Here is a 56,277-nt window from a genome sequence, read left to right as displayed (position 1 = left end):
CCTTGCCATCGACGAAGATGAAGTCTGGGGTAATGCCGGTCACCAGCATGGCCTTGGCAATGCCCATGAACTCCCACGGGTGGCCCAGGCAGAACTTGAAGCCCACCGGCTTGCCGCCGGACAGCTCGCGCAGGTGGCCAATGAAGTGCAGCAACTCCACGGGCGTGCGGAAGGCACTGTGGGCTGCCGGCGAGATGCAGTCCTCGCCCAGCTTGACGCCACGGGTGGCGGCGATTTCCGCGCTGACCTTGTGCCCCGGCAGAATGCCACCGTGGCCCGGCTTGGCGCCTTGGCTGAGCTTGAGTTCGATCATCTTCACCTGGGGGCTGCGCGCCTGTTCGGCAAAGCGCTGCGGGTCGAAGCGGCCATCCTCGGTGCGGCAACCGAAGTAGCCGCTGCCAATTTCCCAGATCAGGTCGCCGCCGTGCTCGCGGTGGTAGGGGCTGATGCTGCCTTCACCGGTGTCGTGGGCGAAGCGGCCCTGGCGCGCGCCCTGGTTGAGCGCGGCAATCGCATTGGCGCTGAGGGCGCCGAAGCTCATGGCCGATATGTTGAAGATCGAGGCCGAGTAGGGCAGCCGGCACTGCGGCCCGCCGATGGCGATGCGAAACGAGGCCGGATCGGGGGTGGCTACCGGCAGCATCGAATGGCTGATGAACTCGAAGCCCGGCTTGTAGGCGTCGTTGAGCGTGCCAAAGGCCTTTTCGGCGCTCTCGTTCTTGGCCCGGGCATACACCAGCGAGCGCTGCGAGCGGGAGAACGGCAGCTTGTCGTCGTCGCCTTCGATCAGGTACTGGCGAATTTCCGGGCGGATGGTTTCGATCAGGTAACGGATATTGCCCAGAATCGGGTAGTTACGGCGCACCGCATGGTGGCTCTGGCGCAGGTCGTTGAGGCCAACCAGGCTGAGCAGGGCGGTGACCAGGGTCAGTGGCCACAGCCAGCCGTGCTGGGTGAGCAGGGGTAGGCTGATGAGGGTGAACAGCAGGCACAAGGCCAGGCAGGCGTAACGGCTGGGCAGGGAATGTTTCATGGGTCCATCGCAGGCAGGATGACCGGCCTAGGATAGGCAAACCCCAGGTTGGGAAAACCTGGGGTTTTGGTAAAAGACTGTTACCCGATCAAGGGGGGCTGGCCCCTCGTGGCATCAGTACACTCACGCGCAACCCACCCCCTTCACGGTTGCAGAGCATCAGTTCACCGCCGTGGCTGCTGGCGATGCGCTGGGCGATGCTCAAGCCCAGGCCATAGCCGCCCGAGGCCTGGTTGCGTGAGCCTTCGCCGCGCACGAACGGGTCGGTGATGGTCGCCAGCAAGGCCGGGGCGATGCCTGGGCCGCGGTCGTCGATATGGATGTACACGCCGGTCAGCGCGGTTTCCAGGGTCACCGACACCTCCTTGGCGTAACGCAGGGCATTGGTCAGCAGGTTTTGCAGGCAGCGCTGCAGCAGCAAGGCATCGACCCACAAAGTGCCGCCCTTGCCCTGTACCGGCAACGGTTCGGCCGGGGTGGCCAGGTCGGCGCACAGGCGTGCCACCAGGCGGTCGAGGTCAACCTGCTGCAGGTTCTGCTGCTCGCCGGCACGCAGGTAGTCGAGCACCTGGCCGATCATGCCGTCCATCTGCGTGATGTTCTGGCGCAAGCGCTCGCGCTGCTCATCGTCGGGCAGGCGTTCCAGGCGCAGGCGCATGCGCGTCAGCGGTGTACGCAGGTCGTGGGACACGGCGGCGAGGAAGTAGGCCTTGTCGTTGAGCATGGCGATCAGGCGTTGTTGCATGGCATTGAACGCCTGCGCGGCCTGGCGTACTTCCTCGGGGCCGTCGAGGGCCAGTGGCGCCTGCTCCAGGTTGCTGCCCAGGCCCCGCGCCGCATCGGCCAGGCGCCGCAACGGGCGCAGGCACAGGCGCACGGCAACCAGGCAGACCAGCAGCACGGCGACAATACGCAGGGCGTACACCCGTAGCAGGTAATCGCTGATCAAGACCCAGGCCGACTCACCGCTCCAGCCTTGCAGTTCCTGGCCGTCGATGGTCAACCAGTGGCCGTCGGCCAGGGGCACGGCGAATTCGATATGGGCCTGGGCGGTGCGCAGGCCGAACAGGCTGCGCCAGACGATCGGCTGGCCCAACTCGTCGGTCAGTTGCACCTTCAACAGGCGAACGTCCTGGGCGTGGCCCAGTTCGTACTTCAGCGCCTGGTGCAGCAGCAGTTCGACCCGGCGCCGCCCTCGGCGCTGGTCGTCTTCGCTGGCGGGCAGTTGCTCGGCGCAGCGCAGATGGTAATGGGCCGGCACCTTCACGCGGCCTGCGTGGCAGTTGGCCTGGGCAATCAGCGGCGCGCTGCGCGCTGCAATCAGCCGCACGGGCGCCTCCAGCACCTGGGCGAAGCGCACGTCGAACCAGATGCTGCTGGACATCAGCTGGATCACCAAGGTGCCGCTGACCATGATCAGCAGCAACTGGCCGAACAACGTGCGCGGCCACAGGCGGCGGAGCCAGCGCATTTCAGCCGTGCGCCTCGGCGCGGGCGATGCTCAGCAGGTAGCCTTCGTTGCGGATGGTGAGGATCTGCGCCGCACCGTTGGGCGCGTGCCGCAGTTGCTGGCGCAGGCGGCTGATGCACATGTCCACCGAACGGTCGTCGGGGTGGTGCTCGCGGCCGAATGCGCTGCGCGTGAGCTGGTCGCGCGACACCACACGGCCCTTGGCTTCGAGCAGTTCATGCAGAACCCGGTAGTCGGAACGGGGCAGGGTCAGGGCTTCGCCGTCAGGGCGGATCAGCAGGCGCTTGACCGCATCCAGGCTGAAACCGCTGAAGTGCCGGGCCTCGGCGGCAGGCTCGGCATCTTTATCCAGGCGCTGCGGGCGGCGCAGCACGGCCTTGATGCGGGCGATCAGTTCACGCGGCTCGAAGGGTTTGGCCAGGTAGTCGTCGGCACCCACTTCCAGGCCGATGATGCGGTCCAGGGTGCTGCCCTTGGCCGACAGCATGATTACCGCGAGCCCCGGCGTGGCCTGCAGTTGCCGGCACAGGCTCAGGCCATCCTCGCCAGGCAGCATCAGGTCGAGCACCACCAACTCGACCTTGGCGTTGGCCAATTGCTCGCGCATCTGCTCGCCATCGGCCGCCGCCAACACTGTGTAGCCCGCATCGGCCAGGTAATCGCAGAGAAGTTCGCGGATCTCGTCGTCATCATCGACGACAAGCAGGGTCGTGCTCATCGGGAATACACCTGTAGGGGAGGGCGGCTGGCGCTGGTTACGTTCTATTACATGCCCGTACATGCCGGCCATGGAGCCTGGTGGGCGGATGCCTAGAATCCTAACAAAAAATCATCTGCGAATACGAAGCCTTCCCAAATGAATCATAAACGCATCATCAACGACGTCTCTGGTACTACTCGCGGCGGCAGCCGCCTGCACCCCCTGGCCTTCTGCGTTGCCGTGGCCGTCAGTGGCGCGGCGGTTGCCGCCGACAGCAAGCCCCTGGAGCTGGACGCCACGCAGATCGAGGACAGCGCGCTGGTATCGGCAGATGAAACCGGCCAGCTCGGCTATACGGTGGAAAGCACCCGCAGCTCGACAGGCCTCAAGCTTACGCCGCGGCAAACCCCGCAGTCGGTGACCACCATCACCCGCCAGCAGATGGACGACCGCGCTGTGCATTCCATCGAGCAGGCCCTGGACACCACGCCAGGGGTGAGTTCCAGCAAGTCCGAAGTGGGTGGGCGCACCGACTTCCGCGCCCGCGGTTATTCGATCAGCAACTGGAAGGTCGATGGCCTGCAATTCCAGGGCGGCTCGGACTTCAATGGCGGCGGCAATGCCCTGAACATGGACCTGTACGAGCGCATCGACATCGTGCGTGGCGCCAACGGCCTGCTCGGCGGCACCGGCGACCCGTCGGCCACCGTCAACCTGATTCGCAAGGCGCCCACTAAAACCTTTGGCGGCAGCGCCTATGCCACCTACGGCAGCTGGGACAAGCGCCGCCTGGGCGCCGACCTGAACCTGCCGTTGTCCGAAGATGGCCGCCTGCGCTCGCGCTTCGTGATGACCCAGGGCGACGCCAACTCGTTCCGCGACAACCAGTCCGAGCGCTCGCGCGCGGCCCTGGCCAACTTCGAATTCGACATCGACGATGCCACCACCCTCGGTGCGGGTTACCAGTACGAGTACAACAAGGTGGTTGGCGGTGGCTGGGGCGCCAACATCCCCATCTGGTACCGCGATGGCAGCAAGACCGACCTGCCGCGCAGCACCAACGTGGTGCCGAGCTGGAGCTTTGGCGAGTACACCACCCGCACCGCGTTTGGCTCGCTGCAGCACCGCTTCGACAATGACTGGAGCCTGGACCTGAAAGCGGCCCAGAGCACGTCGGATGTGCTCAACCACCGGGGCCTGGCCAAGGTCAACTCGGCTGGCCGTGGCAGCTATGGCGGCTACTGGGACCAGGATGGCGGCGGCGCGGTGCTCAACGGCTTGCACAGCTCCAGCGACACCACCCAGCAATCGGCCCAGATCGACCTGTCTGGCCCGTTCCAGTTGTTCGGCCGTACTCACCAGGCCATGGTGGGTTACAACGACAGCCGCACCGTGGCCTGGTCGCCGCAGTACACCTGCACCATGGTCGGTGACGGCCAGGCCAGCGCACCGTCGCTGGGCTGCCAGTTCCGCGCCAACAACGGCTTGCCGATCAGCGACTGGCGCAATGGCGTGGACAGCGACTACGACATGATCGCCTCGCGCACCGGCCTGCACAGCAAGACCACCACCCGCCTGCAAGGCATGTACGCCGCTACCCGCCTGAGCATCACCGACCCGCTGTCGGTGATCGTCGGCGTGCGCACCACCGATTACTCGGCAACCACCCGCAGCGTGGCCGGCGTGCGCAGCAACCAGCAGAACAACGGTATCGTCACGCCTTACCTGGGCGCGGTGTACGACCTCAACGACACCTATTCGCTGTACGCCAGCTACACCGACATCTTCAACCCGCAAACCGCCGAAACCGAAAGCGGTACCAAGGTTGAGCCGATTCGTGGGCAAAGCTACGAAACCGGCATCAAGGGCGCCTGGCTGGACGGCCGCCTGAACGCCTCGGCGGCTTATTTCCGCACCAAGCAGGAAAACAAGGCCGTGCTCGACGATGGCCTGACCACGCCAACCGGCGGCGATGCCTACAAAGCCGGCACCGGCCAGGAAACCGACGGTATCGACCTGGAAATCGCCGGCGCCCTGACGCCGAACTGGAACGTATATGCCGGCTACACCTACCTGCACTTCCGCCGTGTCGACAGCGATGGCCGCAGCGACCCATCGCACCTGTTCAAGGCTTCGACCACCTATCGCCTGTCGGGCCCGCTCGATCGCCTGACCTTGGGCGCCGGGGTCAAGGCCCAGAGCAACATCCGCGCGATTTCCAGCCCGGCGGGACAGCCGGTGAACGGTGTGAGTGCGGGCGCGTCGGACGTGAACTGGTCGGGGTATGCCATCTGGAACGCCATGGCCAAGTACCAGGTGACCGACGACACGGCGGTGAGCCTCAATGTGGATAACCTGTTCGACAAGCATTACTACACCCAGTACGGGTTCTATGCCGGGGCGATCTACGGGGACCCACGCAACATGTCGCTGACGGTCAGCACGGCGTTCTGACCTGATGGGCGCAGGCTGGGGTTAGCGCAGGTTTTCCAAGGCCCAGACGGCTGCGACTACCCGCGAGCGCAGCCCCAGCTTGTGCAGCAGGTGCTTCACATGCACCTTCACCGTGCCTTCGGTAATCCCCAGCTTGTTGCCGATCATCTTGTTGCTAAGGCCGGCGGCAATCATCTTCAGCACCTGCCGTTCGCGCTCGGTCAGCTCCTGTGAACTGGCCGGGCTCGGCGGGCGCAGCGCCTGGGCCAGCACGCTGGCAAGCGACGGGCTGACGACCAGCCCTCCCGCCAGTACCTCACGCAGTTGCCCGATCAGCAGTGCAGGCTCCATGTCCTTGAGCAGGTAGCCATTGGCGCCGTAGCGCAGGGCGTCACGCACGTCTTGCTGGGCATCGGACATGGTGAACAGCAGGATAGGCCCGGCATAGCCGTTTTCGCGCAGGCGCTTGAGCGCCGCCACGCCATTGAGTTGCGGCATGTTGTTGTCGAGCACCAACAAGTCCGGCAGCAGTTGCTCGGCCATGGCGCAGGCCTCCAGGCCATTGCCGGCTTCGCCGACCACCACCAGGTCGCTCTCCAGTTCAATCAGCTGACGCACGGCGCGGCGCATCATGGGGTGGTCGTCGGCCAGCAACAGGGTGTAAGGGGCAGCAGCGGTCATGGTGAGGCCTAGGCGTGAGGGTGGCGCTGAAAACCGGGCGAGATGCTGCTCGCGCACGGGCGTCGGCCATTATTCAGCTGCGCACGCAGTGCGTCGCTGGCCGGCTGGAGAGTTGGGAATTTTCCCTGCTCTGCATCAGGTTTTGCAGACAACTTATTTGTCGTTTCAGGGCGGGAAGATGGTTTTCAGCCCGTTTCACGGGCGCCTACCTACAAAGAAGTCGACGGCCGCGAATGCAGCGTCAAAGGATCATGGGATACGCATGCAACTCATTGGTTTACCTGGGTAAACCGGTTTCTCCCTGACCTACCTCCTTGGGGGTAGATGCCTGCTGGGTGCGCCAGGCGAGGGGTGGCACACCTTGATGCAGGTCAATCGTTCGCGCGCATCAGCCTCCTAGCCTGCTGCTGGCACGGTGAGGCTGAGAGGAGTCGAACATGGCCGCCGCCTGATCCTTGCTGATACAGGGGCCATGAACTGCTGCGGCCTGGGCAACCTGCTCATGCTCTGCGGATGCCTCGACCCCGCCGGCTTGCCATTGACCTAGACCAACATCGCCCAACCGTGGGGAAAATGAACATGCGAATTCTCAAGGTAATTGCCCTGCTGCTCGACTACCCCGACAAGGCGTTGGTCGAGGGCTGCCAGGCGCTTTCGACGGCGATCGACAGCGCCGTTGAGATCAACCCGGCGCAGCGCGCCGCCCTGCGCGGCCTGCTGGACGATCTGGCCGGCAACGACAGCCCGGCTGTCGTGCAGGCGCGTCATGACCGCCTGTTCAAGGATGGCAGCGGCTTGTCGCTGCTGTTGTTCGAACAGGTGCCGGGCAGCTCACGCGACCGCGCGCATGCCATGGCTGAACTGAAGGCGCGGTACCAGCAAGCCGGCCTGGTAATCGCCGTCGGTGAGCAACCCGACTATATCCCGCTGTACCTGGAGTACCTGTCCACCTGCGATGGCCACACCGCCCAAGAATGCCTGGCCGATGTGGCGCACCTGCTGGCACTGCTGGCGGCCCGCCTGGAAGAGCGCGACAGCCGCTATGCCGCCTGCCTGCGGGCGTTGCTGCAGATTGCCGGGGTCAGCCCGCAACAGGTGATGGAAGCCGCCCGCGAGCGCGTGCTGCAAGAGTTGTGCGATGTGGGCGGGCTACAGGTGGCAGGCGCAGGTTTGCCGGGCCACCCACCGCAAGCCTGAATCAGAAGGTTCCTCTCAAGGTCAGCATGTAATTGCGCGGGTCGCCGTAGAAGTTGCCGTTCGCGGCACTGGAGACGGTTTGGTAATAGGACTTGTCGAACAGGTTGTTGGCATTGAGCGATACGGTCCAGTGGTCATCCACGCGGTATTTCAACAGCGCGTTCCACACGGCGTAGCCACTTTGCTTGTAGTCGAAGGGGATATCCTTCTGGAGGATGTTGCCACTGCCATCCACCCGCACTGTGGTGCCGCTGACATACGTCGCGCTTTGCAGGTCGACCCCGCCGCCCACGGTCCAGTCTGAGAATTCCCCAGGCAGCTGGTAGGTGGTCCATACCTTGAACTGATGCTTGGGCGTGATGGTGCTCAGCGCCGTGCTGTCGGTCTGGTTCTTGTTGTAGTTGTAGACATAGCTGGCCATCAGGTTCCAGTCCTTGCGGATTTCACCCGAGGCTTCCAGCTCGATCCCCTTGCTGATGACTTTGCCCTGGTTCAGGTAGCAGCAACTGCCGCCATACAGCACCGACGTCCTCGGGTAGTTGGTGTCTTCCACGGCGCCGTCTTCGCGCTTGGTGTAGAACAGCGCGAGGCTGGTGTTCAGGCGGCCATCGAACAATTCACCCTTGATACCCACTTCGGAGGTTTTGCCCGTCAAGGGTTCCAGCACGGCGTTACTGCCCACCGGCCCGAGCATGTAGCTTTGCTGGGGCTTGAAGATCTTCGAGTAGCTGCCGTACAGCGACCACTGCTCATCGAGGTCGTAGATGGCGCCGAAGTAAGGCACGAAGCGCGTGGGTTCGCGCATGTCGATGTCGCTTTGCACCACGCCTGCGTTGGTATACACCTGTTGGAAGTGGTAGCGGGCTGCCCGGCCACCCAGAATGACCTTGAGCGGGTCGGCGACCTGCAGCGTCAAGCGCCCGTACAGGCCATATTGCTCCTGGGTGTTGGGGCTGTAGTCACGCGGGGTTTCCAACGAAATGGTGGTGGGTTTCCAGTAGCCAGGGTCGAAGACGTCGATGGGCACACCGGTGCCGGTGAACACGCCTGCGCCCTGCCAGCGGCTGGTGACGCGCTGGTAGTCGGCACCCAGCACGAACTGGTGCTCGCGGCCGAAGGCATCGAAGCTGCCCGACAGGTTGCTGTCGATCAGGTCCTGGCTGGTGGAGTAGACGTTGTAGCTGGCGCGCCACACAGGGCCTGCCAAGGTCGACGGGTTGACGGCATTGCCCGATACCGCTGCCAGCGCCTTGCCCGCATCACGGGAGTTGGTGTACGAGACGTTCAGCTTCCAGTCGTTGTCGAAGTAGTGGTCGAGCTTGGTGAAAATCTCCTGGGAGATGTTGTCCATGTACGACCAGTTCTGCCCCAGGTTGGTGTGCCGCGCCAGCCCAATGTCCTTGCCATTGCTGTAGCGCGGCAGGCCCAGTGCAGAATTGGAGTGGGTGCTTTCGTACATGCCGCCCAGGGTGAGGATGGTCTGTGGGCCGAGGTCTACTTCGAACACGCCGTAGATGGTGGGCTTTTGCGTGGCCAGTTTGTCGGTGAAGTATTGCCGGTCGGTATAGGCCGTCACCAGGCGGCCGCGCACATTGCCGCTCTCGGTCAGCGGGCCGGTCACGTCGATTTGCGAGCGGTAGTTGTCCCAGGAGCCGGCGGCGGCTTCGAACTTCAACTGGAAGTCCGACAGCGGGCGTTTGCGTACCAGGTTGATCACCCCACCGGGGTCACCCACGCCGCCGAACAGTGCGCCCGAGCCGCGCAGCACTTCCACGTGGTCGAATTCGACGAGGTTGTACAGCCGGCGCGAGTAGAAGCTGGTGGCCACCGACGACAGCGCCATGGGCGCGGCCCCGTCGATCTGGATGCTGTCGATGTTGAAGCCGCGGGAATAGAACTCATAGGTATCGCTGGTGGTTTTCTGCACCGTGACCCCGGGGGCCATTTTCAGTGCGTCCTGCAGGCTGGTAACACTGCGGTCTTCGATCAGCTGGCTGGACAACACCGATACCGATTGCGGCGTGTTGCGCAGGCTAGTGGGGCTTTTCGAGCCCACGCTGACCGCCCCTGTGGTATAGGAGCCACTGTTCTCGGTCATCTCCCCCATGCCCTGGCCACTGACCAAGGTGCTGCCCAACTCCAGCGCCGTGCCACTCTGGGTGGCAACCGGGCCCAGCACCCAGTTGCCATGGGCCGCCTCGCTGGCACCCAGGCCCGAGCCCTGAAGCAGCACGCCCAGGCCCTGCTGGACGGTATAGTCGCCTTTCAGCGCAAGGGCGTGCTTGCCCTGGGCCAATGCCGGGTCGAACGACAGGTTGATGGCGGCAACCTGGGCAAAGGCATTGAGCGACTGCTCCAGGGTGGCGGCGGGCAGGTCGTAGTGGCGTGCTTGCGCCTGCTGTGCCTGCACGGTGCAAACCGGCAGCGCCACGCTCGCCGCGCTGGCTAGAAGCACGCCACGCAGTGCCAGGGCCAGGCGGGTGATGGGGACGGGGCGGGGTGAGAACGCGGATGACATGTGAATCGAGCTCCATTCGTTTGGCAGGGTCTTTTCCCTGTTTGCCGAAGTGCTCGGAAAAACCCGCAGCCTGGTGTTCATTTTTTCTTGCGAAGGTTGCTCAACCCGCAACGACCCGGCGCCAGAACCGGGTAGCCCGCTCGATCTTCACTGGCATCGAGCCTGCCAGTGCATCCAATGCATGGTCGATGTCCTCCAGCTGAAAGACCCCGGACACCTTCAACTCGGCCACCTGGGGAGCACACAGGATCCAGCCGCGCTGATAGCGGGCCAGCTCGGCAACCAGCGCCTGCATTGGCATGCTGCGAACGACCAATTGGCCCCGGGTCCAGGCGCTGGCATCCATCTCGCCCACGGGCAGCCTGGAGCAGCCGTCGAGGCTGATCGCGTACTGTTCACCCGCATTCACCAACTGCTGGCGTATACCTTGGTGAATGACTACCTGGCTTTGCTCGACCGCAAGCCTGGTGTGGCTATCGCCTTGGCGCACAGCGAAAGCAGTGCCCAGTGCCTCCAGGCGCGCCTGGGCCGTGTGCACCCAGAAGCTGCGCCGCCCGGTGGGCGAGCCGCTGTCAGGCCCTGTCTCGATGAAAATCTCGCCTTGCACAAGCGTGACCAGGCGCTGGCTGTGGGTGAAGGCCACGTTCACTGCGCTGTCGGTATTGAGGTGCAGGCGGGAGCCGTCAGCGAGCATCACCGCCCGCCGTTCACCCACGGCAGTGCTGTAGTCCGCCCCCCAGCGCCGAACAAGCCCCTGGCTCTGCCAGCCCATACCGCCAATGAGCACGCCGGTGCCCAGCCACTGCAGCAGCCGACGCCGGTCCAACGGGTGGTGCTGCATACGCTCCAGGGTCGCATGGGCGACACCGCCGGGCATGCCCGACAGGCTGCTGAACGTCGCTTCATTGGCCTGCAATGCTTGCCAGGCCGCTTCGTGCAGCGGATGACGCTGGCGCCATTGCAGGCAGCCCTGGACAACCTGCTCGTCGGCATACCCCGACTGCAGGCGAACCAGCCACATGATCGCCTGATCGAGCACGTCGTCTGGTAATTCGGGGCGGGTAGCGGCGCTCATAGGGTGGCGAGATAGCAATGGCGTATCGCCTTTGCCATGTAGCTTTCCACCGACCGCAGGCTGACGCCCAACTGCTCGGCAATGTCCTTGTAGCCCAGCCCATCCAGCCGCGACAGCAGGAAGGCCTTGCGCACCTTGGGCGGCAAGCCATCGAGCAAGGCGTCTACCTTGGCCAGGGTTTCCAGCAGGATCATCTGCGCTTCGGGCGAGGGCACCAGGGGTTCTGGCAGGTGGGCGATGGCATCCAGGTAAGCCCGTTCCACACGGTCACGGCGCGTGCGGTCGATGACCAATGCCTTGGCGATGGTGCTCAGCCAGGCCCGAGGCTGGTTGATGTCCTTCAGGCGCTCGGGTTTGCCGAGGACTTTGACGAAGGTGTCCTGGGCGAGGTCCGCGGCATTGTCCCCTTGGCGCAGGCGTTTGCGTAGCCAGTCGACAAGCCAGGCGTGGTGCTCGGTGTAGAGGGCTTGGATGTCGGCTGGGGCTGAAGGCGGGGCGGTTGGTGAGAACACGGCGGGCCTTGGGGTTGGATGCGGATGAGAATTTTTCGCAATGCTATATGGAGGGGTGTGGGGATGACAAGCGGGGAGGGATACGGGTTGATACTCGTTTGATACCTTGGACACATGCGAATTCGTAGACAGCACTACGGTATCGCCAAATTGGCTATATTGCTTGTCCATGTCTACAGAACAAGGGAGAGCATCTGCCGAGGTGCTGGGCCCTAGTGTGTATTGCGGCTAATCAGGCCGGTCAGTTGAAGGATTGGATGAAATGGCATCGATGAAACGTCCTCGTCTGCGGGGTGTTCAGCCTCGTTCGGGCAGCAGCCTTGAGCTGACCTTTACCAATGGTCAGCGTTACACCCTGGAGATGAGCGACGCGCTCAAAAACCATCCGGGTTTGGCTCCACTGGCCAAGCGCAAGGCGTTCGAGGGCGTTGTTTTGGGTGACGGGGGATGGTCGGTTGAATGGCCGGATCTGGATATCCAGATCGGTGCCGACACGCTCTTGCTGGACGCGCTTGCCCAAGCTGCCCCTGACGAAAACACAAGAATATTCATTCAGTGGCGCTTGCGGCATCGGATGACGCTGGAGCAGGCGGCCGATGCATTGGGGGTGAGCGCGCGTAGCATTAGCCGGTATAGCAGTGGGCGGGAGGTGGTTCCGCGTACGTTGGCGCTGGCGTGTTTGGGGTGGGAGAGCTTGGGGCAGAGGGCTGCGTGAGGGAAAGCCTTCGCAGGCGCGTGACCACCCACCAGATTGGCGAGCCTCCCGCGAAACGTGCCTCTCGTGGTTCGCTTCCAGAAACCGGCTTCAGCAAGTCATGCTCAATCTGCTACTGATCGCTGAGCGAAGCATGGTTTTCCCCAAAAATTTTTGTGCTCAAGCTCGTGCCGTCAGCGAAAGCAACAGGATGTTGCCAGGCATAAATCGAGAAACATTTCCGCCCCCATCAACTGCTACCGACTGCGCTAAATTCCCCACCCTCCGGCGCTCCTGACGTGCCCGAGCACCTAATTTCCTTACGAGTAGCGTGTTGTGAAAGTGGGAATACTGCGGGCCTTGGGGGTGGACGGAGGTGGCCATCTCATATCCAGATATCTGTTTGACAGATATCTGGATATGAGATAAATTTCACGAGGTAGAAAGCTGGAAGAGTGCTTATGCGGGTAATTACAAAAAGAGCAGTCACAGATGCCATGACGTCCCACGCACAGTGGAAAGAAGCACTGAGCCTTTGGCTGGCGACGTTCGACCGGGCCAGCCTCCGCTTTGAATCCTACCAGCAGCTAAAGGCGGTCTGGGAAACAGCATCGGGTTGGAACGTTGACCGTGTACCCTCGTCAAAGCTGAGGTCAGCCAGCCAGAAGGGGCCGCTTGATATTTATGTGTTTGATATCAAAGGGACTGAATGTCGAATTATTACCTGGATCAATACCAGGGCCGGCACGATCTTCATTAAGTCAATCTTGTCACATGCGGAATATGACAGATGGTGCAGGAATGATGTTAGATAGTCGCCAGCTTATGAGGCCAAGATGCAAATGAATTTAGAGGTGAAGAAAATGAAACGTGATAAAGTCGAAACATTAGGATTAGATTCATTCATTGCTAATATTTCACCATTACTTGACTGCTTGAGTGATCAAGTAGTCACGATGACTTCGCTGCTATCGGCCTGTAGCGATCCGATCAAGGATGATGATGAGTTGCAGGTGCGGATGGCCTTGATCGACGAGCTGTATTCCCATGCTGATAGCGAAGGGCATGTGGCTGCGAAATTTGCCGAGATGGTGGCGGATCGGGTTTATGAGTATGAGAGAGAAACAGTGCTTGTGCCCATGGCCAGCCAGTCGGAGGCATTGAGGTTTCTCATGGAGTTACGAGAGGTCAAGCAACGGGATCTTTCCAATATTGCATCGCAGAGTGCGATATCTGAGATATTAAATGGAAAAAGGAAGATGACTGTTGTACAGATAAAGGGATTTTCGGAGTTTTTTAAGGTGCCTGTCGAGTATTTTATGCATGGAATCGATTGAGGCAGTAGTGCGAGTTTTGGATGTAGGGCGACACAGATTTTCCGATGTTTGCAGAGCGAGGGTGGGGGCTGGAAAGAGAAATGGCCCACTTTTCGGTGAGCCTTTTAAAGGCATTAGGAGTCGAAAAGTAATATAAGTATATGTGTTTTAATACTATTATTCTCTGCGCAAAGTGGCTCTATCTCTAAGTCTGTCCTTAAGTGAGTCGGCCAATTACTTACGGATATGAAAAGTGCAAAAAATACCTTAATTCCGAGTCGGGTAGGCTTAGGGTGGCGCCATGAAAGTACCTAGTCCTAGTAAAAATGCCCGCTGCACCAAACAACTCGGAGCGGTAGTGACGAGCGGTTGAAGCAATTTTTTCAACAAGCATTCATCGGATCTTGTTGGGTGATATCATTTCGCTTGCATTAAGTTTTCGGCATGTGTTAAAAGTATTTTTTAGGTTGAATGAATTCCAGCGTTGGAATATAAATTTAATAAGGAGTATTTGTGTTTTCTTCTGATGTCGACGGTGGAGAAATAAGGGAAAGAATTCGAGATTTTCGAACCCAAGCAGAAGTTGGCATTAGCGATGAAAAATGCATAAGCGCCATTTCTTCAATTTTTGGAAACACTTTTTCCTTTGGTGTGGAGACTAGATCATACGAACAAGGAACTACTTTCTTCCGAGTGCGGCCGATTCCTTCAGATGACACCGTCCTTCCACTAAGAACAATTCGGACAGTAGACGATGCTTGGGAACCACCCTCGAGATTTGTACGTATGCAAGGGCGACTCAATGGTGTTGGTCAGAGTACTTTGTATTGCTGTCCAAATGACTTTGAATTAGCAATTGACGAAGCGAGAGCAAGAGATAGCAAATATATTGCGGTTATGGTGTACAAGTCAGTCCGGCAGGTTAAAGTCGCAGTGCTAGGCGACTACGAGGGATCATCGTTGTCAAAAGATGAGGGGTCTAGAATGTTTTATTCATTTTTAGATGAAGAGTTTTCGCGGCTAGTGGCTTCGGGAGAAGAAGGACGTTACTCGATAACCCGTGCAATCGCAGATACATATTTTAACTACCCAGAACAAGATGCATGGTGCTATCGCTCAGTTCAATCGCCTGAAAAGTTTAACGTGGCTTTTTTACCAGGAAAGTCAAAGGTTAATTTGGACTTGATTGGGGTAATGATATGTGAGCCCAGCAAAGCTGGCGCCAGCTCTCTTGGCGTTAAGATTGTGGTTGACTTCGATCCTGAAACTGGGGAAGCTCTTTATCATGCTATTGGTTCGGATGCGCAGAAAAAAATATTCCCAGAAATTTTAACCAAGTAAGGCTTGGGAGCGAAGTTTTGCGAAACGGACCAACCAAGTGGTTACTTCTTGCAGGCGGCATCTGCTGTAAAAATCAGCCGCGATCTACTGCGGGGATACACTATTCAGCAGTTTGTCGCTTTCTGCTTTAAGGTTGGTCCACAAGTCTAATGCCCATTCGAGGAGCTGGGCCAGCAGAAACGTCACCTCTGATGTTTTACTAAAAATACATAGCCTGTGATAGCCGTCAGTACAAAGGAAAGCACCGTGAGCGACCAAGCCATTTTTAAGTTCAGATCGCAATCGGCTTTCAAACTTCCGAAAATGGTAGAAACTTCTGCGAAAAGCTTCGGCAACTCTTGACGAAAGCGCTTTTCCTTCTGAAATATTTCATGCCTAATCGCTTTAATAGCGATCATCTGACTTTTGATAAGTAACTAAATTATCGTCAGGAAGAATAATGACGAAACCATCACTGTGCAGTTAATGGTGAGATGGCTTTCGTCTGTTGCGTCTTTTAACTGCGTCCTCGCTAAAATAGTAGATACTGGTATCGCCAAAAGCTTTCCTTAGATGCCAATGAGTAACCCATTTAGTTTGACGCTGAACTCACGTTTCTGTTCGTTGAGCTTGTCTAGGTCATTTGAAGGAAAAAGTTTGAAATTAATGACTCATTGTTATGCTGCGCATTTTCAAGAATTTCATCGCAGTGGCTTAGCAGGTGCGATAAGCGGTTGGACTCTTCGCATAATTTTAAGCTTGAGATAAGCGAATTTCGAATTATTCATTTTTTTCGATGCCATGCAGTGCGTCTGATAGCATATCCTCAAGTTTCCTTAAGCCGTTGGCGATGATACTGGCAGTGCGTTGAACAGTTTGCGCGTTGACTCCCTATGTCAAATAAATTTTCTGGTCGTATGTCATTAGAGTGAAGCGACTGCCAGTAACTTCGAATATCGAATTAAGCTCTGATTTCTTGATAAAAATAGTAGCGCCTGTGGAAAACCATCCTCCGGTAGACATCAGTGGTTTTCCACAGACGAATACTGTGTCAGTCGCCTTTACTAGGGTTAATCCATTGAAGCAGGGCGGCTTCGCCGCTTCGTTTCAATGGACCCGCGCGGAGGAGATTTATGCGGAGCTGTGGGTAACTTTACAGGCAATTTGGGGAGGTGGTGTGGGGCTACCCAGTCTTCTCGGCACTGCGCAGGCGCTTTATGTTCTCAACCGCCTGATTGGCGAGCCTATACGGCGTAACGTGCCTCCCGTGGTTTGCCTCCAGAAACCCGCTCCACCAAGTCATGATCATCCGCTGCTCTTCGATGAGCTCGTTTAGGCGGCCCGCAAGCTGTAGCGTCCTCGTGGCTCATCTGCCGATCAATAGCCCACTCAATCCCAGCCCGGACCTAACCAACGCGCTGCACGCAATGGCTCGAATCCCTTGGCCGCCGATTTCCATTTGGGGGCCGCACTTAGCGCGAAATGCTCCGCGATCGATCAGCTTAATCTGCTCCTGATCGCTGAGCGAACCATGGGCTTTCCCCAAAAATGTTTGTGCTCAACTTCGCTCGATCAGCGAAAGCAACCGGATGTTACCAGGCATAAATCGCGAAACATTTCCGTCCCCGTCAACAGCTACCGACTGCGCTAAATTCCCCACCCACCGGCACTCCTGCCGTGCCCAATCACCTAGTTCCCTTGCGAGTAGCGTATTGAGAAAGTTTGCATTTGTGAGTGCGGCCGCTGAGCGTGAATACAAGGACTTACCACAGGATGTTCAGGACGACTTCGGCAAAGGCCTGCGACGCATGCAGCATGGTCAGGACCCCGAGCGGGCGACCAAGGCGTTGTCGGAATCGGTGGGCGCGGGTGCCATCGAACTCATCATCAACGGCAGCCCTGCATTCCGATGTGTGTACGTAGCCAAATTCGCGGACATGGTTGTTGTACTCCATGCCTTCGTGAAAACCACCACCAGGGTAGATCGGTACGCGATGCAGGTCGTTGAGGATCGAATGGACGAGTTCAGGCACGAGCTTCGTAAGATGGGATACAGCGTTTAGCTCGCTGGCGCTTGAGCGATCACGATCTGGGGAGGTGCACCGGCTTCGTTGGAGGGCAGCGTCAGGCTGGCGTGGAAGCCGAGCTTGTCGAGCATGTCCATCATGGCGTCTAGCGTGAATTTCTCGATCTTGCCATTTGCCAGTTCGGATATGCGGGATTGGGTCACGTTCAAGCGGGCTGCCGCGTCATGCTGCTTGAGCCCCATTCTTTTGAGGTAGTCGGTGATGAAGATGGACAGGTCCATTTTCAAGGCCATCTTGCTGGCGGTTTCAGCATCGTGCGTGGCGTGGAAGGGGCTTTGGTGGAATTGAAGCGCCATTGGCCGGCCTCGGTGGTGATATCTAAAATTTAATATAAAAGCTTAGCGGGCGGTGGTGGGTGAGGCAAAGCGATTTTTTGGCTTTGGAAGCCGGGAAAAGTGGCAAAGGGGGCGCCGCGTTGCGCCGCATCGCGAGCTTTGCTCGCTCCTACAGGAGGGGGGTGGGGTTTGAGAGGGATGGAAACAAAAAAGGCCCACCTTTCGGTGAGCCTTTTGAGTATTGCGTATGGTGCCGGCACCAGGAATCGAACCCGGGACCTACTGATTACAAGTCAGTTGCTCTACCATCTGAGCTATACCGGCAATGGGGCGTCATTATAACGATCGGTTGGCGCCTGTAAACCACTTCCTTGCGAAAGCATGCAAATAGCCTAAGTCACCGACCGGAAAGGATATTTTCTTACCAGCCGCGGTGCAGGGTATTGGCGCTCGGCTCGGTCTTGCCGGGGTTGAAAAACAGCTTGTCGTTGTCGCAGCCACGCTTGCGGCAGGGGCTTTGTACGCGCAGGGGTAGGCCGTTGTCGCCGCCCAGTTGCATGCCAGGCGTGTTCCAGCCCAGCTCGTTGTGTTCTGCAGGTGGGCGGCTGCCCGAGCAACCGGCAAGCGTCAGCGTCAAGGCCAGGAGGGCGAAGGTTGGAATTTGGGGCACGTTCGTGGAGTCCGTTCTTGGTTTCATGGGCTGCATCATCGGTGTCAGGTATCGCTGTGTTCCAACAAATCACCCGGCTGGCAGCCAAGCGCCCGGCAGAGTTTGTCGAGGGTTTCCATCTTGATGCCCTTGACCTTGCCGTTCTTCAGCAGCGACAGGTTCGCCTCGGTGATGCCAATGATGTCCGCCAGGTCTTTGGAACGCATCTTGTTCCTGGCCATGACCACATCCAGGCGAATGATTATCGGCATATGCAGTGATTCATCCGGGGTTCGTCCATCGCTCGTCAGCCTGCAAGCAGGCATGGGCAACGGGCACTCAGGAATGGGTGTTGTCAGATTTTTCGTAGGTAGATGCGGATGATACACCGATCTGCCGGCCTTGGATGTGTCGGCTGTCATGCCTTGCACCTTACCAGTCACGGTGCATGGCCCGGCCATTGGGCTCGGGGCGGCTGGGGTCGAAGATCAGCCGGTGGTTGTCGCAGCCCCTGCGTTTGCAGGGAACTTGATGCACCGCCGGCTGCTGCCGCACCACTTCCACCGAAGGCTCCTCCCAGGTGGGGTAGGACGGTAGGGTCGAGCAGGCGCTTAGCGTCAGCAGAAATGCGCAGCCGGCAAACTCGTGCTTCTTCATGTTGGCACTCCCTGGATCAGTAGGCGTTTTGCACGCGCTCTACCTGGCCGCCGCAACCCACGTAGCAGCTGTTGAAGTCCTGTTTGCAGCTGGAGCCTTCGCTCATGAAGGCGTCGCTGCCCCAAAAGGCCGACGGAGCCGGGCAGAAACGGTTGGCGTCTGCCTTGCTTCTGCCTGCACGGCAATATTGGAAGGCGCGCTGATCCGCTTCGTACCGGGCCTGGTCGTTGCGCGCCTGTTGCCGTGACAGTTGGCGGCAATGGTTGAGTTCGGTGGAGCAGGCGCGCACGCAGGCCAACCCGCTTTCGCTCGCCGGTGCCACGTAGCGGTAGGAGTAGCCAGGGCCACAACCGGCGAGCAACAGCGACAGGCACGTCAGGGCACTGAGCCGGAACAGGGCTTTACACATAGCACCTGTTCTCATCATGGAGCGATTTGGCATGGCGCATCATGGCTGCGAAGGCCAGCAGCAGCAGCCCCATGGCAATTTGCGACAAGGCTGCCGACGAGAAGTCCAGGCCCAGGCTGACCCCGACCAAGCCGGGCGGAAGTTCCGAACTCAGGGCCAGGCTTTGCACCATGCCTGCCAGTGACTTGATCAGCGGCATGCACAGGCACAGCAGGCCAATGCGGCCCAGCCAGCGGATGTTGGTATCGGTCCAGGCCTTGGTCGGGTGCAGGTTTCTGAACCACAGGCCAGAGAAGAACAGCGGGGCGGCATAGGCCAGGGCGACCAGGCAATCGAGCGCGATGAGGGTGCCGGCGAGCAGGCTCGATGGAGTGAATGTAGCGGCGTCAGGTACACCCAGGTTGACGGCGTTGTCGGTGAGGATGGCGTCGAGCATGGCATCGTATTCGAGTGCCCAGAGCAGCCCAGGGGAGGCCAGTTCGATTGCGGCAGCCACCCAGGCAAGGGCCACCGCGCAAAACACGATCAAGGGACGGGGGAGGCTGGAGGGGCGGGGATCGTAGGTCATGGGAGCGTCCAGGCAAGAGGTGAGCGCTCATTAAACATTATTATCGTGATTCGATAATAAATTGCTGTGTTTCTGATTTTTTCATGGCTTGCACCACACGCTGAACCGCTGCCCGGCCAAGGGCGGATGGCGCAGGCCCTGCCTAATCGAATTTTGGCTTATGCACAAGAGGCATCTTGCCCTTGCGCGAAAGGCATGCCGTTCTGGCGTACCGCCGGTCTTTGCGCAAAGGCCTGTTTTTATTGGGCTTGAGAGGCACGCAGGAATAAGCCGAACGCTTTAAATAGCGCTTGGATCCATCCAGTCATCAAAAGCTTGTTCACAGACTTATCCACAGGTTGTGCTGTGGCTAACGGTCGCGCTCGGCCAGCAGAAGCAGGTTGCGTGGGGTGAGGGGGTAGTCGCAGAACGTGCCGAGCCGCACTTGGTAGCCTTGTTCCACCAGGAACAACGCGCGGTCCAGTACCAGCCACAGTTCCAGTGGGCGGCGGAACAGGTTGCCCAGGCGTTCGAGGTTGCGCACCTCGGCCAGGCGTTGCCAGCCAGCGGCTTCCAGTGCGGCCCAATCAGGGTTGCCGTGCAGTTCGAGGTGGCGCAGTTGGGCCAGCTCGCGGCAATACTGCTCGTAGGGCTTGCTTAGCCAGGCGACAGGCAGTGACGGGGTGGGCAGGTACTCATCACACTGGCGCTGCTCGCGCTGCAGCAGGTCAAACCCCAGGCGCCGGGCCATGGAGCAGTCGCGCTGCTGGCGCACGCGGGCACCTGCGGTGACGGCTTCGTTCAGCGGCAGGCCGAGGTCGGTGAGGGTCAGTTGCAGCGGTGAGTGCTGCGCGGCTGTGGATAACGGCTGGTAGTGCTCGCCAGGGATGCGGTTGTAGCAGCAGGGGGCAACGGCCAGCTGGCGGCAGCCTTGCTGGCTGGCCTGGCGCAGCAGGTGCACATGCAGTTCGCCACAGGCGTGCAGGGCGACCACGCTCTTGTCCTGGCCCAGGTACTGGGAGCTGCCGGCGGCCATGACGTCTTGCTGGACGTGGGTCGCGGGCAGGTGGTGGTGGTCGCTCAGGGCCTGGCCGGCGGCAACCAGCTCGGGGTTGTATTCAAGGCAGGTGAGTTGTTGGCCGGGTTGCAGCAGGCGGCGGCCGAGGTGGCCTTTGCCGGCGCACCAGTCCAGCCAGTGGCCGCTGTGCTGGGCAAAGCCCAGGCGGCGGCCGAAGGCTTCGATCTGTTGCCATTTGCGGCCGGGCACGTTGGCGTCCAGGCGGTGGCCGGCGGGGGCCAGGCCGGTGTCGGGAAGCTCGCCGATGGCCGACAGTTGCTCGGCTTGCGCGGCCAGTTGTGGGAATGGGGCCGGCAGGCCGTGTGGGGCGATGTTGGCTTCGGCGTCGGCCAGGGGGCTCTGGCGCAGGTGTGCGGCCAGTTCGGGGTACTGGCTTTCCCAGCCCAGGCGCAGGGTGGTGAAGGGCCTGGGTTTCCACAGCGCTTGGTGCTCGGCCAGGAACTGGTCGAGGGCCTGGAAGCGGCTGGCGAGCTGGTGGCTGTGGAGGTAGGCGGGCATGGTGGGGCCTGGTGTTTGTGTTTGGCTGATGGGGTGGGCGCCGCGTTCGCGGCGCATCGCGAGCTGCGCTCGCTCCTACCGGGCCCAGGTGTCAGCTAGCGGCCTTGCGAGGCATCAACCCGCAACCAGCGCTCCAGCAACTTGAAGCCCTGCACCAGCACGAACGAGATCACCAGGTAGAACACCCCGGCGGCGAAGAAGATTTCCACCGGCAGGTAGGTGCGGGCAATGATGGTGCGGGCCATGCCGGTCAGTTCCAGCAAGGTCACGGTACTGGCCAGGGCACTGGCCTTGAGCATCAGGATCACTTCGTTGCTGTACGCCGGCAAGCCAATGCGCGCGGCGCGTGGCAGCATGATGTAGAACAGCGCCTTGCCCCGCGACATGCCCAGTGCCCGTGCCGCCTCGATTTCACCCTTGGGAATCGACTGCAGCGCACCGCGCAGAATCTCGGCAATGTAGGCGGCGGTGTGCAGGGTCATGGTCAGCACCGTGCACCAGAACGGATCGCGCAGGTACGGCCACAGCGAACTGGAACGCACCGCATCGAACTGCGCCAGGCCGTAGTACACCAGGAACAGCTGCACCAGCAGCGGCGTGCCACGGAAGAAGAAGATGTAGCTGAACGGCACTGCCCGCACGTACCAGTGGCGCGAAGAGCGGGCGATGCCCAGCGGGATGGCCAGGATCAACCCGGCGACCACGGCAATGGCCACCAGCTCCAGGGTCAGGGTCGCACCCTGGGCCAGGCGCGGCAGCCATTTGATGATGACTTCCCAATTCATTTATTCGGCCCTCGCAAAGCCGCGAGCGGCGCGTTTTTCCATGAAGTGCATGCCGGTCATGGCAATGATGGTCAGGCTCAGGTAGATGCAGGCAGCGACCATGTAGAAGGTGAATGGCTCCTTGGTGACCGTCACGCCGATCTGCGCATGGCGCATGATTTCCTCAAGGCCGATCACCGACACCAGCGCTGTGTCTTTCATCAGGATCATGAACAGGTTGCCAAGGCCCGGCAGGGCGATGCGCCACATCTGCGGCAGGATGATCCGCGACAGGATGCGGCCCTGGGACAGGCCAAGTGCCAGGCCAGCTTCGCGGTGGCCCTTGGGGATCGCCAGGATCGCACCACGGAACACTTCGGTGGCATAGGCGCCAAAGCACAGGCCCAGGGCGATCACGCCGGCGGCGAAGGCGCTAAGCTCCAGGCCCGGCATGTTCAGGGCATCACCGAGGCTGTTCATCAGGCCAACGGTGCCGAAGTAGATGAGCAACACCCAGAGCAATTCGGGCACGCCGCGCACCAGGGTGGAGTAGAAGCCGCCAAGCCATTGCAGTGGCTTGATCGTGGAAGTCTTGGCCAGGGCGCCGAGCAGGCCCAGGACCAGCCCCAGCAGCAGGGCGCAAAGCGCCAGTTTTACGGTCATCAAGGTGCCGGCCATCATGGCCGGACCGAATCCGTGCAGGTCGATATTCATGGGCAGGTCATTCTAGGGACCGGCGCGCCGCGAGGGCGCGCAGGTCAGGGCGGATCATTCGATGCTGAACGGGAAGTACTTGTCGTTGATCTTCTTGTACGTGCCGTCGGCCTTGATTTCGGCCAGGGCCTTGTTCAGGTCGTCGCGCAGCTTGGTGTCACCCTTGCGCACGGCAATGCCGATCTTGTCGCTGTCGACCACCGGCTCACCCTTGAACTCGAAGTTCGAGCCGTCTTTGCTTTTCAGCCACTCGTACTGCACGTACTTGTCGGCCAGGATGCCGTCGATGCGGCCGGACACCAGGTCCAGGTAGGCGTTTTCCTGGGTGTCGTACAGCTTGATGTCGATGTCGCTGCCGTAGTTGTCTTCCAGCCAGGTGCCGGCCAGGGTGGCGCGCTGGGTGCCGATGGTCTTGCCCTTGAGCGAGGCCTTGTCGGTCTTGAAGTCGACGTTCTTCGGTGCGATGAACTGCAGCTTGTTGGAGTAGTACGGCTCGGTGAAGTCAACCGCCTGCTTGCGCTCGTCGGTGATCGACAGCGACGACACCAGGAAGTCGAACTTCTTGGCGTTCAGGGCGGGGATGATGCCGTCCCAGTCGGAGGTCACCACCGAGCACTCGACCTTCATCTTGGCGCACAGGGCGTCGCCGATGTCCTTGTCGAAGCCGACGACGTTACCGCTGGCATCCTTGTTGTTGAACGGTGGGTAGGCAGCTTCGATACCCATGCGCAGTTTTTCCGCGGCCATGGCATTCGCCGACATCACCAGGGTGGCAGCGGCTGCCAGGAGGAACTTCTTGTAAGTGTGCATGTATTGCTCCGTTAGCGGTGGCTGGACATGAATTGCTTGCAACGCGCCGAGGCCGGGTTCTCGAAGACCTGCTGCGGCGATCCCTGCTCTTCAACCAGGCCCTGGTGCAGGAAGACCACTTCACTGGACACCTGGCGGGCAAAGTTCATCTCGTGCGTCACCAGCAGCATGGTACGGCCTTCTTCGGCCAGTGCGCGGATAACGTTAAGCACTTCCTGGACCATTTCCGGATCGAGCGCCGAGGTTGGCTCGTCGAACAGGATCACCTTGGGCTTCATGGCCAAGGTACGGGCGATGGCGGCGCGTTGCTGCTGGCCACCGGAAAGCTGGGCGGGGTAGCTGTAGCGCTTGTCGTAGATGCCCACTTTGTTCAGCAGGGCCTCGGCAGCCTCGATGGCCTCGGCCTTGCTCTGGCCGAGCACGCGGCGTGGCGCCTCGATGATGTTGTCGAGGATCGACATGTGCGGCCACAGGTTGAAATTCTGGAACACGAAGCCGATTTCGCTGCGCAGGCGGTTGATCTGGCGGTTGTCGGCAGCCACCAGGTCGCCGTTCTTGGCGGCCTTGAGCTTGAGGCTTTCGCCGGCGACGAGGATTTCGCCCTGGTGGGGGTTTTCCAGCAGGTTGATGCAGCGCAGCAGGGTGGACTTGCCGGAGCCGGACGACCCCAGGATGGAGATCACGTCACCGTCGCGTGCGGTCAGCGAAATGCCCTTGAGAATTTCCTGCTCGCCGTAGCGTTTGTGCAGATTGCGGATTTCCAGCGCGGGCGTGGCCTGGGCCATGTGCGGTCCTCATGTGATCGGGTGCGTTCCCAGCTGTTGGCGGCCTTCCTGGCGAGCGCCAAGCTAGCATAGCGTCAATAGGGCGGCCAACAGGGTCGCAAGGGGCTCAAGGCAATGCCGGGGCAGTTTGTCGCATCGCTGCAGTGCAACGTCGCGCAGATGTCCGCAAAGGGCTGACCCCGCTCCATGGCCTTGATGAAAAAAGGCGCGATGGTGACAGTTTTGGGCGGCTCATGGAAGCGCTTTCGGACCATTCGCGGGGCACGCCCGCGCTGGCAGGGTGATACTTGGGCTGCAGTTTCTTCGGTATTTGGGTTGTACCTTTGGGTTGCACTTTTTGCCTTGCGTTGGTGCATAGGTGTTACCGAGGAGCACCTTTGGTGCGTTTGTAAGTGAGTATTTCCGTAATCCGCACTTGGCATGGGGATTTGGCGAGCATTCGGTCAAGCCGTGGCCGAATGCCCTGCAAGCCACGGTATTTCTGGCTGCCTGGATAATTCTGACGAATGCATTCAGCACATGGCCCGCTTATTGCCATCTGGAATGGGCTGATTGCAGCGACGCCCGATTCGACCCTCGGCGCGTTCGGCCTTCGCAATCGAGTAGTCCACTCCTTACAAAGGTAGTTTTATGAGCGGTAACAATTCCAATGACCTCGCTCAGGGGCTCAAACAACGGCATGTGACCATGCTGTCCATCGCTGGCGTGATCGGCGCCGGCCTGTTCGTCGGTTCCGGCCATGCCATCGCGGCTGCCGGCCCCGCCGTGCTGCTGGCCTATGCCGCTGCCGGTACCCTGGTGGTGCTGGTGATGCGCATGCTCGGTGAAATGGCGATCGCCTCGCCCGACACCGGTTCCTTCTCCACCTACGCCGACCGCGCCATTGGCCGCTGGGCCGGTTTTACCATCGGCTGGCTGTACTGGTGGTTCTGGGTACTGGTGATTCCGCTGGAGGCCAACGCCGCCGCGGCCATCCTGCATGCCTGGTTCCCGGCGGTTGACCTGTGGGCCTTCTCCCTGCTTATTACCCTGGCGCTGACCCTGACCAACCTGTGCAGCGTCAAAAACTACGGTGAGTTCGAGTTCTGGTTCGCCCTGCTCAAGGTGCTGGCGATCATCGGCTTCATCGTCGTTGGCTGCATCGCCATGTTCGGCTTGGTGCCGAGCAGCCAGGTGAGCGGCGCTTCGCACCTGTTCGACACCCAGGGCTTCATGCCCAACGGCCTGGGCGCAGTGCTGGCGGCCATGCTGACCACCATGTTCTCGTTCATGGGCACGGAAATCGTCACCATCGCCGCGGCCGAATCGAAAGACCCAGGCAAGCAGATCAGCCGCGCCACCAACTCGGTGATCTGGCGTATCTGCCTGTTCTACCTAGTGTCGATCTTCCTGGTGGTGGCCCTGGTGCCGTGGAACGACCCGGCGCTGGCGCAAGTGGGTTCCTACCAGACCGTGCTCAGCCGTATTGGCGTGCCGAATGCCAAGCTGATCGTCGACATCGTCGTGCTGGTGGCCGTTACCAGCTGCCTGAACTCGGCGCTGTACACCTCCTCGCGCATGCTGTTCTCGCTGAGCAAGCGTGGCGATGCCCCGGCCATTGCTCAGCGCACGACCAAGGCGGCCACCCCGCATGTGGCTGTGCTGCTGTCGACTGCCGCGGCGTTCCTTTGCGTGTTCGCCAACTACGTGGCCCCAGCCCAGGTGTTCGAGTTCCTGCTGGCCAGCTCTGGCGCCATCGCGCTGCTGGTGTACCTGGTGATTGCCGTGTCGCAGCTGCGCATGCGCAGCCAACGTGAGGCCCGTGGCGAGAAGATTGCCTTCAAGATGTGGCTGTTCCCAGGGCTGACCTGGGCGACCATCGCCTTTATCGTTGCCGTGCTGGTGGTGATGGCGCTGCGTGAGGACCACCGGGCTGAAATCATTGCCACTGCTTTGTTGAGCATTGGCGTGGTGGCGGCGGGGTTGCTGGTGCATCGCAAGCGTGAGGCTAACGCACGGGTGGCGCTGGATAACTGATCTGCCTGTGTTGGAATGAAGAAAGGCCGCATCCTTTGCAGGGTGCGGCCTTTTTTGTTGGCTGTTCCGGCCTCTTCGCGACCTTTGGTCGCTCCTACCGGTTTTATGTAGGTCGTGGGATTTGCGCAGGCCCGGTAGGAGCGACCGCAGGTCGCGATGAGGCCCGCAAGAGCGAAGCCGACCTGTCAGCCAAACTGCTTCTGCTGCTGTTGCTGCTTGGCCACCAGCTCGGAGGCGGCAATGTAGGCTTCCTGGAACTCATCGCTCTCCAGCCAGGCCATGGTGGTGTCTTCGTCGGCGCCGTCGAGCCAGGTGCGGTAGGCGTTGAACACCAGCACGATGTAGTCGGTGGCGTGCTCTTCCTTGTGGCCTTTGAGCACCAACGCCAGCAGCGGGTCCACCAGGAACACCGAGATCATCGCCACCAGGCCGGTTTCCTGGGCGGTTTTCATCCTGGCGAACAGCTCTTTGTAGCTGTCGGTTTCCATGGCCTTGTTGAACACCTGCTCGATGCTGGCGCTGTCACCTGCGCTGGCCTTCACCGCCTGGCCGCTGCGCACCATGCGGTTCTGCTTGGCCTTGCTGGCGGCGCGCTTGGCGCGTTTCTGTTGCTTGGTTGGGGTGGCCATGGGCGTATCCTTGGGGTATTCGGAAATTGCGCGTATTGAAGCGCAGCAGCCCCTTCGATTCAACTGGCCAGCGGCGCTGGTTCATCCTCCTCGAAGCCGCGCGAGGCCCGCCCCACCAGCAGCTCATCCGGGGCATGCGCCACGCTGTGGTCCTTGCCGGGGTAATCCAGCGAATGCAGGAAATGCCGGATGCAATTGATCCGCGCACGCTTCTTGTCGTCCGACTTGATCACCGTCCACGGCGCATCGGCGGTGTCGGTGTGGAAGAACATCGCCTCCTTGGCGGCGGTGTAGTCCTCCCACTTGTCCAGCGACTTGATGTCGATGGGCGACAGTTTCCAGTGCTTGAGCGGGTCGTCACGGCGCGAGATGAAGCGGCGCAGCTGCTCCTCGCGGTTCACCGAGAACCAGTACTTGAACAGCAGGATGCCGCTGTTGCACAGCATCCGCTCAAGGTCCGGTGCCTGGCGCATGAATTCCAGGTACTGCAGCGGCGAGCAGAACCCCATCACCTTCTCGACCCCGGCGCGGTTGTACCAGGAGCGGTCGAAGAAGACCATTTCCCCCGCCGTGGGCAAATGCTGGATGTAACGCTGGAAATACCACTGCCCCAGCTCCTGCTCGGAAGGCTTCTCCAGCGCAACGATCCGCGCACCTCGTGGGTTCAGGTGCTCCATGAAGCGCTTGATGGTGCCACCCTTGCCCGCCGCATCACGCCCCTCGAACAGGATCACCACCCGCTGGCCGGTCTCCTTGGCCCAGCTTTGTACCTTCAGCAGCTCGATCTGCAGCGCGTGCTTGGCCTTTTCATACTCCTGGCGGCGCATGCGCGTGCGGTAGGGGTAGCTGGCTGGCAGGCGTGCCGTGGTGCTGTCCTCGTTGCTGCCCTTCGGTGCGCTGGCCACTTCCAAGGCGGCCGGGGCCTGGCTGACCTGGGTGATGGTGGGTTCAGGCTTGCGCTGGCGTGGGCGGCGGGTACGCGGCTGGGTTGGGGCGCGGGTGGACGTGCTGTCGGGGGCGGGCAGCAGGAGGGGGGATTCTTCGCTCATGGAGGTCCTTGCGAGGTCGGGGTCGGATGTCCTCCTGACATGCTAAAGGTGAGGGAGAGGTAGGTCTTTGATACGGGTCAACCAGCCTGCGTTGGATCAGGCATCATGAAAGTGATGGCGGCGCTTGGGCTGAGGCTGCATGCCGAGGTGGTGGCTCCGCGAACGGTGGGGTAGGGCGTTGGATGGGAGCAGTAGGGTGCTGCCATCCCGAAGGCAAAAATCACAGGCAACAAAAAACCCGCACTAGGCGGGTTTCTTGTTGTCGCTTCGGGTAACTTTGCAACCACCAGAAGCTTGAAGGTGGTGCCCAGAGACGGAGTCGAACCGCCGACACGAGGATTTTCAATCCTCTGCTCTACCGACTGAGCTATCTGGGCGACGAGGTGAATTAAATAGATTTTCTGGCGGCCCGTCAACGACTTTTTGAAAAAATTTTAAATTAATTCCGTCGCTTACGATTCGTGGGGTCATTCCGAGGGGGGAACGTAGCCTTCCGCCTGGGCGTATTCCTCGCCGGCGAAAAACTTGTCCATCTCGACCTGGAGGAATTTTCGGTCCTCGCCATTCATCATGTTCAGGCGCTTTTCGTTGATCAGCATGGTCTGGTGCTTCTTCCAGTCTTCCCAGGCTTTCTCCGAGATGTGGTCGAAGATGTCCTGGCCCTTGGCGCCGGGGTAGGGCGGGCGCGGCAGGCCTGGGAGTTCTTCTTTGTACTTGCGGCACATCACGGTGCGGGTCATCGGGCTTCTCCTGCAATCAGTTCGTCGGCCGCGCGTTTGAGCAGCTTCTTGACCGGGGCGGCGAGGCCCAGGCGCGGCGGGGTGGCGAGGTTATACCAGAGCCAGTCGGCCTCGGCCACGTGCTGGCCGACCGGGTCGACACGCACCAGCCACGGCTCGATGGCCAGCTGGAAGTGGCTGAAGGTGTGGGTCAGGCCGTCCAGGGCACGGCTGTCGGCCAGGCGCAGGCCGTGCTGGTAGGCAAGGTCGTCGAGCTGGGCGATGTCTTCGAGCTCCGGCAGGCTCCACAACCCACCCCACAACCCGCTGGACGGGCGACGGTAAAGCAGGATGGCGCCTTCGTGGTTGGCCAGCAGCGGCATCAGCGTGCGCCGTTGTGGCAGCGCCTTGCGTGGCTTGGGCTCGGGGTAGCGGGTTTCTTCACCGTGCAGGTGCGCTTCGCAGCCGCGCTGCAGCGGGCAGATCAGGCAACTGGGCTTGCTGCGCGTGCACAGCGTGGCGCCCATGTCCATCATCGCCTGGGTGTAATGGTTGGCGCGTTGCTGCGGGGTGAAGCGCTCGGCGCTGGCCCACAGCTGGTTGGCCACCTTCGGCTCGCCGGGGTAGCCGGCCTGGGCGGTGTAGCGGGCGAGCACGCGCTTCACGTTGCCGTCCAGGATCGGTGCGCGAATGCCCATGCTGATACTGGCGATGGCGCCGGCGGTGGAACGGCCGATGCCGGGCAGCTCGGTCAGCTGCTCGACGCTGCGAGGGAATTCGCCGCCATGCTGCTCGACGACGATTTTGGCCGCTTTCTGCAGGTTGCGCGCGCGGGTGTAGTAACCCAGGCCCGTCCACAGGTGCAGCACTTCGTCCTCCGGCGCTTCAGCCAGGGCGTGCACGGTCGGCAAGGCCTGCATGAAGCGGTCGAAGTAGTTGAGCACGGTGCTCACCTGGGTTTGCTGCAGCATGATTTCCGACACCCACACGCGGTAGGGGTTGATGCCCTGCTGCCAGGGCAAGTCGTGGCGACCATGCTGGTCGTACCAATCCAGCACGGCGCTGGAGAACTGCGTGGGGGTCATCGCTTGAACAGCCCCTTGAGCGCGTCTTTGAGTTCTGGGCTCACTTTGTCTCCGAGTTTTTCTTCAATCTTGTCTTTCAGGCGGTTGCCAGCCAGCTTGGCGGCGACCTTGCCCAGGCCGTCCTGGTCCAGGCGGCAGGCCTTGGCGCCCAGCTCCAGTGGGCCGCGGCAGCGCAGGGGCACTTCCACCCCGACGAAGCGCTCGCCCACCTGGCAGGCCGGGTCGGGCATGGCGCGCTGGTCACCTTCGACGATTACACCGACGTTGTAATCCATGCCCAGCACGCGCAGGTCGAGGTCGCCATGGCCGTTGACGGTCAGGCCCGGGATACGTGCCTTGAGGTCCGGGTTGCTGGCCACGCCATTGCGAATCACTAGGCTGCCGCGCAGTTCCTGGAACGGCGTGTCCTTGCCACGGGGTTCGCCGCTGAGGTTCTTGCGGTTGAGGGTGGCGATGGCCTGGCACAGCTGCTGTTCAAGGTTGGCGTTAACCAGCACGCCGTCGTTGATGGTGAAGTTTGCGCTGCCATTGAGGGTATCCACCAGTGCCTTCTGGCTGTTTCCGGTGGCGGTCAGATCGCTGGTCAGCGTCAGCAGGCCCTTGACCGGTGGCGCCTGCTCCTTGCCTTCGGCCTTGATGAAGTGCTCTACCGGAACCCGGTTGATGCGGGTGCTGACGCCCAGCTGAGGCACGGCAGGGCGAACATCGACACTGCCCTTGGCCTCGAAGGTGCCGTTGTAGAGCCCGCCGCGCAGGGCTTGCAGAGTTAGCAGGCCACCTTGGCCGGTGGCTTGCAACTGGGCGTCGCTGATCGGCAGTTTGTCCAGGGTCAGCGCGCCGAAGCTCAGGTCGGCCTGCAGGTCGAGCACGCGCAGGCGGTCGACTGGCAGCAGCTTGTCGTCACTCCAGGCCACCTGGGTGGGGGCATTGGGCAGCGGCGAACTGCCGGCACCGGCCACGGCGCTGGCCTCCTGCTGCTGAACCTCGGCCTGGCGGGCGGCCGTAGCGCCCTTGGCTTGCTCACTTTTGGCTGGCAGGTAACGATCGGCGTCGAACTTGTCGCCCTTGAGTTGCAGGCGCAGGGCCTGCTTGGCGAAGTCTTCGATGGCCACGCGGCCGGTGAAGCTGCTGTCGTCGAGCTTCACCGCCAGGTCGGCCAGGGTCAGGCTGGTGGGCGTGCCTTGCAGGCGGGTCACCAGCTCCAGCTTGTTGAAGGCCGCCGGGTCGTTGGTGGCGGGCAGTGGGTGGCCGACGCCGTCGAGGAAGGTGCGCAGGTTGAACTGGGCAATCGACAGGCCGCCGCTCAGTTGCGGGGTTTTGTCCAGGTCACGCACGTTCAGCTCGCCAAGGGCGCGCAGCTGGTTGGCGGAGATTTTCAGGCCGTTCCACGACGCCACGTTGGCCGCCATGTCGACCAGCAACTGGCCTTGGGCGCCAAAACTCACGGTTTTGCCGCCGGTTGGCTCGCCCGAGGTTTCGCCGCTCAGGCGCAGGTCTTCGAAGTTGTAGCGCTTGAGCTTGCGGTCGAAGCGCAGCTCGCCTGCCAGTTCCGTGCGCGCCTTGATCGCCGGCTGGCTGGCGCTCAGGAAGGCGCTGGCCTTGAGTGCGATATTGGTGCCTTCGTGGACGGGGCCGGTGCTCAGCTGGATGCTTTCGGCGCTGTAGCTCTGGCCGCTGCGGGCATCGGTGAACTGCACGCTGGCGTTGTTCACCGTAAGGCTGTCGATATCCAGCTTCACCGCCCGTTCGCTGCTGGTTTCAGCAGGCTGCGGCGCTTGCCCGGCAGGTGCCTGGGCCGGTGCACCGGCAGTGCCCTCGGTGCTGGCAGGCAGCGGCTTGCCGATGTCTTCCCAGTTGCCATGGCCGTTTTCATCGCGGGCCAGGGTCAGGTTCAGGCCTTCGACGCGCACGTCGCTCATCTGTACCTCGCGGCGCAGCAAGGGCAGCACGCGCACGGAAAGGCCGAGCATCTGCAGGTCGGCGAACGGCTCCTTGGGCTTGGCCAGGGTGGCGATGCTGGCTTCGTGCAGCTCCAGGCCCAGCCACGGGAACAGGCTCCAGCCGATGTCGCCATTGAGAGTCAGCTCGACGTGGGCCTTGTCGCGTGCCAACTGGCGGATCTCGTCTTTGTAGTCGTTGGGATCGAAGAGGTGGGTCAGGGCGAAGCCCAGCGCCACGATGATCAGCAGCAACCCGAGAAGCCCCAGTCCCAGGATTTTGCCGAACGCTTTCATGGGCGAGTCCTTGTAGTCCGTAGTTTGAATTCCGAACGGCTGAGTATAGCGCCGCAGGGGTGGGCCCTGCTCAATCGACTGGCGATGCAGGGCGAATCCAATGATTTGGGGTTTCGACAGTTGTCGTGTTGGCAGTTCCTTTTGGGCTGGATTCTTCGCGGGCAAGCCCGCTCCCACCGCTACCGTGCTACCCGCGAAGAGGCCGGTGCAGGAGACGCAGAAATACCGTTTCAGCCACGCTATAAATAACGATGTCAGATTGCTTTCATGTCATCGGCGAACTGGTACCCTTGTGCTGCTTTGCGGAGCGCATGCGGCGGATTGTCGCAGGCGTTGCCCAGGGATAAGGCCAGTTCGCCCTGCGTGCGAGAACAAGAGCCCGGGAACCTTTCCGCCAGCACCGTCCACCTACAAAAGGATCGAATCCATGAGCAGTACCATCACGGCAGATGGCCAGGTCCGTGAGCCTGGTTTCCTGTCGAAGGAGCGCATCATCGCCCGCCCGGGCTTCAACCGCTGGCTGGTGCCGCCAGCCGCCCTGGCTATCCACCTGTGCATCGGCATGGCCTACGGCTTCTCGGTGTTCTGGCTGCCGCTGTCGCAAGCCATTGGCATCACCGCACCTGTTGCCTGTTCAGCGGACATGGGCTTCATTGCCCGCCTGTTCAGCGCCACATGCGACTGGCCAATTTCGATGTTGAGCTGGACCTACACCCTGTTCTTCGTGTTCCTCGGCTGCTCGGCCGCGGTGCTCGGCGGTTGGCTGGAACATGCCGGCCCGCGCAAGGCGGGCCTGGTATCGGCACTGTGCTGGTGTGGCGGCATGCTGATCTCGGCGATCGGCGTGAAAACCCATCAGCTGTGGCTGATGTGGCTGGGTTCCGGAGTAATCGGCGGTATCGGCCTTGGCCTGGGCTACATCTCGCCGGTGTCGACCCTGATCAAGTGGTTCCCGGACAAACGCGGCATGGCCACCGGCATGGCGATCATGGGCTTCGGCGGCGGCGCCATGGTGGGTGCTCCACTGGCCACCGCGCTGATGGGCCACTTCGGCAATGAACATGAAGTGGGTGTGTGGCAGAGTTTCGTCGCCATGGCCGCGATCTACTTCGTGTTCATGACCGCCGGCGCCCTGGCCTACCGCGTGCCGCCTACCGGTTGGAAGCCTGAAGGCTGGGTGCCACCGGTGAAGAAGGTGGGTAACGGCATGGTCACCGACCGCCACGTGCACGTCAGCGTCGCCTGGAAAACCCCGCAATTCGCCCTGGTGTGGCTGGTGCTGTGCCTGAACGTCTCGGCCGGTATCGGCATCCTCGGCATGGCCTCGCCGCTACTGCAGGAAGTGTTCGCCGGCAAGCTGCTGGGCAACGAGCTGAGCTTTGCCGAGCTCAATGCCGCGCAGCTGGCGCAGATTGCCGCGATTGCCGCTGGCTTCACCGGCCTGCTGAGCCTGTTCAACATTGGCGGGCGCTTCTTCTGGGCCTCGTTCTCCGACTACATTGGCCGCAAGAACACCTACTTCGCCTTCTTCGCCCTGGGCGTCGGCTTGTACAGCCTGGTGCCGAACATGGGCCATATCGGCAACGTGGCACTGTTCGTGGCAGCGTTCTGCATCATCCTGTCGATGTACGGCGGCGGTTTCGCCACGGTGCCGGCGTACCTGGCCGACCTGTTCGGCACGCAGATGGTCGGCGCCATTCACGGCCGCCTGCTGACCGCCTGGGCTGCCGCTGGCGTGCTGGGGCCGGTGCTGATCACCTACCTGCGCGAGTCGCAGCTGGCGGCGGGCGTAGAGCGTGCGGCGGCGTACGACATGACCCTGTACATCCTCGCGGGCCTTCTGGTGCTGGGCTTCATCTGCAACCTGCTGATCCGCCCAGTGGCCGACAAGTACTTCATGAGCGAGGCCGAGCTGGCTGCCGAGCGAGCGTTGAGCCACGACAAAGGCGCCGATGGTGCGCGTTCGCTGGAGTGGAAGGCCGCGCCTGGCAGCTTGCCGCTGGTGCTGATTGCCTGGGCGGTGGTGGTTGTGCCGCTGGCCTGGGGGGTGTGGATTACCCTGCAGAAAACGGCCGTTCTGTTCCATTGATGTGATGGGGCATGGGGCGCTTCTAGCGCCCCTTTCGCGACTTTCAGTCGCTCCTACCTGGCGCAGTTCAAGCCCCCGTAGGAGCGACTGCAAGTCGCGATGGGCTGCAAAGCAGCCCCAATCCCACTTGTATAGACCTGTAAACCGCCAAGCCCCCCGCAATTGCTCGCCATGCCATATGTCATCCGCGTTTCAAGCCGGCGCGTTCTGGGCCTATAATGGAGCCCTTTTCGCCCAATGATTTTGCGGAGCTGGTGATGGTCGAACGTAAGGCTTCCGTCGAGCGCAATACCCTGGAAACCCAGGTCAAGTGCTCGATCAACCTCGATGGCAGTGGCAAGGCCCGATTCGATATCGGTGTGCCTTTCCTTGAACACATGCTGGACCAGATCGCCCGCCATGGGCTGATCGATCTGGATATCGAGTGCAAGGGCGACCTGCATATCGACGATCACCATACCGTCGAAGACGTCGGTATCACCCTGGGCATGGCATTCGCCCAGGCCATCGGCGACAAGAAAGGCATCTTCCGCTACGGCCATGCCTACGTGCCGCTGGACGAAGCGCTGTCGCGCGTGGTCATCGACTTCTCCGGCCGCCCTGGCCTGCAGATGCATGTGCCGTACACCCGTGCCAGCGTCGGCGGTTTCGATGTCGACCTGTTCCAGGAGTTCTTCCAGGGCTTCGTCAACCACGCCCTGGTGACCCTGCACATCGACAACCTGCGTGGCCACAACACCCACCACCAGATCGAAACCGTGTTCAAGGCTTTTGGCCGCGCCCTGCGCATGGCCGTGACCCTCGACGAGCGCATGGCCGGGCAGATGCCGTCGACCAAAGGGTGCCTGTAAATGCAGACGGTAGCCGTAATCGACTATGGCATGGGCAACCTGCACTCGGTGGCCAAGGCACTTGAGCACGTAGGTGCCGGCAAGGTGCTGGTCACCAGCGACGCCGCGGTGATCCGTGAGGCCGACCGCGTGGTGTTCCCCGGTGTGGGCGCGATCCGCGACTGCATGGCTGAAATTCGCCGCCTGGGCTTTGACAGCCTGGTTCGTGAAGTGAGCCAGGACCGCCCGTTCCTGGGCATCTGCGTTGGCATGCAGGCGCTGCTGGAGCACAGCGAGGAGAACGAAGGCGTCGACTGCATCGGCCTGTTCCCTGGCCAGGTACGCTTCTTCGGCAAAGACCTCAAGCAAGACGGTGAGCACCTGAAGGTGCCGCACATGGGCTGGAACGAAGTCAGCCAGTGCGTCGACCACCCGCTGTGGCACGACATCCCGGACCTTGCGCGTTTCTACTTCGTGCACAGCTACTACATCAATGCCGGCAAGCCAGGCCAGGTGGTCGGCCGTGGCCACTACGGCGTCGACTTTGCCGCCGCGCTGGCCGACGGCTCGCGCTTTGCCGTGCAGTTCCACCCGGAGAAGAGCCATACCCATGGCCTGCAGCTGCTGCAGAACTTCGTCGCCTGGGACGGGCGCTGGTAAATGAGCCGTTCGAAGACCAAGGCCCCGATCCTTACCCTGGCGCCCGAGCAGGAGCGCCAGGCGCTCGACACCTTGAAGCGCTTCCTGGAAGACCGCTTCGAGCTGACGCTTGGCTCGTTCGAGGTGGCCGAGGTACTCGAACTGTTCAGCAAAGAAATTGCACCCCATTACTACAACAGGGCGATCGCCGATGTTCAGCTGCACCTCAAGGAGCGGTTCGAGAGCATCGAAAGCGATCTGTGGGCGCTCGAAAAGCCCTGAACCCCCAAGAACAGACAGGTTCCCAAGATGCTGATTATCCCCGCTATCGATCTGAAGGACGGTGCCTGCGTGCGCCTGCGCCAGGGCCGCATGGAAGACTCCACGGTATTTTCCGACGACCCGGTGAGCATGGCCGCCAAGTGGGTCGAAGGTGGCTGCCGCCGCCTGCACCTGGTTGACCTCAATGGCGCCTTCGAAGGCCAGCCGGTCAACGGTGAAGTGGTCACCGCCATCGCCAAGCGCTACCCGAACCTGCCGATCCAGATCGGCGGCGGCATCCGCTCGCTGGAAACCATCGAGCACTACGTCAAGGCCGGCGTCAGCTACGTGATCATCGGCACCAAGGCGGTCAAGCAGCCCGAGTTCGTTGCCGAGGCCTGCAAGGCCTTCCCGGGCAAGGTCATCGTTGGCCTGGACGCCAAGGACGGTTTCGTTGCCACCGACGGCTGGGCCGAGGTGAGTTCGGTGCAGGTCATCGACCTGGCCAAGCGTTTCGAGGCCGATGGCGTCTCGGCGATCGTCTACACCGACATCGCCAAGGACGGCATGATGCAGGGGTGCAACGTGCCCTTCACCCAGGCCCTGGCCCAAGCCACCTCGATCCCGGTGATCGCTTCGGGCGGCATCCACAACCTGGGTGACATCAAGGCCCTGCTGGACGCCAAGACCCCAGGCATCATCGGCGCCATCACCGGCCGTGCCATCTACGAAGGCACCCTCGATGTCGCCGAGGCCCAGGCCTTCTGCGACAACTACCAAGGCTGAGGACTGAACCATGGCACTGGCCAAGCGCATCATCCCTTGCCTGGACGTGGACAACGGCCGGGTGGTCAAGGGCGTCAAGTTCGAGAACATCCGTGATGCCGGCGACCCGGTGGAAATCGCCCGTCGCTACAACGAGCAAGGTGCCGACGAAATCACCTTCCTCGACATCACCGCCAGCGTCGATGGCCGCGACACCACCCTGCATACCGTCGAGCGCATGGCCAGCCAGGTGTTCATCCCGCTGACCGTTGGCGGTGGCGTGCGCACCGTGCAGGATATCCGCAACCTGCTCAATGCCGGTGCCGACAAGGTGTCGATCAACACCGCCGCGGTGTTCAACCCGGAGTTCGTCGGCGAGGCAGCGGACCGCTTCGGTTCGCAGTGCATCGTTGTCGCCATCGACGCCAAGAAAGTCTCCGGCCCAGGCGAAGCGCCGCGCTGGGAGATCTTCACCCACGGCGGGCGCAAGCCGACCGGGCTGGATGCGGTTGAATGGGCGAAGAAGATGGAAGGCCTGGGGGCAGGGGAAATCCTGCTGACCAGCATGGATCAGGACGGCATGAAGAACGGCTTCGACCTGGGCGTTACCCGTGCCATCAGCGATGCGCTGGGGATTCCGGTGATTGCGTCCGGGGGCGTGGGCAACCTGCAGCACCTGGCGGACGGGATTCTGGAAGGGCATGCCAGCGCGGTGCTGGCGGCCAGTATCTTCCACTTTGGCGAGTACACCGTGCCAGAGGCCAAGGCCTACATGGCTTCGCGTGGGATTGTGGTTCGCTGAACGACCGATTGGGGCTGCTTTGCAGCCCATCGCGACCAAGGGTCGCTCCTACAGGGGAACGCGTATCCTGGTAGGAGCGACCCTTGGTCGCGATGGGCCGCACAGCGGCCCCAATGGCCTCACCCGTGATTCTTGCCGAGCAAGGCGTGATAAAGCTCGGTATCCCCAAGAATCCCCACCACCTTGTCGTTTTCCTGCAGCACCAGCTTGTTGCCCGTCTGGTAACGAATCTGCAGCGCCTCGCGCATGCCAATGTCGGCATGCACCAACGTCGGTTTGCGCCCCAGCCCTTCCACGGCCTGCCCCGGCGCCCAGTTCTGCATGTCCAGCCCGTTCTGCCCCTGGCGTGCACGCTTGATCGAATTCCCCTCGCCCAGGTCCAGCCAGGAATCGCCGCCTGGGTCCAGGCACACCGAGCCGTTGACCCGCTTGCAGTTGTCCAGGCTGCGCATCAGGCTGCGCCCGCACAGCACATTCAACGGGTTGGTATGGGCAACGAAGGTGCGCACGTATTCGTCGGCCGGGTTCAGCACGATTTCTTCGGGCTTGCTGTACTGGATGATCCGCCCGTCCTTCATGATGGCGATGCGGCTGCCCAGCTTCAGCGCCTCGTCAAGGTCGTGGCTGACGAACACGATGGTTTTGCTCAGTTTTGCCTGCAGGCCCAGCAGCTCGTCCTGCAGCCCCTGGCGAATCAGCGGGTCGAGCGCCGAGAACGGCTCGTCCATCAGCAGGATGTCGGCATCCATCGCCAGCGCCCGGGCCAGGCCCACGCGCTGCTGCATGCCGCCGGAAAGCTCGTCCGGCTTCTTGTTGCGCCACTGGGTCAGGCCCACCAGTTCGAGCTTTTCGTCCACCAGCTTGCGCCGTTCCTTCTCCGGGCGGCCCTGCATTTCCAGGCCGAAGCTGATGTTCTCGCGCACCGTCAGCCAAGGCATCAGGGCGAACTTCTGGAACACCATGGCGATGCGCTTGGTGCGCATCATCTTCAGCTCTGCGGGGGTGCAATGGGCAATGTCGATGTGCTTGCCTTCATGCTCGACGAACAGCTTGCCGCGGCTGACGGTGTTCAGGCCGTTGATGCAGCGCAGCAGGCTCGACTTGCCCGAGCCGGACAGGCCCATCAGCACGCAGATCTCGCCCTTGTTGATGTCCAGGTTGGCCTTTTCCACACCCACCACCAGGCCCGTCTGCTTGAGGATCTGCTCGCGGGTGTGGCCTTTGTCCAGCAGCGCCAGCGCCTCGCGCGGCTTGTTGGAGAAGATGACGTCGACGTCTTCGAAACGAATGATGCTCATGCCTCACCCCTTACCGGCAGTTCCGGTTGCTTGCAGATACGGTCGAGCATGATCGCCAGCAGCACGATCGCCAGGCCCGCTTCGAAGCCCAGGGAGATATCGGCGGTGTTCAGTGCGTTGACCACGGGTTTGCCCAGGCCGTCGGCGCCCACCAGGGCGGCGATCACCACCATCGACAGCGACAGCATGATGCACTGGGTAACGCCGGCGGCGATGCTGGGCATCGCGTGCGGCAGTTCGATACGGGTAAGCAGTTGGCGGCGCGAGCAGCCAAAGGCCTTGCCCGCGTCCATCAGCTCCTGGGGCACGTCGCAGATGCCCAGGTAGGTGAGGCGGATGGGCGCGGCGATGGCGAACACCACCGTCGAGATCAGCCCCGGCACCACGCCCAGGCCGAACAGGGTCAGGGTGGGAATCAGGTAGACGAAGGTGGGCACCGTCTGCATCAGGTCCAGCACCGGGCGCATGGCGGTGTAGAACATCGGCCTGTGCGCCGCGAGGATGCCCAGCGGCACGCCGATGGCCACGCAAACCACGGTGGCGAAGGTCACCTGGGCCAGGGTTTCCATGGTTTCCTGCCAGTACCCAAGGTTCAGGATCAGCAGGAAGGACAGGGCGACGAACACGGTCAGTGCCCACTTGCGCTGGATCAGGTGCGCGAGGGCCGCGAACAGGGCAATCAGCACGAATGGGTTGAAGAAGGTGAGGGTACTGGTGACGCCATGGATCATGAACTCCAGGCCTCGGGCGATGGCGTCGAAGTAATTCGCGCCGTTCTGGGTCAGCCATTCCACGAACGACGCGATGTACTGGCCCAGGGGTATTTTCTGATCGATAAGCATGATAGCGAGCTTCCACCTGCAAAGATTGAAATCAGTCCGGGGCGGGCACGGTCCCGCCCCGAGGTAGCGCTACGACGTATTGCGTTATTGAGCGAGCTTGGCCTTGGCCGCCTCAAGGCCCGGCTTGCCGTCCACGGTGGTAACGCCCGCAAGCCAGGTGTCCAGCTTGCCGGGGTTGTCCTTGAGCCATTTCTTGGCAGCCGCTTCGGGCTTCATCTTGTCGTCCAGGACATAGCCCATCATGGTGCTTTCATCCTTGAGCTCGAACGACAGGTTCTTCAGCAGTTGGCCGACGTTGCTGCACTGCTCTACATAACCCTTGCGGGTGTTGGTCAGCACGGTGGCCTTGCCGAACTCGGGGCCGAAGAAATCGTCCCCGCCGGTGAGGTACTGCATCTTGAAACGGGTGTTCATCGGGTGCGGCTCCCAGCCCAGGAACACGATGGCCTCATCGCGTTTCTGCGCCCGGTCGACCTGCGCCAGCATGCCGGCCTCGCTCGACTGAACAATCTTGAAACCGGCGTCCTTCAGGCCGAAGGCATTCTTGTCGATCATGCTCTGGATGGTGCGGTTGCCATCGTTGCCGGGTTCGATGCCGTAGATCTTGCCTTCCAGTTCCTTCTTGAACTTGGGAATGTCGCTGAAATCCTTCAGCCCCTTGTCATACAGCGCCTGGGGAACGGCCAGGGTGTACTTGGCGTTTTCCAGGTTGGCCCGCACGGTGTCCACCGTACCAGCGTCGCGGTACTGCTTGATGTCGTTCTCCATGGTCGGCATCCAGTTGCCGAGAAACACGTCCAGGTCCTTGCCGGTGGCCAGCGACTTGTAGGTCACCGGTACCGAGATCATGGTGGTGTGGGTTTTGTAACCCAGTGCTTCGAGCACAACGCTGGTGGTCGCCGTGGTGACGGTGATGTCGGTCCAGCCGACATCGGAGAAGCGTACCGTCTCGCATTCCGTGGGTTCGGCGGCCTGGGCCAGCAGCGGCGCGGACAGCAGCGCAGCCAGCAACAGCGAGGGTGAACCTTTCATGGGTGGACTCCTGTGATTTTGTCTTCGGGTTCGCATGGGTCGCCGGGCTTTCTCAGGGTCCGGTCGACCAGGCCTGCAGAGGGCAGGTTGCGTGGCCGTGCTTTACGAGTCGCTTTCGATAATCCTCCAGCGCCGGGCAATCGCCTACTGGTGGGGTCGTAACCAGTACGTAACGGGTCGCATCCAGTACGGGCGATGTCGCTTATGGATTTTTCCACCGGTGCCCGCGCATTTTTGCGTCACCAGGGCGCCCGAAAGCGGCGCGCCAGTGGCCAAAATGGCTGCGGCGCAGGTGGACAAAAGTACGTCGGTTGCAGACGGCGAGGGGGTAGGCAAAAGCCCGATGATGCTTGCATTCCTGGCGGCTCGCTGCTTCAGCCTAGCAGTTGCACCGCCCTGCGCATGGCGCGCAGAGACAAGCCCAGCAAGAGGTGAAGCGACAATGGCCATCAGCGTGTTCGACCTGTTCAAGATCGGTGTCGGGCCTTCCAGCTCCCACACCGTTGGCCCCATGCGTGCTGGCGCCCTGTTCGTCCAGGGCCTGCGCGAACGCGGCGAGCTGGACCAGGTGCGAAGGATCGAAGTGCGCCTGTATGGCTCGCTGTCGGCCACCGGCGTCGGCCACGGCACCGACAACGCCACCATCATGGGACTGATGGGCGAATGGCCCGACGCCATCGACCCCACCCAGATCGTTCCGCGTATCGCCGACCTGCGCGAAACCAACACCCTGCAGCTGGATAACCGCTTGCCCATCGAGTTCATCTGGGCCCGCGACATGCTGCTGCTGGACGAGAACCTGCCCTACCACCCCAACGCCATGACCCTGGTCGCCGAAGGCGCCCAGGGCGAGTTGCACCGCGACACCTACTACTCGGTGGGCGGTGGTTTCGTGGTCGATGCCGCCCAGGCCGCCAGCGGTGTGCTGGACGCCGACCAGACGGTGTTGCCGTACGATTTCAACAGCGCCGCTGAGCTGCTGCGCCTGTGCAAGCAAAACGACCTCAGCGTGTCGCAATTGATGATGGCCAACGAGAGGGTCTGGCGCAGCGAGGAGGAGATCCGCGCGGGCCTCTACAAGCTCTGGGAAGCCATGCAGGAGTGCGTCAACAACGGCCTGAAGTACGAAGGCACGCTGCCCGGTGGGCTCAATGTGCGCCGCCGCGCCGCCAAGCTGCACCGTAGCCTGCAGGAAATCGGCAAGCCCAACGTGATTGGCTCGACCATGAGCGCCATGGAATGGGTGAACCTGTTCGCCCTGGCGGTCAACGAAGAAAACGCCGCCGGCGGGCGCATGGTCACCGCGCCCACCAACGGCGCGGCTGGCATCATTCCCGCAGTACTGCACTACTACATGCGCTTCAGCGATGCGGTCACCGAGTCCAGCGTGGTCGACTACTTCCTCGCTGCTGCAGCGGTCGGCATCCTGTGCAAGAAGAATGCGTCGATTTCCGGTGCCGAGGTGGGGTGCCAGGGCGAGGTCGGCTCGGCCTGCGCCATGGCCGCTGCAGGGCTGGCCGAAGTGCTGGGGGCCACCCCGCCACAGGTGGAGAACGCAGCCGAGATTGCCCTGGAGCACAACCTTGGGCTGACCTGCGACCCGGTCGGCGGGTTGGTGCAGGTGCCGTGCATCGAGCGCAACGCGATTGCTGCCGTAAAGGCCATCAACGCGGTGCAGATGGCCTTGCGCGGTGATGGCGAGCACTTCATCTCCCTCGACCAGGTGATCCGCACCATGCGTGACACCGGTGCCGACATGCACGACAAGTACAAGGAAACTTCGCGCGGTGGTTTGGCTGTAAGCGCCATCGAATGCTGAGTGCCTGAGTCAGCCTCAAGGGCCCCATCGCGAGCTAGGCTCGCTCCTACAGGACCACGCGTACCCTGTAGGAGCGAGCCTAGCTCGCGATGGGGCCCTTGAATATTTCCAGTGCACCGAGCCCCAATGCAGTGCATGGCCTAAGCTGACCAATCGTCGGCTGTCGTAATCAGCACGACCATTGTCGGTGACACTCAAGAGTGTCGTTTCTGGGCAACCTACACTGCGCGTGTCACCAAATTGCTCAGCCGTTACACGCAAGGCGCTAGTACGCTGGTTTGCGAAGACTCGCCAACTCAACCGAAGTCCCTGATTTGCCGAATGAAGGCGTCGTTTTCAGGTTTTTTCGAATGGCCGTTCAATTTCAGGCACGGCGTTTGCGTTGAGATTGGCAACAAGCCCCTGCACACGAAACCGGGGCCATAACAAGAAATCAGTGCCCGCCTGAGGCACACCCTGCATTTGTGTGAGGAGAAATCGCGATGACGTCGTACACCTCCGGGAATCCAACCCAGAACCGCACAGCACCCCAGTCCATCGGGTTTCTTCTTTTGGACAATTTCACCCTGATTTCCCTGGCATCGGCCGTCGAGCCGCTGCGCATGGCCAACCAGCTGTCCGGCCGTGAGCTGTACCGCTGGCACACCCTGACCGTCGACGGCGGCCAGGTGTGGGCCAGCGACGGCTTGCAGATCACCCCGGATGCCGCCATGCACAGTGCGCCACCGATCGACACCGTGATCGTCTGCGGCGGCGTGGGTATCCAGCGCACCGTTACCCGTGAGCACGTCACCTGGCTGCAAGCCCAGGCCCGCCAGTCGCGCCGCCTGGGCGCGGTGTGCACCGGCAGCTGGGCGCTGGCCTGCGCCGGCCTGCTCGATGGCTTCGACTGCAGCGTGCACTGGGAATGCCTGGCCGCCATGCAGGAGGCCTTCCCGCGGGTCAACATGAGCACCCGCCTGTTCACCCTGGACCGCAACCGCTTCACCAGTTCCGGTGGCACCGCGCCGCTGGACATGATGCTGCACCTGATCAGCCGCGACCACGGCCGCGAGCTGTCGGCAGCGATCTCGGAAATGTTCGTCTACGAGCGCATTCGCAACGAACAGGATCACCAGCGCGTACCGCTCAAGCACATGCTTGGCACCAACCAGCCGAAGCTGCAGGAAATCGTCGCGCTGATGGAGGCCAACCTGGAAGAGCCGATCGACCTCGACGAACTGGCGGTGTACGTGTCGGTTTCGCGGCGCCAGCTCGAACGGTTGTTCCAGAAGTACCTGCATTGTTCGCCGTCGCGCTATTACCTGAAGCTGCGCCTGATTCGTGCGCGGCAGCTGCTCAAGCAAACGCCGATGTCGATCATTGAGGTGGCTTCGGTGTGTGGCTTCGTGTCCACGCCGCACTTCTCCAAGTGCTACCGCGAATACTTTGGTATTCCGCCGCGTGACGAGCGCGTGGGCTCCAACACCACCCAGCAGGTGGCGATGATGCCGATTCCCCAGGCCATGACCCTGTCGCCGCACAGTGGGCCAATGGCGGCCCTGAGCCAGGCGCGCAATGAGTCGACCTTTGCCAGTGTAAGGCTCTGAATTGAGTCGCCTGCTTCGCGGGGCAAGCCCGCTCCTACAGGAGCGGGCTTGCCCCGCGAAGAGGCCGACCCATGCAACACACATCACCTGTTGATAATGATTCTCGACAACAGGTAACATCGCCGCCCCCGAAACACTCTGGCATACCCCTCCGTGGCGGACGACAAACTCCAGCTCTACCTGGCCCACCGGGCGGCATTGCTCGACTATGCCGCGCCGATCGTCGGCTGCCGCGCCCGTGCCGAGGACGTGGTGCAGGAAGCCTGGCTGCGCTTCAGCCGCCAGCAGGACGATGCCGACATCCGCCACCCGGCCAGCTACCTGTACCGCATCGTGCGCAACCTGGCCCTGGACCAAACCCGCCGCAGCGCCACGGAAAAAGCCCAGCCCGGTGGCGACGAGATCCTCGCCGAACTGCCTTCGAGCAGTGCATCGCCCGAGCAGGCCGTTACCCAGCAGAACGAACTGTTCGCCATCAGCCGTGCCCTGGAAGAACTGCCGCAGCGCACCCGCGTGGCGTTCGAGATGCATCGCCTGGGCGGCCATACCCTGCAGGAGGTGGCCACCCACCTGAACGTGTCGGTGAGCCTGGTGCACCAATTGGTGCGCGACGCCCTCAGCCACTGCATGGCGCGCCTGGAGGACGACTTGTGAAAAACCACCAGGCTGCCGCGTCTTTTGCTCAGTGGGGCCGCTCTGTGCGACCCTTCGCGGCCATTCGCACTCCAAGCCACCAGGAGCCTTGCCCGACATGACGTCAGCAGACCTCACATCCAGCCGCCGCGAGCAGGCCCTGGACTGGCTCCTGCGCCTGCAGCAGGCGCCCCTCGATTCGCCCCTGCACAGCGCGTTCGAGCAGTGGTGCGCCAGTGACCCGGCCAACGCCGAGGCTTACCGCAAGGCGCACAAGCTCTGGCAACTAACCGGCCAGCTGGCGCCCACCACCACCGAGCACTGGCCCAAGGCCCAGGTGCTGCCGATGCCTGCCCGGCGCAACCGCCGCTGGTGGCTGGGCGCTGCCGTGGCGGCCTGCTTGCTGGTGGCCGTGGCGCCTTCCCTGAGCCTGCGCCTGCAGGCCGACTACCGCACGGCCCAGGGGGAAACCCGCGACGTCACCCTGGCCGATGGCAGCGTGGTGCAGATGGACAGCGATACCGCCATCGCGGTGGACTACTCGGGCAACCACCGGGACGTGAAGTTGCTTGCCGGGCAGGCCTTCTTCGAGGTGGCGCCCAACAAAGCCAAGCCGTTCCACGTGCGTGCCGATGCCGTCAAGGTGACGGTGACGGGCACGGCGTTCAACGTCGAGCTGCGCCCGGGCAGGGTAGGGGTGGATGTGCAGCATGGCTCGGTGCGGGTCGAGGACAGCGCCGATGGGCATGTGCTTTCCGATGCGCTCACCGCCGGTGAACGGTTGCGCTATGTCGATGGCCTTGTTCAGGTGAAGACCTTCGTGCCGTCCCAGGCCGCGGCCTGGCGCCAGGGGCAATTGATTGCCGATGACCAGCGGGTGGCAGAGCTGGTGCAGGCGCTGGCGCGCTACCTGCCGGGCAAGGTGGTGCTGCGTGACGAGGCGCTGGGTGAGAAGCGGGTGACTGGGGTGTATGACCTGCGCAAGCCTGAGGCGGCCCTGCGAGCGGTGATTCGGCCGCATGGGGGGGAGGTGCGTAGCTATGGGCCTTGGTTGCTGGTGCTGGGTTCGCCTTGAGACATGTTGCGCCGGTGAGATCGAGCGCCGCCCGCGCGGCGCTTCGCGAGCTGCGCTCGCTCCTACGTTTGTTTCGGGCCAATGTTCATGTGGCCATCGTGCGCCACCCCTTGGCGCATGCCTTGATCTCACCTGCGCCCCCAAACCATTTCCCTCGCAAAAATAATTTCACAATTTTCTGAAAATTCCCCGAACTGCCCCGTCTTCTTCCCCGCGCGCAACAACTGATATCGATTCGTATTCAATTTTGCTCCCCGGCGACTGCCCGGGGCGGGGATGTGGCATGACTCAAACAACAAGCCGGAAGCCGCGCAGCGCGCGGGGTTGGTCGTTGCGCCTGAAAAACGTGGCAGGGGCTGGGGTGCTCGGCATGTGCAGCGCCCTGATTGCCTTGCCTGCCAATGCCGAGGCACCTGCAAGGCCCGACGCGGAACTGGCCCAGGTACACCCCTTCGACATCCCGGCGCAAAAACTGGCCATCGCCCTGATTACCTTTGGCCAGCAAAGCGGCCTGCAGGTGACCGTGGATCCCGACCTGCTCGAAGGCCTGCGCAGCGCCCCAGTCCATGGCCAGCTGAGCAGCGAGGCGGCCTTGGCCGAGCTGCTGCTGGGCACCGGCATCACCTGGGACTACGCCTACGGCGCGCTGATGTTTCGCCTGCTGCATGCCGACGCCGGCGCGGTCGAGCTGCATAACACCATGATCCTAGGCGACACCGAGGAAAACAGTTTCATGGGCGCCACGGTCATCGACCGCAAGGCCATCCAGGCGTTTCCCGGTGCCAACGGCGACATCACCACCCTGCTGCAGATGCACCCCAACGTGCAGTTCAGCAGCGACCAGAAAAGCTCCAGCACCCCCGGTGAAATCGACCCGGCCGATATCAGCATCAACGGCGCCAAGTTCTACCAGAACAGCTTCATGATCGACGGCATCTCGATCAACAACGACCTCGACCCAGGCTCCCACAGCTACAACGACACCCGCCAGTTCGACTCCACGCCCAGCCGTGCCCACGGCATCGCCCTGGACGCCGACCTGCTCGAAGAAATCAAGGTCTACGACAGCAACGTGCCGGTGGAATACGGCGGCTTCAACGGCGGCGTGGTCGACGCCATCACCCGCCGCCCCAGCCAGGACCTGCATGGCAAAGTCTCCTATGCCATGAGCCGTTCGGAGTGGACCCGCTACCACATCAGCGGCAAAGACAAGGAAAGCTTCAAGAACTCCACCAGCGAGCAGAGCCAGCCCGAGTTCAAGAAGACCACCGTGCGTGGCACCCTCGAAGGGCATTTCAACGAAGACTTCGGCGCCTTGCTCAACTTCTCGCAGAAGCGCTCGTACCTGCCGCTGCGCACCCACACCAACGGCTACAACAGCCCCAACAGCGACAACGAGCAGGAGCAGACCCGCGCCCTCGACAACTTTCTGCTCAAAACCTACTGGAACATCAACGATCGCCTGACCCTGGACACCTCGATCGTCTATGCGCCGCAGGAAAACACCTACTTCCGCGAAGACAGCGCCAATTCCAGCTTCACCAACATCAACGGTGGCTGGCAGGCCTCGCTGAAAACCACCTACGAAGGCGACAGCGCCCGCTGGACCCAGCAACTGGCGGTGACCGACCTGTACGCCTCGCGCGATTCCGAAAGCGACGAGTTCTACAACTGGTACTGGTCCACCAGCAAAGACTGGGGCAACCCCGAAACCACCAACTCACGCAGCCAGCAAGGCGGCTACGGCAGCCTGTACCAGACCCAGCGCGGCCTTGACTACAAGCTCAAGGCCGACTGGCAAACCTTCGACCTCGGCGCTACCCGGCATACCCTGAGCACCGGCCTGGAACTGGGCTACCAGCGTGCCACCTGGGAGCGCGAGGACGATGCCCTGGCGGTCACTGCCTTTACGCGCGACAACGGCACCTCCTGCGGCAGCGACAGCACCTGCTCCATCGGGGCCCTGCTCAACGGCAGCCGCCGCCAGTACGGCAACGCCATGATGGTGTATGGCGCCGGCCGCGTTGAGCTGGAGCAGAAGAAGTACGCCCTGTTCGTTCAGGACGAGATTGGCTATGGCAACCTCACCCTGCGCCCGGGCCTGCGCTTCGAAGGCGACGACTACATGCAGAAGAAGAGCCTGGCGCCGCGTTTGGCCGGTGACTACGACTTCTTCGGCGACCGCAGCACCGTGCTGGTGTTCGGCGCCAACCGCTACTACGGGCGCAACCTGTTCAAGTACCGCCTGGCCGATGGCCGCCAGGCCTTCACCTCGCGTTACACCCGCAAGGCCCAGACCGACGCCTGGACGCTGGCCAGCACCAACAGCAACCTCAGCCAGTTCCGCAGCATGGACATCCCCTACGATGACGAGCTGATGCTGGGCTTGAACCAGCGCTGGCTGAACACCGACTTCCAGCTCAAGTACATCAACCGCAAGGGCCACGACCAAATCTACCGTACCCGGCCCTATTACAACCTCGACGAGAAAGACATCCCCACCGGCTACAGCAAGGACTACTACGTCTACCTCAACGCCGGCACCAGCGAAACCGAGAACGTCAGCCTGACCGTGACGCCCCTGCAACCGCTGCGGTTCAAGGGCACCACCACCAGCGTGCAGCTGGCGCTGGACTGGTCGCGCAGCAAGGGCGCCCATGGCGCGACCTACGAAGCAGGGGTAGACCGCGAGGAGCTGGACAACGAGCCGGTGGTGTTCGACGGCAAGCTGGTGCCCTACGAGGAGCTGCCGGCCAGCGATTTCAACCGGCCCTGGACTGCGCGCCTGGTGACCATCACCGACATCCCCCAGTGGAACCTGTCGGTGAGCAACTTCCTGCGCTACCGCGGCCCCTACGACCAGGTGGTGAAGGTCAGCCCCGACGCCGAGGTCGACGGCAAAACCTACAGCCGCTACGAAACCGTTGCCACCGCCGCGGCCCCCACCTGGGACCTGCGCCTGGCCTGGGACATCCCCACCGGCAAGGACCAGGCGTTCTTCGTCAACCTCGACGTCACCAACGTGACCGACCAGGTCAACAAGATCGCCAGCCGCACCTCTACCACCGTGGTCAGCTACGAAGTTGGCCGCCAGTACTGGCTGGAAGTCGGCTACCGCTTCTGACCCCATAAAAAAACCGTGGATAACCTGATGAACAAGCTCATCGCGGGCCTGCTCGGCCCGCTGCTGCTCGGCGCGTGCGCCGCCGTGCCCGAACCCGACGCGCCGCTGCCCTGGGATGCCCAGGTGGTGCAGGGCCAGTTGGCCAACGGCCTGGCCTACCGCCTGGTGCGGGAAACCTCGCAGCCGGGCCGGCTGGACCTGCGCCTGACCGTGCAGGCCGGTTCCGTGGACGAAACCGACGACCAGGTCGGCGTCGCCCACATGGTCGAACACCTGGCCTTCCACAGCCGCGCCGGCGGCGATCAGCAACTGCGCCAGCGCATGACCGGCCTGGGCTGGGTGCAGGGCCGCCACTTCAATGCGGTGACCAACTACGAGCGTACCCAGTACCTGATCGGCCCGCCCGCCGGTGTGCGCCAGGCGCCCCAGGCCCTGCAGGCGCTGGCCGACCTGGCCTTCGCCCGCGACTACAACGCCCAGGACCTGGAGCGCGAGCGGCCGATCGTGATCGAGGAATGGCGCGGCGGCCTGGGTGTGGCGCAGCGCATGAATGAACAACGCACCGCCTCCCAGCGCACTGGCTCGCGCTACCCCGGCCACCGCACCATCGGCAACGAGGCGGCGATTCGCTCGGCCAGCCTGGCCAGCCTGCAGGCCTTCCAGGGCCGCTGGTACCTGCCGAACAACATGGTGTTGTCGGCGGTGGGCGACTTCGACCCCAAGGTGATGCTGGCGCAGATCGAGCAGGCCTTCGGTTCGGCCAAGCCCGGCAAGCTCCCCAGCCGTGAGCAGCGTGAGCTGCCGCTGGACGACACGCTCAAGGTGTTCCGCCTGCAAGACACCCAGTCGGGCAGCAACCAGGTGGCGATGCTGTTTCGTTCCCACGAACCGGACAGCCGCGGCACCACCCGTGCCGCCCTGCGCGAGCGGCTGATCGACCGCATGGCCCTGGCTGCGATGCTCGACAGCTTGCGCCGCCAGCCGCGCGAGCCAGGGGTGCGCAGCCTGATCGTGCAGAAAACTTTGATTGGCGAACACTCGGCGGTACTCGGCATCGCCGCCGCCGTCGAAGGCCAGGCCCACGCCCAGGCGCTGCAGCAGTTGCTGACCGAGATCGAACGGCTGCGCCAGCACGGCTTCAGCGAGGCGGACCTGCAGCGCGAGCGTGAGCGAATCCGCAGGCTCGGTGACAAGACCCTGGCCAATACAGCGCCGCGCACCTTCGAGCAGTGGGTCGAACAACTGAACAACGCGGCAGTGCAGGGCAATGCGGTCACCGAGCGCCAGGCCATCGCCGAGCGCTACCTCGACGTGCTGGGCAGCATCGGCCGCAGCGACCTGGATGCCCGCATGCGCCGCTGGCTGGCCAGCCCCGACCGGGTACTGCAAGTCAGTGCCCCGGGCAATACCGAGGTGACGCTGCCAAGCGTTGCCCAGGTGCAGGCGCTGCAGGCCGAGCTGGCCGGCCGTGCCCTCGGCGCCCCGGCCCAGCAGGTGCCGGTTGCCGCCGCGCGGCCCAAGGTAGTGATGCCGCCACTGGCGGCAGCGGCCGATATCACCGGGCGCCAGGTTTTCCCTGAACAGCAGGTGGAGCACTGGCAATTGAGCAACGGTGATCGCCTGGTCTGGCTCAAGCGCAATGGCCCGGAAGGCAAGTGGTTGCTGCAGGCGGAATCCTCTGCTGGCTACCAGCAGCAGGGCGCACCGGCCTGGCGCCTGCAGATGGCTGCCCAACTGGCGCTGCTTAGCCCGTCACCGGGCATGGACCCAAAAGCCTTGGCCGACTGGCGCCAGCAGCAACGCGCCACGCTCAGCCTCGACCACCAGCCGCAACGCCTGCAGCTCAACCTGGCCGCTGCCCCGGAGCAGTTCCTGTTCCTCTTGCAGAGCTATCGGATGAGCCAACGGGTGAGCGTCGACCCTGCCGTGTTCGACGAGGCCCGTGATGAAATGCTGGCGCGCCTGCGCAGCCGCCCGGGCGATGTGCGTGAGCAGCAGGAGCGCGTGCAGCGCACGCTGACATACGGCGCCGACTACTGGCAGGCCCCGGATATCGCCAGCCTGGAAGGGCTCACGGTTGGCCAGCTGAGTGCAGACTGGCGGCGCCTGTCTGGCGCCCCGGTCACCTACTACCTGATGGCCGACACCACCCCGCAGCAGCTTGAACCCCTGGTGCGCCAGGCGCTGGCAACCATTCCTCGGCAGCAGGCCGTGGCCACCCAGCCGGCCTTGCAGCAGCCGGGCCAGCGCCGCGAAGACCTGGCCATTGCCCTGGAACCGCGTGCAGTGCTGCAGGCCAGCAGCTTCCAACCCCATGCCTGGAGCCCGGAGGCGGCGGCGCGGGTATCGCTGCTGCGCGACCTGGCCAATCAACGCCTGAAAGCCCAGTTGCGGGGCGAGGCGTCGGGTGTCTACCGCCTGCGCTTCGACACCGAGCTCAATGCCGACACCCAGCGCATCGAAAGCAGCCTGAGCTTTACCTGCGACCCGGCGCGAGTCGATGAGCTGTGGGCCATGGCCCAGAAGACCCTGGCCAACCTGCAGCCCGATGCCCACTGGCTGGTGGCCGAGCGCGCCGAGTTCCTGCGCCAGGAAGGCAAGCGCCGCGACGACCCGCAAACCCAGTTCAAGCGCCTGGTCCTCAGCGACCGCCACTGGCACGACCCGCGCTACCTGCAAACCCAAGCCCTGCTGCCCGAGGCCCTGACCCTGCCTGAACTGCAGCAGCAGGCCCTTGAGCTGTTCCCACGTGGCAATCAGGTGCAACTGCGCCTGCTGCCGTCGCCAACTGCCCTGGAGCAGGCGCTGTGAAGGCCTTGCGCGCGTTCTACCGGCTCAGCCGCCCATTCTGGGCCTGCCGCCAGCAATGGCCGGCCTGGCTGATGCTGGCGGCGGTGATCGGCCTGGGGCTGTTGGTGGTGCAGATCAACGTGCTGATCAACAGCTGGAGCAAGACCTTCTACGACACCCTGGCGGCGTTCGACACCGGCGGGCTGTATGGCCTGGTCGGCGAGTACGGGCTGTACCTGGGCAGCTACGTGCTGATCGTCGTGGTGATGGACTACCTGCGCAAAGGGCTGGAACTGCGCTGGCGCCAGGCGATGACCGGGCGCCTGACCGATGCCTGGCTGGCCGACCAGGCCTTCTACCGCCTGGGCCTGGCCGGCGAGCCGGACAACCCCGACCAGCGGATCGCCCAGGACATCGACCTGATGGTGGGCCTGAGTATCGAGCTGGTGGCGTCGTTGGTCATCAACCTGGCCCAGGTTGGCGCCTTCGTGGTGATCCTGTGGAGCCTGTCGGGCGTGCAGACGTTCAGCCTGTTCGGCGAGACGTTCACGGTGCATGGGTACCTGGTGTGGATCGTGCTGGCCTATACCCTGGTGGGCAGCGTGCTGACCCACCTGATCGGCAAGCCGCTGCACGCTTTGAACTACGAGCGCGAACACCGCGAGGCGGATTTCCGTGCCAGCCTGCTGCGCAAGCGCGACCACGCCGAGCAGATCGCCCTGTACCGCGGCGAGGCGGTGGAACGCGAACAGCTTGCCGGGCGTTTTCGCGCCATCGCCGACAACTGGCGGCAGTTGATGGGGCGCGAGCGCAACCTCAGTTTGTTCACGGTTTCCTACGAGCGTTTGAGCCTGATCATTCCGGTGTTCGCCGCCTTGCCGGCGTTCATGGCCAAGGCCATCACCCTGGGTGGGCTGATGCAGATTCGCAGTGCGTTCAACGCGGTGCATGGCTCGCTCAGTTGGTTCATCAAGCTGTACACCAAGCTGGTGCGCTGGAGCGCGGCGCTGCAGCGCCTGGAGCAGTTCGAGCAGGCCATTGCTGCCAGCCGCCAGCAGCTGCTGGCAGCGCCACAGGGGGAATGCCTGTGCACCCAGGGGCTGCGCTTGTGCAAGCCTGATGGCGGCGTATTGCTCGATGCCCGCGACCTGCGCGTAGGGCCGGGGGAATGGGTGCGCCTGGGCGGGCGCAGCGGGCTGGGCAAGTCGACGCTGCTGCGCACGTTGCAGGGGTTGTGGCCGTATTGCCTGGGTGAATGGCAGTTGCCGCCAGGGCGCAGTTTGTTGCTGCCGCAGAAGCCTTACCTGCCACGCATGAGCTTGCGTGCGCTGTTGGTGTATCCACAGGTTGGCGGGGTGGATGATCGGCTGTTGCAGCAGGCATTGGCGAATGTCGGGCTGGCCGGGCGACTGGATGACGAGCAGGAATGGGAGCGGGTGTTTTCAGGCGGTGAACAGCAGCGTTTGAGCCTGGCGCGGGCGTTGCTGTATCGGCCCGATACCCTGTACCTGGATGAGGCGACCAGCCAGTTGGACCTGGGCAGTGCGCGGGAGTTGCTGGCGATGCTTCGGCGGGAGTTGCCCGGGTGTACGGTGGTCGGGGTGAGCCATCAGGAAGGGCTGGTTGGGTTGTTTGACCGGACCATTGAGTTGGAGAAACAGGCGGAGTTTGTGTAAGTCGGTGCCGGCCTCTTCGCGGGGCAAGCCCGCTCCTACAGGTTGTGCACACTTCCTGTAGGAGCGGGCTTGCCCCGCGAAGAGGCCGGAACAGGAGAACTCAGGCGCGCCTGCTGAACTGGGCCAACGCCGGCAGCAGCTGTTTGTCGATGGCCTGGCGCACGGCCGGCAGGATGGTCGCACTGCCGGTATACATCTGCTCGACCATGCCCTTGAGCGCCCGCGCATTGGGCTCGGTCAACCCGCGCACCACCGCCTCGCAGGCCTGCTCGGCGCTGGCCCCGGCCGGAATGTCGAACCCGCGCGCGCGCAGGTGGCCTGCCAGGTCGTCCTGGTCAATCAAATCCGCATGCATCATGGCTGTTGTCCCTTTTTCACGACGAGAGTGCTGCTGTTGTTTACGACCGATTCTGTGTCCGCAGCGACAGCCTCGCAAGGGCAGAATGTCGCAATGGCTGGTTTGGCTAAGAACAGGTCGCTCCCGGCTAATTGCACACGCGCCGAAGCCAGCAGACTGCAGCCATTCACGGTCCACGAGGGTTTGGTCACCCTCATTCATGCACAGTGGATGTTGCTCGCTCTTGGCCCCGGATGCTCACGGCTTTCCGGGGCTTTTTTATGGGCACAAGACCCCGGTAGGAGCGAGCGCAGCTCGCGAAGAGGCCCTCAAATCATCCCACCGCCGGCAAACCAATCACCCGTTTGACGTAGGTGGCAGCGGCCAGACCCTGCTGCTGCTCCAACAACTGCCCCAGCAACGCCTGGCTCCGTGCCGAGAACGGCGCCGACTTCGGCCCGGCCAGATCCACATGCAACAGCATCTGCTCACTGGCCGCCAATTCCCCGTCGAACCCGGCGCGGTGCAGGCTGTGGTACACATGGAGGCGCTTGCGATCAAACCCGATGACCTGTGTTTGCACCCACACCTCGCTGCCCAGCTTCACCTCGTGCAGGTAATTGATGTGCGCTTCCAGGGTGAACAGCGAATGCCCGCTCTGCCCCCGGCTGTCGGCATCCAGGCCGATGCGCTCCATCAAGGCATCGGTGGCGTAGCTGAAAATCAGCAGGTAGAAGGCGTCGCGCAGGTGGCCGTTGTAGTCCACCCAGTCCTCCTGGACCTGGGTGCGGTAGGTAATCAGTGCTGGCATCGCGCGCTCCTTAATCGCCAAAGGCCATGCCGTGGTTGGCTTTGCTGGTTTTCACCGCTTCCAGCACGGCCAGCAGGGTGTCGTCACGGTAGCGTTCCAGCGCGGCAATGCTGCGCTCGCCCAGCTGCTGCGCGGTGCCTTCGACCACATCGTCGATCAGCTTGTCGGTCAGCTCTGGCGCTGGCAGGTAGGTCCAGGGCAGTTTCAGTGCAGGGCCGAACTGGGCCATGAAGTGACGCATGCCGGCGTCGCCACCGGCCAGGGTGTAGGTGAGGAAGGTGCCCATGAACGACCAGCGCAGGCCCGCGCCGAAGCGGATCGCGTCGTCGATTTCACCGGTGCTGGCCACTCCATCGTTGACCAGGTGCAGGGCTTCGCGCCAAAGCGCTTCGAGCAGGCGGTCGGCGATGAAACCGGGCACTTCCTTGCGCACGTGCAGCGGGCGCATGCCCAGCGCCGTGTAGATGGTCTTCGCTGCTTCGATGGCTTCGGGGGCGGTACGCTGGCCGCCGACGATCTCCACCAGCGGCAGCAGGTACACCGGGTTGAACGGGTGGCCCACCACGCAGCGCTCGGGGTGGGTGGCCGACTCGTAGAACTCGCTGGGCAACAGCCCCGAGGTGCTGGAACCGATGATCGCGTCGGGCTTGGCGGCCGCGCTGATTTTCGCGTGCAGGTCGAGCTTGAGGTCCAGCCGCTCTGGTGCGCTTTCCTGAATGAAGTCGGCCTCGCGCACGCATTCCTCGACGGTGGCCACGAAGCGCAGGCGCTCTGGCGATGCACCCGGGGCCAGGCCTTGTTTTTCCAGGGCCGGCCAGGCATTGGCAACGCGCTTGCGCAGGGCCTGCTCGGCGCCGGGCGCCGGGTCCCAGGCGATCACGTCCAGGCCGTGGGCCAGGGCGCGGGCAACCCAGCCGCTGCCGATCACGCCGCTACCCAGGGCAGCGAAGGTCTTGATGTTGGTGATGAAGGGCATGTCGGTCTCCTGAGGGGTTCAGCGGCGCTTGAGGTTCATCTTTTCCCGGCCTTCTGCCGGGCTGAGCACGCGGCCACCCATGCGGGTGATGATCTCTGCTGCGCGTTCCACCAACTGGCCGTTGCTGGCCAGCACGCCACGGTCCAGGTACAGGTTGTCTTCCAGGCCCACGCGCACGTTGCCGCCGAGCAGCACGGCCTGGGCGGCCATCGGCATCTGCATGCGGCCGATGCCGAAGCCGGCCCAGGTGACGTTGGCCGGCAGGTTGTCGACCATCGCCTTCATGGTGGTGGTGTCGGCCGGCGCGCCCCACGGGATACCCAGGCACAGCTGGAACAGCGGGTCGTCGAGCAGGCCTTCCTTCATCATTTGCTTGGCGAACCACAGGTGGCCGGTGTCGAAGATTTCCAGCTCGGCCTTCACCCCCAGCTCGGTGATGCGCTTGGCACCGGCGCGCAGCTGCGCCGGGGTGGAGACGTAGATGGCGTTGCCGTCACCGAAGTTGAGGGTGCCGCAGTCCAGGGTGCAGATTTCCGGCAGCAGTGCCTCGACGTGGGCCAGGCGCTCCAGCGGGCCGATCAGGTCGGTGCCTGGGCCGAATTCCATGGGCGACTCGCCCGGGCCGATTTCCAGGTCGCCGCCCATGCCGGCGGTGAGGTTGACGATGATGTCGACGTCGGCTTCGCGGATGCGCTCCATGACTTCGCGGTACAGCGCCACGTCGCGGCTGAAACGGCCGGTTTCGGGGTCGCGGACGTGGCAGTGGACCACAGTGGCGCCGGCCTTGGCGGCTTCCACGGCGGATTCGGCGATCTGTTTCGGGGTGACCGGGACCAGGTGGCTCTTGGCGACCGTGTCGCCAGCGCCGGTGAGGGCGCAGGTGATGATGACGTCGTGGTTCATGGCGTGGTTCCTTGGGTTGTCTGTGCGGGCC

52 protein-coding genes and 2 tRNA genes (1 of these 54 running past the window's edge) are annotated in these 56,277 nt (G+C 62.5%); 21 read left to right on the top strand and 33 right to left on the bottom strand.

What is annotated here, in order from left to right:
- The 3 genes from F3J44_RS08080 to F3J44_RS08070 form a co-directional block, all read right to left on the bottom strand.
- Positions 1 to 1,033, bottom strand: the 5' portion of a protein-coding gene (locus F3J44_RS08080) for an FMN-binding glutamate synthase family protein (RefSeq protein WP_167271606.1). The gene continues 638 nt to the left of window position 1, outside the view; the window shows 1,033 of its 1,671 coding nt (coding positions 1–1,033); the start codon lies at positions 1,031 to 1,033; the stop codon falls past the left edge of the window.
- Positions 1,034 to 1,121: 88 nt separating this feature from the next.
- A complete protein-coding gene (locus tag F3J44_RS08075) occupies positions 1,122 to 2,504 on the bottom strand; it encodes an ATP-binding protein (protein ID WP_167271603.1) in 1,383 nt (460 codons plus the stop codon).
- A gap of 1 nt (position 2,505) precedes the next feature.
- A complete protein-coding gene (locus F3J44_RS08070) occupies positions 2,506 to 3,222 on the bottom strand; it encodes a response regulator (RefSeq protein WP_167062571.1) in 717 nt (238 codons plus the stop codon).
- A 138-nt stretch (positions 3,223 to 3,360) separates the two neighbouring features.
- Between F3J44_RS08070 and F3J44_RS08065 the strand changes: the two genes are divergently transcribed.
- On the top strand, positions 3,361 to 5,658 hold the full coding sequence (locus F3J44_RS08065; protein WP_167271601.1) for a TonB-dependent siderophore receptor: 2,298 nt from the start codon (positions 3,361 to 3,363) through the stop codon (positions 5,656 to 5,658).
- 21 nt (positions 5,659 to 5,679) lie between these two features.
- Here F3J44_RS08065 and narL read toward each other — a convergent pair whose 3' ends face one another.
- Positions 5,680 to 6,318, bottom strand: coding sequence for a two-component system response regulator NarL (gene narL, locus F3J44_RS08060; RefSeq protein ID WP_167062565.1), 639 nt, complete (start codon positions 6,316 to 6,318; stop codon positions 5,680 to 5,682).
- 579 nt (positions 6,319 to 6,897) lie between these two features.
- Between narL and narJ the strand changes: the two genes are divergently transcribed.
- Positions 6,898 to 7,515 (top strand): nitrate reductase molybdenum cofactor assembly chaperone, encoded by a 618-nt coding sequence (gene narJ, locus F3J44_RS08055; RefSeq protein WP_167271599.1) that lies wholly within the window; start codon positions 6,898 to 6,900, stop codon positions 7,513 to 7,515.
- A gap of 1 nt (position 7,516) precedes the next feature.
- Here the strand turns inward: narJ and F3J44_RS08050 are convergent, their stop codons facing one another.
- The 3 genes from F3J44_RS08050 to F3J44_RS08040 all read right to left on the bottom strand — a co-directional run bounded on the left by F3J44_RS08050 (position 7,517) and on the right by F3J44_RS08040 (position 11,620).
- Positions 7,517 to 10,033 carry a TonB-dependent receptor gene (locus F3J44_RS08050; RefSeq protein WP_167271597.1) on the bottom strand — a complete coding sequence of 839 codons (2,517 nt, stop codon included), beginning with the start codon at positions 10,031 to 10,033 and terminating at the stop codon, positions 7,517 to 7,519.
- 100 nt (positions 10,034 to 10,133) lie between these two features.
- A complete protein-coding gene (locus F3J44_RS08045) occupies positions 10,134 to 11,108 on the bottom strand; it encodes a FecR family protein (protein ID WP_167271595.1) in 975 nt (324 codons plus the stop codon).
- The gene (locus F3J44_RS08040; protein ID WP_167271593.1) at positions 11,105 to 11,620 is read right to left on the bottom strand and encodes a sigma-70 family RNA polymerase sigma factor; all 516 of its coding nucleotides are present in this window, start codon (positions 11,618 to 11,620) and stop codon (positions 11,105 to 11,107) included. Before F3J44_RS08040 ends, F3J44_RS08045 begins: the two co-directional genes overlap by 4 nt.
- A 262-nt stretch (positions 11,621 to 11,882) precedes the next feature.
- Here F3J44_RS08040 and F3J44_RS08035 point away from each other — a divergent pair, with 262 nt between their 5' ends.
- The 4 genes from F3J44_RS08035 (at position 11,883) to F3J44_RS08020 (ending at position 14,971) form a co-directional block, all read left to right on the top strand.
- Complete coding sequence (locus F3J44_RS08035; RefSeq protein ID WP_167271591.1) at positions 11,883 to 12,335, top strand: DUF2442 domain-containing protein; 453 nt, start codon at positions 11,883 to 11,885, stop codon at positions 12,333 to 12,335.
- Positions 12,336 to 12,775: 440 nt separating this feature from the next.
- Positions 12,776 to 13,129 carry a type II toxin-antitoxin system HigB family toxin gene (locus tag F3J44_RS30325; protein WP_167067402.1) on the top strand — a complete coding sequence of 118 codons (354 nt, stop codon included), beginning with the start codon at positions 12,776 to 12,778 and terminating at the stop codon, positions 13,127 to 13,129.
- 48 nt (positions 13,130 to 13,177) lie between these two features.
- Complete coding sequence (locus tag F3J44_RS08025) at positions 13,178 to 13,651, top strand: type II toxin-antitoxin system HigA family antitoxin (protein WP_167271589.1); 474 nt, start codon at positions 13,178 to 13,180, stop codon at positions 13,649 to 13,651.
- A gap of 492 nt (positions 13,652 to 14,143) precedes the next feature.
- Positions 14,144 to 14,971 (top strand): RES family NAD+ phosphorylase, encoded by an 828-nt coding sequence (locus F3J44_RS08020; protein WP_167271586.1) that lies wholly within the window; start codon positions 14,144 to 14,146, stop codon positions 14,969 to 14,971.
- A gap of 182 nt (positions 14,972 to 15,153) precedes the next feature.
- Here F3J44_RS08020 and F3J44_RS08015 read toward each other — a convergent pair whose 3' ends face one another.
- Positions 15,154 to 15,369 carry a hypothetical protein gene (locus tag F3J44_RS08015; protein WP_167271583.1) on the bottom strand — a complete coding sequence of 72 codons (216 nt, stop codon included), beginning with the start codon at positions 15,367 to 15,369 and terminating at the stop codon, positions 15,154 to 15,156.
- A gap of 1,170 nt (positions 15,370 to 16,539) precedes the next feature.
- Here F3J44_RS08015 and F3J44_RS30320 point away from each other — a divergent pair.
- On the top strand, positions 16,540 to 17,013 hold the full coding sequence (locus F3J44_RS30320; protein WP_370526715.1) for a type II toxin-antitoxin system RelE/ParE family toxin: 474 nt from the start codon (positions 16,540 to 16,542) through the stop codon (positions 17,011 to 17,013).
- Here F3J44_RS30320 and F3J44_RS08005 read toward each other — a convergent pair.
- The 12 genes from F3J44_RS08005 to F3J44_RS07950 all read right to left on the bottom strand — a co-directional run bounded on the left by F3J44_RS08005 (position 17,010) and on the right by F3J44_RS07950 (position 24,223).
- Entirely contained in the window at positions 17,010 to 17,333 is a 324-nt protein-coding gene (locus F3J44_RS08005; RefSeq protein ID WP_167271579.1) for a helix-turn-helix domain-containing protein, read from the bottom strand. The two genes, F3J44_RS30320 and F3J44_RS08005, sit on opposite strands and share 4 nt — an antisense overlap.
- A gap of 227 nt (positions 17,334 to 17,560) precedes the next feature.
- Positions 17,561 to 17,636 (bottom strand) — tRNA-Thr (locus F3J44_RS08000).
- A 97-nt stretch (positions 17,637 to 17,733) separates the two neighbouring features.
- Complete coding sequence (locus F3J44_RS07995) at positions 17,734 to 17,982, bottom strand: hypothetical protein (protein WP_205299755.1); 249 nt, start codon at positions 17,980 to 17,982, stop codon at positions 17,734 to 17,736.
- Positions 17,983 to 18,026: 44 nt separating this feature from the next.
- A complete protein-coding gene (locus F3J44_RS07990; RefSeq protein WP_167067629.1) occupies positions 18,027 to 18,233 on the bottom strand; it encodes a helix-turn-helix transcriptional regulator in 207 nt (68 codons plus the stop codon).
- 160 nt (positions 18,234 to 18,393) lie between these two features.
- Positions 18,394 to 18,618, bottom strand: coding sequence for a hypothetical protein (locus F3J44_RS07985; protein ID WP_167067426.1), 225 nt, complete (start codon positions 18,616 to 18,618; stop codon positions 18,394 to 18,396).
- Between the two features lie 16 nt (positions 18,619 to 18,634).
- Complete coding sequence (locus F3J44_RS07980; RefSeq protein ID WP_167067429.1) at positions 18,635 to 19,027, bottom strand: hypothetical protein; 393 nt, start codon at positions 19,025 to 19,027, stop codon at positions 18,635 to 18,637.
- Positions 19,020 to 19,595, bottom strand: a complete 576-nt coding sequence (locus F3J44_RS07975; protein WP_167067432.1) for a DUF2975 domain-containing protein — start codon at positions 19,593 to 19,595, stop codon at positions 19,020 to 19,022. Before F3J44_RS07975 ends, F3J44_RS07980 begins: the two co-directional genes overlap by 8 nt.
- A gap of 349 nt (positions 19,596 to 19,944) precedes the next feature.
- Complete coding sequence (locus tag F3J44_RS07970) at positions 19,945 to 21,150, bottom strand: methyltransferase (RefSeq protein WP_167271575.1); 1,206 nt, start codon at positions 21,148 to 21,150, stop codon at positions 19,945 to 19,947.
- A gap of 95 nt (positions 21,151 to 21,245) precedes the next feature.
- Entirely contained in the window at positions 21,246 to 21,935 is a 690-nt protein-coding gene (locus F3J44_RS07965; protein WP_167271572.1) for an ABC transporter permease, read from the bottom strand.
- The gene (locus F3J44_RS07960; RefSeq protein WP_167067441.1) at positions 21,936 to 22,628 is read right to left on the bottom strand and encodes an ABC transporter permease; all 693 of its coding nucleotides are present in this window, start codon (positions 22,626 to 22,628) and stop codon (positions 21,936 to 21,938) included.
- A 54-nt stretch (positions 22,629 to 22,682) separates the two neighbouring features.
- Positions 22,683 to 23,438: an ABC transporter substrate-binding protein gene (locus F3J44_RS07955; protein WP_167067444.1), complete on the bottom strand. Its 756-nt coding sequence runs from the start codon at positions 23,436 to 23,438 to the stop codon at positions 22,683 to 22,685.
- Positions 23,439 to 23,449: 11 nt separating this feature from the next.
- Entirely contained in the window at positions 23,450 to 24,223 is a 774-nt protein-coding gene (locus F3J44_RS07950) for an ABC transporter ATP-binding protein (protein ID WP_167271568.1), read from the bottom strand.
- A gap of 630 nt (positions 24,224 to 24,853) precedes the next feature.
- Here F3J44_RS07950 and gabP point away from each other — a divergent pair.
- The gene (gabP, locus tag F3J44_RS07945; RefSeq protein WP_167067450.1) at positions 24,854 to 26,239 is read left to right on the top strand and encodes a GABA permease; all 1,386 of its coding nucleotides are present in this window, start codon (positions 24,854 to 24,856) and stop codon (positions 26,237 to 26,239) included.
- A gap of 185 nt (positions 26,240 to 26,424) precedes the next feature.
- On the opposite strand, the gene F3J44_RS07940 is transcribed toward gabP, so the two are convergent.
- The 6 genes from F3J44_RS07940 to F3J44_RS07915 form a co-directional block, all read right to left on the bottom strand.
- Positions 26,425 to 26,868: a hypothetical protein gene (locus F3J44_RS07940; RefSeq protein WP_167271566.1), complete on the bottom strand. Its 444-nt coding sequence runs from the start codon at positions 26,866 to 26,868 to the stop codon at positions 26,425 to 26,427.
- Positions 26,869 to 26,927: 59 nt separating this feature from the next.
- The gene (gene ppk2 / locus F3J44_RS07935) at positions 26,928 to 27,917 is read right to left on the bottom strand and encodes a polyphosphate kinase 2 (protein WP_167271564.1); all 990 of its coding nucleotides are present in this window, start codon (positions 27,915 to 27,917) and stop codon (positions 26,928 to 26,930) included.
- Between the two features lie 301 nt (positions 27,918 to 28,218).
- Positions 28,219 to 28,294: transfer RNA gene (locus F3J44_RS07930), tRNA-Phe, on the bottom strand.
- Positions 28,295 to 28,384: 90 nt separating this feature from the next.
- Complete coding sequence (locus F3J44_RS07925; protein ID WP_167067467.1) at positions 28,385 to 28,657, bottom strand: oxidative damage protection protein; 273 nt, start codon at positions 28,655 to 28,657, stop codon at positions 28,385 to 28,387.
- Entirely contained in the window at positions 28,654 to 29,721 is a 1,068-nt protein-coding gene (mutY, locus tag F3J44_RS07920; RefSeq protein WP_167067469.1) for an A/G-specific adenine glycosylase, read from the bottom strand. Before mutY ends, F3J44_RS07925 begins: the two co-directional genes overlap by 4 nt.
- A complete protein-coding gene (locus F3J44_RS07915; RefSeq protein ID WP_167271562.1) occupies positions 29,718 to 31,955 on the bottom strand; it encodes an AsmA family protein in 2,238 nt (745 codons plus the stop codon). Before F3J44_RS07915 ends, mutY begins: the two co-directional genes overlap by 4 nt.
- 427 nt (positions 31,956 to 32,382) lie before the next feature.
- Between F3J44_RS07915 and F3J44_RS07910 the strand changes: the two genes are divergently transcribed.
- The 6 genes from F3J44_RS07910 (at position 32,383) to hisF (ending at position 37,341) form a co-directional block, all read left to right on the top strand.
- Positions 32,383 to 34,044: an OFA family MFS transporter gene (locus tag F3J44_RS07910; protein ID WP_167067473.1), complete on the top strand. Its 1,662-nt coding sequence runs from the start codon at positions 32,383 to 32,385 to the stop codon at positions 34,042 to 34,044.
- Positions 34,045 to 34,301: 257 nt separating this feature from the next.
- Positions 34,302 to 34,895: an imidazoleglycerol-phosphate dehydratase HisB gene (gene hisB, locus F3J44_RS07905; RefSeq protein ID WP_023532883.1), complete on the top strand. Its 594-nt coding sequence runs from the start codon at positions 34,302 to 34,304 to the stop codon at positions 34,893 to 34,895.
- A complete protein-coding gene (gene hisH / locus F3J44_RS07900; protein WP_167067475.1) occupies positions 34,896 to 35,534 on the top strand; it encodes an imidazole glycerol phosphate synthase subunit HisH in 639 nt (212 codons plus the stop codon).
- A complete protein-coding gene (locus F3J44_RS07895; RefSeq protein WP_167271560.1) occupies positions 35,535 to 35,795 on the top strand; it encodes a DUF2164 domain-containing protein in 261 nt (86 codons plus the stop codon).
- 27 nt (positions 35,796 to 35,822) lie between these two features.
- A complete protein-coding gene (hisA, locus tag F3J44_RS07890; RefSeq protein ID WP_167067479.1) occupies positions 35,823 to 36,560 on the top strand; it encodes a 1-(5-phosphoribosyl)-5-[(5-phosphoribosylamino)methylideneamino]imidazole-4-carboxamide isomerase in 738 nt (245 codons plus the stop codon).
- Between the two features lie 10 nt (positions 36,561 to 36,570).
- Entirely contained in the window at positions 36,571 to 37,341 is a 771-nt protein-coding gene (gene hisF, locus F3J44_RS07885) for an imidazole glycerol phosphate synthase subunit HisF (RefSeq protein WP_011536177.1), read from the top strand.
- Between the two features lie 119 nt (positions 37,342 to 37,460).
- Here the strand turns inward: hisF and choV are convergent, their stop codons facing one another.
- From choV to choX, 3 genes are all read right to left on the bottom strand, one after another.
- Positions 37,461 to 38,639 (bottom strand): choline ABC transporter ATP-binding protein, encoded by a 1,179-nt coding sequence (gene choV, locus F3J44_RS07880; RefSeq protein ID WP_167067481.1) that lies wholly within the window; start codon positions 38,637 to 38,639, stop codon positions 37,461 to 37,463.
- Positions 38,636 to 39,481, bottom strand: a complete 846-nt coding sequence (gene choW, locus F3J44_RS07875; protein WP_167067483.1) for a choline ABC transporter permease subunit — start codon at positions 39,479 to 39,481, stop codon at positions 38,636 to 38,638. The genes choV and choW overlap by 4 nt, the downstream gene beginning before the upstream one ends.
- Before the next feature lie 84 nt (positions 39,482 to 39,565).
- Positions 39,566 to 40,513: a choline ABC transporter substrate-binding protein gene (gene choX, locus F3J44_RS07870; protein ID WP_167067485.1), complete on the bottom strand. Its 948-nt coding sequence runs from the start codon at positions 40,511 to 40,513 to the stop codon at positions 39,566 to 39,568.
- A 442-nt stretch (positions 40,514 to 40,955) separates the two neighbouring features.
- Between choX and F3J44_RS07865 the strand changes: the two genes are divergently transcribed.
- The 7 genes from F3J44_RS07865 (at position 40,956) to F3J44_RS07835 (ending at position 53,219) form a co-directional block, all read left to right on the top strand.
- Positions 40,956 to 42,332 carry an L-serine ammonia-lyase gene (locus F3J44_RS07865; RefSeq protein ID WP_167271558.1) on the top strand — a complete coding sequence of 459 codons (1,377 nt, stop codon included), beginning with the start codon at positions 40,956 to 40,958 and terminating at the stop codon, positions 42,330 to 42,332.
- Positions 42,333 to 42,883: 551 nt separating this feature from the next.
- Positions 42,884 to 43,921, top strand: coding sequence for a GlxA family transcriptional regulator (locus F3J44_RS07860; RefSeq protein WP_240158279.1), 1,038 nt, complete (start codon positions 42,884 to 42,886; stop codon positions 43,919 to 43,921).
- A 153-nt stretch (positions 43,922 to 44,074) separates the two neighbouring features.
- On the top strand, positions 44,075 to 44,575 hold the full coding sequence (locus F3J44_RS07855; protein ID WP_167067491.1) for a sigma-70 family RNA polymerase sigma factor: 501 nt from the start codon (positions 44,075 to 44,077) through the stop codon (positions 44,573 to 44,575).
- 97 nt (positions 44,576 to 44,672) lie between these two features.
- The gene (locus F3J44_RS07850) at positions 44,673 to 45,629 is read left to right on the top strand and encodes a FecR family protein (RefSeq protein WP_167271556.1); all 957 of its coding nucleotides are present in this window, start codon (positions 44,673 to 44,675) and stop codon (positions 45,627 to 45,629) included.
- A 283-nt stretch (positions 45,630 to 45,912) separates the two neighbouring features.
- On the top strand, positions 45,913 to 48,753 hold the full coding sequence (locus F3J44_RS07845; protein ID WP_167271554.1) for a TonB-dependent receptor: 2,841 nt from the start codon (positions 45,913 to 45,915) through the stop codon (positions 48,751 to 48,753).
- A gap of 27 nt (positions 48,754 to 48,780) precedes the next feature.
- Positions 48,781 to 51,564 carry a M16 family metallopeptidase gene (locus F3J44_RS07840; protein WP_167271553.1) on the top strand — a complete coding sequence of 928 codons (2,784 nt, stop codon included), beginning with the start codon at positions 48,781 to 48,783 and terminating at the stop codon, positions 51,562 to 51,564.
- Positions 51,561 to 53,219, top strand: a complete 1,659-nt coding sequence (locus tag F3J44_RS07835) for an ABC transporter ATP-binding protein/permease (RefSeq protein ID WP_167271550.1) — start codon at positions 51,561 to 51,563, stop codon at positions 53,217 to 53,219. The genes F3J44_RS07840 and F3J44_RS07835 overlap by 4 nt, the downstream gene beginning before the upstream one ends.
- A gap of 100 nt (positions 53,220 to 53,319) precedes the next feature.
- On the opposite strand, the gene F3J44_RS07830 is transcribed toward F3J44_RS07835, so the two are convergent.
- From F3J44_RS07830 to F3J44_RS07815, 4 genes are all read right to left on the bottom strand, one after another.
- The gene (locus F3J44_RS07830; protein WP_159412923.1) at positions 53,320 to 53,577 is read right to left on the bottom strand and encodes a hypothetical protein; all 258 of its coding nucleotides are present in this window, start codon (positions 53,575 to 53,577) and stop codon (positions 53,320 to 53,322) included.
- Between the two features lie 313 nt (positions 53,578 to 53,890).
- Complete coding sequence (locus F3J44_RS07825; protein ID WP_167271548.1) at positions 53,891 to 54,367, bottom strand: thioesterase family protein; 477 nt, start codon at positions 54,365 to 54,367, stop codon at positions 53,891 to 53,893.
- Positions 54,368 to 54,377: 10 nt separating this feature from the next.
- Complete coding sequence (locus F3J44_RS07820; protein ID WP_167271546.1) at positions 54,378 to 55,343, bottom strand: L-carnitine dehydrogenase; 966 nt, start codon at positions 55,341 to 55,343, stop codon at positions 54,378 to 54,380.
- A gap of 18 nt (positions 55,344 to 55,361) precedes the next feature.
- On the bottom strand, positions 55,362 to 56,246 hold the full coding sequence (locus tag F3J44_RS07815) for a 3-keto-5-aminohexanoate cleavage protein (RefSeq protein ID WP_084942015.1): 885 nt from the start codon (positions 56,244 to 56,246) through the stop codon (positions 55,362 to 55,364).
- Positions 56,247 to 56,277: the final 31 nt, after the last annotated feature.

Origin of the sequence: Pantoea sp. Tr-811 (assembly GCF_011752535.1) — a bacterium.
Lineage (GTDB): Bacteria > Pseudomonadota > Gammaproteobacteria > Pseudomonadales > Pseudomonadaceae > Aquipseudomonas.
This window is presented reverse-complemented; position numbering and strand designations above follow the sequence as displayed.

Bases quoted from the DNA above. Each gene is read 5' to 3' on its own strand.
- F3J44_RS08075 (WP_167271603.1), bottom strand. From the start codon at position 2,504: ATGCGCTGGCTCCGCCGCCTGTGGCCGCGCACGTTGTTCGGCCAGTTG.
- F3J44_RS08070 (WP_167062571.1), bottom strand. From the start codon at position 3,222: ATGAGCACGACCCTGCTTGTCGTCGATGATGACGACGAGATCCGCGAA.
- F3J44_RS08065 (WP_167271601.1), top strand. From the start codon at position 3,361: ATGAATCATAAACGCATCATCAACGACGTCTCTGGTACTACTCGCGGC.
- narL (WP_167062565.1), bottom strand. From the start codon at position 6,318: ATGACCGCTGCTGCCCCTTACACCCTGTTGCTGGCCGACGACCACCCC.
- narJ (WP_167271599.1), top strand. From the start codon at position 6,898: ATGCGAATTCTCAAGGTAATTGCCCTGCTGCTCGACTACCCCGACAAG.
- F3J44_RS08050 (WP_167271597.1), bottom strand. From the start codon at position 10,033: ATGTCATCCGCGTTCTCACCCCGCCCCGTCCCCATCACCCGCCTGGCC.
- F3J44_RS08045 (WP_167271595.1), bottom strand. From the start codon at position 11,108: ATGAGCGCCGCTACCCGCCCCGAATTACCAGACGACGTGCTCGATCAG.
- F3J44_RS08035 (WP_167271591.1), top strand. From the start codon at position 11,883: ATGGCATCGATGAAACGTCCTCGTCTGCGGGGTGTTCAGCCTCGTTCG.
- F3J44_RS30325 (WP_167067402.1), top strand. From the start codon at position 12,776: ATGCGGGTAATTACAAAAAGAGCAGTCACAGATGCCATGACGTCCCAC.
- F3J44_RS08025 (WP_167271589.1), top strand. From the start codon at position 13,178: ATGAAACGTGATAAAGTCGAAACATTAGGATTAGATTCATTCATTGCT.
- F3J44_RS08015 (WP_167271583.1), bottom strand. From the start codon at position 15,369: ATGATCGCTATTAAAGCGATTAGGCATGAAATATTTCAGAAGGAAAAG.
- F3J44_RS30320 (WP_370526715.1), top strand. From the start codon at position 16,540: ATGTTACCAGGCATAAATCGCGAAACATTTCCGTCCCCGTCAACAGCT.
- F3J44_RS08005 (WP_167271579.1), bottom strand. From the start codon at position 17,333: ATGGCGCTTCAATTCCACCAAAGCCCCTTCCACGCCACGCACGATGCT.
- F3J44_RS07990 (WP_167067629.1), bottom strand. From the start codon at position 18,233: ATGCCGATAATCATTCGCCTGGATGTGGTCATGGCCAGGAACAAGATG.
- F3J44_RS07985 (WP_167067426.1), bottom strand. From the start codon at position 18,618: ATGAAGAAGCACGAGTTTGCCGGCTGCGCATTTCTGCTGACGCTAAGC.
- F3J44_RS07980 (WP_167067429.1), bottom strand. From the start codon at position 19,027: ATGTGTAAAGCCCTGTTCCGGCTCAGTGCCCTGACGTGCCTGTCGCTG.
- F3J44_RS07975 (WP_167067432.1), bottom strand. From the start codon at position 19,595: ATGACCTACGATCCCCGCCCCTCCAGCCTCCCCCGTCCCTTGATCGTG.
- F3J44_RS07970 (WP_167271575.1), bottom strand. From the start codon at position 21,150: ATGCCCGCCTACCTCCACAGCCACCAGCTCGCCAGCCGCTTCCAGGCC.
- F3J44_RS07965 (WP_167271572.1), bottom strand. From the start codon at position 21,935: ATGAATTGGGAAGTCATCATCAAATGGCTGCCGCGCCTGGCCCAGGGT.
- F3J44_RS07960 (WP_167067441.1), bottom strand. From the start codon at position 22,628: ATGAATATCGACCTGCACGGATTCGGTCCGGCCATGATGGCCGGCACC.
- F3J44_RS07955 (WP_167067444.1), bottom strand. From the start codon at position 23,438: ATGCACACTTACAAGAAGTTCCTCCTGGCAGCCGCTGCCACCCTGGTG.
- F3J44_RS07950 (WP_167271568.1), bottom strand. From the start codon at position 24,223: ATGGCCCAGGCCACGCCCGCGCTGGAAATCCGCAATCTGCACAAACGC.
- gabP (WP_167067450.1), top strand. From the start codon at position 24,854: ATGAGCGGTAACAATTCCAATGACCTCGCTCAGGGGCTCAAACAACGG.
- F3J44_RS07940 (WP_167271566.1), bottom strand. From the start codon at position 26,868: ATGGCCACCCCAACCAAGCAACAGAAACGCGCCAAGCGCGCCGCCAGC.
- ppk2 (WP_167271564.1), bottom strand. From the start codon at position 27,917: ATGAGCGAAGAATCCCCCCTCCTGCTGCCCGCCCCCGACAGCACGTCC.
- F3J44_RS07925 (WP_167067467.1), bottom strand. From the start codon at position 28,657: ATGACCCGCACCGTGATGTGCCGCAAGTACAAAGAAGAACTCCCAGGC.
- mutY (WP_167067469.1), bottom strand. From the start codon at position 29,721: ATGACCCCCACGCAGTTCTCCAGCGCCGTGCTGGATTGGTACGACCAG.
- F3J44_RS07915 (WP_167271562.1), bottom strand. From the start codon at position 31,955: ATGAAAGCGTTCGGCAAAATCCTGGGACTGGGGCTTCTCGGGTTGCTG.
- F3J44_RS07910 (WP_167067473.1), top strand. From the start codon at position 32,383: ATGAGCAGTACCATCACGGCAGATGGCCAGGTCCGTGAGCCTGGTTTC.
- hisB (WP_023532883.1), top strand. From the start codon at position 34,302: ATGGTCGAACGTAAGGCTTCCGTCGAGCGCAATACCCTGGAAACCCAG.
- hisH (WP_167067475.1), top strand. From the start codon at position 34,896: ATGCAGACGGTAGCCGTAATCGACTATGGCATGGGCAACCTGCACTCG.
- F3J44_RS07895 (WP_167271560.1), top strand. From the start codon at position 35,535: ATGAGCCGTTCGAAGACCAAGGCCCCGATCCTTACCCTGGCGCCCGAG.
- hisA (WP_167067479.1), top strand. From the start codon at position 35,823: ATGCTGATTATCCCCGCTATCGATCTGAAGGACGGTGCCTGCGTGCGC.
- hisF (WP_011536177.1), top strand. From the start codon at position 36,571: ATGGCACTGGCCAAGCGCATCATCCCTTGCCTGGACGTGGACAACGGC.
- choV (WP_167067481.1), bottom strand. From the start codon at position 38,639: ATGAGCATCATTCGTTTCGAAGACGTCGACGTCATCTTCTCCAACAAG.
- choW (WP_167067483.1), bottom strand. From the start codon at position 39,481: ATGCTTATCGATCAGAAAATACCCCTGGGCCAGTACATCGCGTCGTTC.
- choX (WP_167067485.1), bottom strand. From the start codon at position 40,513: ATGAAAGGTTCACCCTCGCTGTTGCTGGCTGCGCTGCTGTCCGCGCCG.
- F3J44_RS07865 (WP_167271558.1), top strand. From the start codon at position 40,956: ATGGCCATCAGCGTGTTCGACCTGTTCAAGATCGGTGTCGGGCCTTCC.
- F3J44_RS07850 (WP_167271556.1), top strand. From the start codon at position 44,673: ATGACGTCAGCAGACCTCACATCCAGCCGCCGCGAGCAGGCCCTGGAC.
- F3J44_RS07845 (WP_167271554.1), top strand. From the start codon at position 45,913: ATGACTCAAACAACAAGCCGGAAGCCGCGCAGCGCGCGGGGTTGGTCG.
- F3J44_RS07840 (WP_167271553.1), top strand. From the start codon at position 48,781: ATGAACAAGCTCATCGCGGGCCTGCTCGGCCCGCTGCTGCTCGGCGCG.
- F3J44_RS07830 (WP_159412923.1), bottom strand. From the start codon at position 53,577: ATGATGCATGCGGATTTGATTGACCAGGACGACCTGGCAGGCCACCTG.
- F3J44_RS07825 (WP_167271548.1), bottom strand. From the start codon at position 54,367: ATGCCAGCACTGATTACCTACCGCACCCAGGTCCAGGAGGACTGGGTG.
- F3J44_RS07820 (WP_167271546.1), bottom strand. From the start codon at position 55,343: ATGCCCTTCATCACCAACATCAAGACCTTCGCTGCCCTGGGTAGCGGC.
- F3J44_RS07815 (WP_084942015.1), bottom strand. From the start codon at position 56,246: ATGAACCACGACGTCATCATCACCTGCGCCCTCACCGGCGCTGGCGAC.